Origin of the sequence: Neptuniibacter marinus (assembly GCF_001597725.1) — a bacterium.
Classification (GTDB): Bacteria; Pseudomonadota; Gammaproteobacteria; order Pseudomonadales; family Balneatricaceae; genus Neptuniibacter; species Neptuniibacter marinus.
In genome coordinates, this window is sequence record NZ_LUTR01000002.1 from 115,344 (window position 1) to 173,014 (window position 57,671).

Consider the following 57,671-nt stretch of genomic DNA (forward strand, 5'->3'; position numbering starts at 1 on the left):
GCTATGGATTATTCAAACTCACCCAAATCGATAGGGATCCGAGTACAACACCTATAGCTAATCACTCGGCTCCTAAACCCAGCGTAAAAAAAGCACCCGAAAGTAAAGCGCCTGTAGTTGAGAAATCAACAACGGCAGCCACTACGACAGAGAACACCAACCGCTTCGAATTTTACGAAATGCTAAAAGAGAGTGAAGTAGAAACCGTCAAGGTTGACGCTTATAAATCAACGCCTAAAAACGCGAAGTCTGAACACAAATACCTTTTACAGGCAGGCTCTTTCAAAGTGAAGGCTGATGCAGAAAGAATGCGCGCACAACTCATCCTGCAAGGCTTGCCAGATGTCCATACAGATACCAGTAAAAACAAAGACGGTACCCTTTGGTATCGAGTTCGTTTAGGGCCTTTTGATAATCGATCTAAATTATCTAAAGCCTACGATAAGCTTGTGCAACTCAATATCCAACCTCTGCGCATCAAGCAATAAGGCGCAATACAGAAACAAACGAGAAAGCCCAGCGATAAAGCTGGGCTTTTTAGTCAATTAAACCTTGAAATTCATCTCAGCGTCACCATCTTTCTGTAAACCCCTTAAAGAAAGCAATATCACGCCCTCCACATCGTTTTTTGCGTGTTATTGGTAATTAAATCTCCCATTAGGAGCAGAAGATGACAACGATTGTATCCGTACGTCGTGGAGACAAAGTAGTAGTCGGCGGTGATGGCCAAGTATCTTTAGGCAACACCGTAATGAAAGGCAGCGCAAAAAAAGTGAATGTGCTCGCTAAACACGCCGTCATAACAGGCTTTGCAGGCTCTACCGCTGATGCGATTACACTACGTGATCTATTTGAACAGCAACTTGAAAAACACCAAGGCAATATCGTCAATGCGGTAATCCATTTAGCACGTGAATGGCGCAGCGATAGAGTACTACGCCGTTTAGAAGCCCTAATGCTCGTTGCTAACAAAGAAAAAACCTATTTAATCTCCGGGAGCGGAGATGTTATTGAACCGGAAGATGGCGTCATTGCAATTGGTTCTGGCGGCAACTTTGCGTTAGCGGCTGCACGTGCACTCGTTGATAATACTGACTTAAACGCAAAAGAGATCGTTGAGAAAAGCCTGCATATTGCCGCAGGGATCTGTGTCTTCACCAACGGCAACTTAACGATTGAAGAACTTGATTCTGTCGCCAGCTAAGGAAACTAATAAGATATGTCTAACATGACCCCACGCGAAATTGTATCCGAGCTGGATCGCCATATTATTGGACAAGATGAAGCAAAAAGAGCGGTATCTATTGCCCTACGTAACCGTTGGCGCCGTATGCAATTAAATGATGAATTGCGCACCGAAGTAACACCTAAAAACATCTTAATGATCGGCCCAACCGGTGTAGGTAAAACAGAGATTGCACGTCGCTTAGCTAAGCTAGCTAATGCGCCATTTATAAAAATCGAAGCAACCAAATTTACTGAAGTTGGCTACGTTGGACGCGATGTAGAAACCATTATCCGTGATCTTGTCGACATGTCCATCAAACTCCTGCGTGAAAAGGAGATGGAGAAAGTTCGTTTTCGAGCTGAAGAAGCAGCTGAAGAGCGCGTTTTAGATGCATTATTGCCACCCGCCCGTCCTGCAAACTTTGGCGAGCAACAATCCCCTGCCGAACGGGAAGACAGCGCTACTCGCCAAGTTTTCCGTAAAAAGCTTCGTGAAGGCCAGCTAGACGACAAAGAGATCGATATCGAAGTAGCCCAACCCCAAGTGGGCGTTGAGATAATGGCACCTCCAGGCATGGAAGAGATGACCAACCAGCTACAAAATATGTTTTCTGGCATGGGTGGTGGCAAAAAACAATCTCGTCGCATGAAGATAAAAGAAGCCTTCAAAATGCTAACCGATGAAGAAGCGGCTAGTATGGTGAAAGAGGATGAGCTCAAGCAGAGTGCGGTTGAGTTAGTTGAACAACACGGAATCGTTTTTCTAGATGAAATAGATAAAGTCTGCAAAAACGGCTCGAATAGTAGTGGTGAAGTATCTCGTGAAGGCGTGCAACGTGACTTACTACCTTTAATTGAAGGCTGCACTGTAAGCACTAAATACGGCATGATCAAAACAGACCACATTCTATTTATTGCTTCGGGCGCATTCCACCTATCTAAACCATCAGACCTCATTCCTGAACTCCAAGGCCGCTTACCAATTCGCGTTGAATTAAAAGCACTTACGCCAGATGATTTCCGCCGCATTCTCAAAGAGCCAAATGCATCGCTTACCGAACAATATATCGCCCTACTAAAAACTGAAGGCGTAAATGTTGAATTTACCGATGACGGTATTCACCGTATTGCAGAACTTGCTTTTCAAGTAAATGAAAGCACCGAAAACATTGGGGCTAGACGCCTACATACAATGATGGAACGCTTGCTAGAAGAGTTATCATTCTCAGCTTCAGATTGCTCAGGTCAATCCATTAAGATAGATAAAGCCTTTGTTGACCAACAACTGAGCGAGTTGAGTCAGGATGAAGACTTAAGTCACTACATCCTCTAGCAACAAGGAGATCCACATGCCAAAAACGCCATTACCTAACGAGATTAAATTACATAAAAAATCTCGTACTCTGGAATTAACATATGGAAAAGATAAGTTCGAGTTAACAGCGGAGTATCTTCGAGTCCACTCACCCTCGGCAGAAGTTAGGGGCCACGGGATAGGTAATGGCGTACTGCAAACAGGTAAAAAACTGGTAGGAATTAAAGAACTTATCCCAACCGGCAACTACGCACTTAAAATTGTCTTTGACGATGGTCATGATAGTGGCCTTTACACATGGGACTGCCTACATGATCTAGCGTACAATCGTGATCAGTACTGGCAAACCTACCTTGAAAAACTCCAAGCTGCAGGCGAAAGTCGTGATGGTGGGCTTATCGCCATTGGTCGGGGCTAAGCGATTTAAGAGTAATAACTCTTGAATACATTCCCAAGACAATACCGCTCCATATAGGTACAATTCCAGCATTCATATTTAAGACCATCATCAGGACATCTAAACATGACCGACCAGCGCAATGACGACACGACTCACTTCGGCTTCGAAGACGTAAAAAAAGAAGAGAAGGTTCAACGTGTTGCTGATGTATTCCACAGCGTAGCGGGCAAATATGACTTGATGAATGATCTGATGTCGGGAGGTGTTCATCGCCTTTGGAAACGTATCACTATAGAGCAAAGCGGTGTACGTACAGGCAATACTGTTTTAGATATTGCAGGTGGTACCGGTGATTTAACCATGCGTTTTTCACGCTTAGTTGGTCCAACGGGAAAAGTTGTATTAGCAGATATCAACGACTCCATGTTAAAAGTTGGCCGCGATAAGCTGATGGACAAAGGCGTAACAGGCAATGTCGAGTTTGTGCAAGCTAATGCAGAAGCATTGCCTTTTCCTGATAATACCTTCGATGTTATTACAATCGCGTTTGGCCTACGCAATGTAACGGACAAAGATGCGGCATTACGCTCAATGGCCCGCGTGTTGAAACCTGGCGGAAAAGTAATGGTCCTAGAGTTTTCTAAAACTGACAATCCATTACTAACTAAAGCTTACGACTTTTACTCTTTCAACATCTTACCTCAGATGGGTTCCATGATAGCTGGAGACGCGGAAAGCTATCGTTACCTTGCCGAATCCATCCGTATGCATCCCGATCAAGAAACACTCAAATCGATGATGCAAAATGCAGGACTCACAAACTGCAAATATCAAAACATGACTGGTGGCATTGTCGCTCTGCATACAGGCATTAAACCTTAAAGGCCTCCCAATGATCGAGATGTTACAAGCAACCCTCTTCACAACAGCAGAAGAGGCATGCAACCAATTATTACAGCGTGACCCGATCACACTACAACATCTCGAACGTTTAAGCGGTAAAGTTATCGCCGTAGAATTAACAAACCCTAGACTTAACCTGTTTCTACTCCCTAATACCGATGGAATCCAAATCCAATCGATTTATAACGACAAACCCGACGCCACGCTGAGTGGACAGGCTATCGACTTCCTTAAGCTTTTGGCAACTAAAGACCGAGTAGATGCCATGTTTGGCAAAACAATTCAGCTTTCAGGGGATACAGCTCTAGCAACACGCTTACAAGAGATTTTGGCCGATACACTCATTGACTGGGAGGGCATGCTTGCTAACTTAGTTGGAGAGCTACCGGCTCACCAATTAGCCATCTATGCTACTTGGAAAAAAAACGGGTACAAAAACGCAGGCCTAAGCGTCATTCAGAATCTGGATGAATATCTAAAAGAGGAGGTTAAGCTGATCCCTACTCGTCCTGAAATCAACAACTTTTACAGCGAGATAGACGTTTTAAGAGAGCGCGTAGAGCGCTTAAGCGCCAAGATAGCAGCTAAGGTTAAGAGCTAACCTTAGCCATACTCACTACTTAAATCTCTTAGAAAGGTTTAACAACAACAAAAATAAGTATAGGTATAAAGATCAATAATGGTAGTTCGTTAAATAAACGAAAATAACGCCCACTCCGATCCAAAGCCCCTGCTCTCATCTTCTTCAGATATGCTTTACACCAGTGATGATAACCAATTAACAAAACCACAAAAACAAGCTTGGCATGTAACCATCCACCACTAAAACCATAACCCAGCCACAACCATAAACCCAAACCTAGCGTAAATAGCGCCATAATACTCATGAAGCCATAAAGCTTACCGGCCATAACCTCTAAACGCGTAACATCTTGTCCCGCTTCACGGCCTTCAACATAATGTACAAAAATACGAGGAAGGTAGAAGATCCCCGCCATCCAACTTGTCATCGCAAGAATATGAAAGGTTTTAACCCATAACATGGCGATCTCCTTAATAGCCTAAAAGGGGGTAAAGCTCACCGGATCGAATATCACGGTTTGCAGTTTTAATTGTACCGTCATTCTGCCAATTACGAATTAATTTATTTAAAAAGGGTTTCACATCGCGCTCAGTCATACCACTTCTTAGTTCAGGGCTATACAGCATTTTAAGTAGCAAACCATCTAAGCCGGAAAGCAAACTCTCAGGTGTCTTATCATTGAAAATTGAGGGGTAAACTGCCTCAGAGTCATTTGGCAACCCCATCACTTGAGTAATCTCTTCCACAATACAAGTCACTAATTTCCCATGCATTCGCGCTTGATCTACAGGAATAATAATAGCTGCGCTCTCTATTTCATACCTGCTGTTAACACGAAAGTTAGCCATACAAACTGCCCCATGCATGACGTTTATCGCCTTTTCACCAAAAAGCTGACCAATCTGTTCAGCCCAGTCACGCTGCTGAGTAAACACAATTTTCAGGTTAGCCTGCTCAGGAGAGGACACAAAACTAATGGGATGCTGCATCAACGAAGATAGATGGGTAACATGCATACGCACTAAGTCAGCATGTAGGCTTTTATCGCCAACCTTGTGATCCAGCCATACACGGATAGGCTTTTCCCAACGGCGAACCACACGCCCTTGCTGCGAGTACTCATTACGTAGCGCAACCTGAGTAAAAGCCTGTACTAAATAACTGGGCTGCTGCCAGCGATAATCAGCACTGGCAGCAAATGTACAACTCAGTAGCGCTAAAAAAACAAATCTCCGATAAAGCGGAAACATTATTAGATAGCACGTGTAGAGATATTTAGAAGATCAGCCAATGACACCTCCAATTGATCTCCCGACAAGATAGGCCCAACACCCGCAGGCGTACCCGTCAAAATGACATCTCCTGGTTCTAAGGTAAAAAACTCACTACTGTGGCTAATCAAGGGTAAAACGCGATTCAACATATGTGAACTATTACCCGACTGACGTACTTCACCATTAACTATCAACTTGATATCTACATTCTGCAAATCAGGAACACGGCTAGGTGCTACAAAAGCTGATAAAGGCGCAGCCCCATCAAAGCCTTTTGCCTTTTCCCAAGGATGGCCCTTATCTTTCAGCTTAGCTTGTAAATCTCGTAAAGTAAGATCTAAACCCAAACCAATACCAGCAATCGCAGCTAACGCTTCCCCTTCCGATGCATGACTTAAACGTTCACCTATTAAGACAGACATCTCGGTCTCAAAGTGTACTGAACCATACCCCTTAGGAACAATAAAAGGCTCAGCCATATCAACCACGCTCGTTGATGGCTTGATAAACAACATCGGCTCAGTAGGAATAGGATTATTTAGCTCAGCTGCATGATCAGCATAGTTGCGCCCCACACAAACCACTTTACCTGTCGGTAAACCTGTAGGTGTACCGTCAATAAAACAATGCTGATAACTCATCAATATTCCCCAACTATTCCAAAGGCCAGCTTATCGGCTAAGTTTACCCGCACCCTTGCCCAGTAGCTAGAGAGAGGCGCGAACGCAGATACAATCCCACAGATAAAATAAAGGTTAATGTCAGTACAATTAAAGACCCGACAACAACACCATGCCAGCCAAGCCAATGCCAAAAAGGATCGAGATAAAAGCCGCCGCTACTCGCACCTAAATAATAAAATACAAGATAAATAGAAGACGCCGTGGCACGTGCATACCGCGCGTTTTGGCTAACCCAGCTACTAGCGCTTGAATGGGCAACAAAAAAGCCAAAAGCACTAATTAGGAAACCAATTATAATCGTCCATAATGAAGGAACAAGCGTAACGAGAGTTCCCAGCATTAAAACTAAACAACCAAGTGCAATCACCAATGGTTGAGGTATTTTGGCCGCTATATTGCCAGAAATAGCTGAACCAAATGTACCGCTTAAATAGGTAAGGAACAACATACCTAATAAACTAGCAGGGAGATTAAAAGGCGCCTCGGCTAACAGGAAGGTTGCATAACTATATTGATTAATAAATATAAAGAAATTTAACCCACCAATAATATATGCCAACACCAACAATGGGTTCTGCAAATGAGATAAAATATCAGCGAAGACGCGCTTAGGACGTAACAGGGTTGGCGAAAAGTTTTCAGACATAGGTAACATCCAAGCAAAAACACTTAAACAGATGAAGCTGATTAAACTCATCAATGCAAAAGCTTCCTGCCACCCCAGCCAATCGCCAATAAAACCGCCGATCAACCGCCCACCGATGCCTCCGAGTGTATTACCACTAATATATAAACCAACCGCAACCCTTACTGCATTTCGTCCAAACTCATCCCCCATATAGGCGATAGCAATAGCGGGTAAACCTGCTAAACAAACCCCTTGTATAGCTCTTAACAATACAAGCTGCTCAAAACTGCTAACTTGAGACAAAGCAAAGCTACACAAAACAACACCTGCCATGCTCCCTAGCATCAACTGTGTACGGCCTATAGCATCAGAGATCGGCCCAAAAAACAGCAAAGATATACCCAAAGTGAGGGTTGTAACAGTTAAACTCCAGCTCGCCTGCAAAGGTGTTATCTGAAATTCATTCGCCAACATAGGAAGAAGTGGCTGAGTAATATAGACATTGGAGAAAACCATAAATGAGCCTAAACATAACGCCAATGTAGCTCGCCAAAACTGGGCTGTACCTACTTCTATCATCTTTGCACCTCTAATTATGGGTGCAGATTAGCAATCAGCAGATGATAATAAAAATATATACTTTTTATTGATTTCATAAGAAAATATTATACATGGATATAAAACACCTGACCTACTTCAAAACCGTCACCGACTTCAGCAGCTTTACAAAAGCCGCCGAACATCTTCATATAGCCCAACCCGCAATCAGCATGGCCATAAAAAAGCTAGAGGCCCAGTTAGAGCTCACCCTATTCCATCGACAGGATCGAAAAATCAGCCTTACCGATGAAGGCCAACACCTCTATCAGCATGCATGCAAAATACTGCAGGCAACAGAGGATGCATTACTGGAGATGCAGGAGTTAAAAGGTTTAATCCAAGGTGATGTCCGTGTTGGTATACCTAGTATGTTGGGATCCTATCATTTCCCTCCCATACTGATGGCTTTTCGTTACCGCTACCCACAATTAAACCTCACCGTTATCGATGGTGGGGCGGGGAAGCTGCAGCAACTACTTGAAACCGGTGAGCTAGACCTAGCGGTGATTGTAGATGAAACAACCTCTGACTTTTTGGAAACTAAAGTATTCCTACGTGAACAAATGATGGTGGTATGCCCCAAAGACCACCCCTTCGCCGCATTAGAGAGCATTAGCTATCCACAGCTCTTCGCCGAAGAGCTGGTCATGTTTAACAGCGGGTATTTCCATCGTAACGTTGTCGACCGTATTGCCGCCGAATCAAATGTCACACCTAATATCAGCTTTGAAACCAATCTAATCCCGCTCATTAAATCAATTGTAAAGCAGGGGTTTGCTATCTCCACCTTAATGGAGATGGTTATTCAAGATGAACCCGACCTCGTAGCTAGGCCCTTCACCAAATCCGTATGGCTTGATCTATCTATTGCTTGGCGTAAAGGGGGTTACCTGTCACATGCTAACCGCACCTTTGTGGAATTTCTTTTAGAACATAGCCAAGAGAAGAAATAACAAGATAAAGCCCGCTAAACACTCAGCTTGCAGCAACCTTATTTTATCTCTATGATTCGCGAAAATTTGAGGAGATTACGATAATGTTGGATGTAAATGAGTACTTCGACGGAACCGTCAAATCGATTGGTTTTACAAACACTGAAGGTAAAGCAACAGTCGGTGTGATGGCGCCTGGTGAATATGAATTCGGCACCAGTGAAGATGAATTAATGAAAGTTGTCAGCGGCGAACTTATTGTTAAGCTTCCAGGTACTGAAACCTTCCAATCGTTTCCGACAGGTACTGAATTTAAAGTAGCAGCTAATCAAAGCTTCCAACTAAAAGTTGAACAACCTACTGCTTACCTATGCTTCTATAGCTAAATAATTCCCTAGCTATAGAACACCTGCCGACTAAAAGAATCGCACAATCTTTCGCTTTTAGTTGGCGGGCATAATTTGACAATTTCCTTATTCAATACAATCTGCCTCAACTTAAGTTGAATATTTTTCCCGCAATCTGGACTGTTCATTCATCCTTTTCAACTTAGGCTGTGATAATATGCCCGCATAAATTTTCAGCGACTAAACCTGTGGCGCACCTGTTATAGGCGATCACCACGCAATTAAAGAGCTACTACCATGAGTAATACAACCTCTCTTGATAAAAGCAAAATCAAGATCTTGCTACTAGAAGGCGTACACCAATCTGCGGTGGACACTTTTAATCAGAATGGTTACACCAATATCGAATTCTTAACTGGCTCACTACCAGAAGACGAATTGATCGCCCGTGTAAAAGATGTTCACTTCATTGGTATTCGTTCCCGCACTCAGCTAACAGATAAAGTTTTTGATGCTGCTAAAAAATTAGTAGCTGTAGGTTGTTTCTGTATCGGCACCAACCAGGTGAACTTAGAAGCAGCAACCATGAATGGTGTTGCCGTCTTTAATGCGCCTTTCTCAAACACTCGTTCTGTAGCAGAATTAGTCATTGCTGAAGCGATTATATTGCTTCGTGGCGTTGCTGAAAAAAGTGCTAAAGCTCACCGTGGAGAATGGCAGAAATCGGCTAAAAACTCTTACGAAATTCGTGGTAAAAAACTAGGTATCGTTGGCTACGGCAGCATCGGTTCACAGTTAAGTGTTATTGCTGAAGCAATGGGCATGGACGTTTACTTTTATGACGTTGTTACAAAACTGTCTCTTGGTAATGCAAAACAAGTGGGATCGTTAAAAGAACTGCTGAATATTAGTGATATTGTTACCTTACATGTTCCTGAAACTGCATCAACTAAAGATATGATGGGTGAAGCCCAGTTTGCAGAAATGAAGCAAGGCTCTATCTTTTTAAACGCCGCTCGCGGCACCGTTGTAGTGATTGATGATCTATGTGACGCGCTGGATTCAGGCCGTTTGTTAGGCGCAGCAATCGATGTATTCCCAGTTGAACCTCGCTCTAACAATGATGAGTTCATCTCCCCACTACGTAAATATGACAATGTTATTCTGACGCCTCACGTCGGTGGTTCTACTATGGAAGCACAAGAAAACATTGGCTACGAAGTAGCTGAAAAACTGATCAAATATAGTGATAACGGTTCTTCAATTACCTCTGTGAACTTCCCTGAAGTAGCACTGCCAGAGCATCCAAATGTTCACCGCTTGCTACACGTTCACAACAATGTACCTGGCATCATGGCATCGATTAACAATGTTTTCTCTGCTAACAGTGTAAACGTGAGCAGCCAATACCTACAAACAAACGAAAAAGTAGGCTACGTTGTAATTGATGTAGATGCTGATTGTTCTAAAGTTGCGTTAGAAAACTTAAAACAGATCGAAGGCACCATCCGTTGCCGCCGTTTGTTTTAATAAAACAAACAACAAAACGCAGCTACTCATCAGCTGCGGATATAACGGGCGCGTTACAAGCGCCCGTTTTTGTTTTCCCAACGATCAAAAATCTGCCCCACTTTTTCAAACACTTCATCTCGATAGATTTCGGTTTCATTCACTAAATGGTGTTTTGCACCGTTAATCAACGTTAGCTCCAATTCTGGATACAAACGCTCTAATATAGCTAGGTTATAACGCCAATCAACCGTGTCATCATCGGTTCCTTGAATCATGTGAATAACGCCATTCACGGATTCATGAGATTCAATCCAGCGTCCCCATGCCAACATAGCTCCCACCCAATTCACGGGTATCTCTTTGTGTTGCAGAGGGTCCTCTTGGTTAATAAATTGCCGAAACTTCAAGTCATGGGTGTTGTTGCTATAACCTCTAGGCACTTTTTTCACTATATATTTAAGCCAACGAAATTTTCGCTGGATGGCGCGCCATGAGGATGAACGAACCAACGGCGCCAATAAAACTCTCTCACCAATAGGAAACATATTTTCATCTGTAAATAACAATTGATGAGCCATGATGACTGCCCCTCCGGTGCTTTGCCCAATCAAATGCAAAGGCACCCTAATATCGGATTTTACAAAAGCGATCAGGTCCGCTAATTGAGTCGCATAATGTTTAAAGTCCTCCACGGATAAAGGATCCCCATCCGACAAACCGTGGCCACTTAAGTCGTAACACAGCACATCAAAGCCATCACTGAGTAACCTATCAATTAGACATTTATACAGTCCGACATGATCCATATACCCATGAAGAACAATGACCGTTCCTCGGCAAACGCTCTCTTCTTGCGAATAGGACTGAAGGGTCACCTCTATTCCATCCAGCCTAATGCGACCTATTCTGTATTTAGATCGACTTACCAACGGCATCAGCTGATAAGTTTCCAAATAAGCCCTAAGTTGATCATTCAATACTCCTTCTGCTGCATCCGTGTAGGCAGGTAAGTTCCTAATCAATAAGTCTCGTTTGAACAAACCCATATACACTCCTGAAGGAAAAACTTTGGAAATAGCCCTGTATAAAAACAATAAGTTACTCCCTTAACTCTAGCTTATCACGATAACTATTCGCTTAACTTATAACGAATATAAGGCGTACTTATCATACTTTAGGGTCTAGTTAGGCGACTTTTTTTCTTCTTTAAGCTACTGTTGCATTGCACAATGACAACTGCAATCAAAAGCAGTTTCTACTCCACTCAGTTCACGGTTGCCTCGCACCTGGACTGTCGGAACATATAACTGGGGCAAGTAATTATGAGTCAAAGGGTACAGAGCGGCGGCCTTCAAGTTGCAGAGTCTCTATATAATTTCGTAAACAATGAAGCACTGCCAGGCACTGGCGTAACTAGCGAACAGTTTTGGGCTGGTTTTGATGCCCTTGTTCACGATTTAGCACCTAAAAATCGCGATCTTCTCGCTAAACGTGATGCAATCCAAGAGCAGATCGACGCATGGCATCGCGAACGCCAAGGTCAAGCTTTCAATCTAGAAGCCTATAAAGGCTTCTTATCTGAGATCGGCTATCTATTGCCTGAAGGTGAAGATTTCACCGCGACAACAGAAAACGTTGACCCTGAAATGGCAACGATGGCTGGCCCTCAGCTTGTTGTTCCTGTCATGAATGCGCGTTTTGCATTGAATGCAGCAAATGCCCGTTGGGGAAGTCTTTACGACGCTCTCTACGGTACTGATGCTGTTTCAGAAGAGAATGGAGCCGAGAGAACTGCCGGTTACAACCCAGCACGTGGCGCAAAAGTTATCGCCGCTGCTCGCGATTTTCTTGATCAGGCAGTACCTTTAGCCACAGGCTCTCACAAAGATTCAGCCGGTTACACTATTGTTGATGGGCAGCTAGTTGTTGCTATGACTAATGGCGACACAACAACACTAGCAGATACCCAAAAACTTATCGGCTATACAGGCGAGACATCTGCACCACTGTCTATTCTGTTTGAAAATAACGGTCTACATTTTGAAGTTCAGATCGACCGTGACAGCCAAACAGGCAAAGAAGATGCCGCTGGCATTAAAGATATCATCATGGAAGCAGCCCTGACTGCTATCATGGATTGCGAAGACTCTGTTGCTGCTGTTGATGGCGATGACAAAGTTGTTATCTATCGCAATTGGTTAGGTCTAATGAAAGGCGATCTTACTGAAGAAGTAAGTAAAGGGGGCAAAACCTTTACTCGCCGCATTAATGCAGACCGTGAATTTACTGCACTAGATGGTTCCGAAATCGCCCTTAAAGGTCGTAGTTTAATGTTCGTTCGTAACGTAGGTCATCTAATGACTAACGAAGCGATCTTGGACAAAGACGGTAATGAAATCCCTGAAGGGATTATGGATGGTGTTATTACAACACTTATCTCCATCCACGATATGAAAGGCACTGGTAAGTTTAGTAACACAACAACGGGCTCCACCTACATCGTAAAACCTAAGATGCATGGTCCTGAAGAAGTTGCTTTTGCTAACGAACTATTTGCTCGTATCGAAGATATGCTTGGCCTTGCACGCTTCACAATGAAGATGGGCATCATGGATGAAGAGCGTCGCACAACTGTCAACCTAAAAGAGTGTATCCGCGCAGCAAAAGAGCGCGTGGTATTCATCAACACAGGTTTCCTTGACCGTACCGGTGATGAGATACATACATCCATGGAAGCTGGCCCAATGATCCGTAAAGGAGACATGAAAGCCGCCTCTTGGATTGGTGCTTACGAAGATTGGAACGTTGATAACGGCTTGCTTTGTGGTCTACAAGGTCGTGCACAGATCGGTAAAGGTATGTGGCCAATTCCTGATCAAATGGCAAACATGCTGAAAGCTAAGATCGGTCATCCTATGTCGGGCGCGAATACCGCATGGGTACCTTCACCAACCGCTGCTGTTCTTCATGCAACCCATTACCATCAGGTAGATGTTTTTGCCCGTCAGGATGAACTAAAATCACGTCCTCGTGCAAATTTAGACGACATTCTAACGATCCCAGTTGAAGCTAACCCAAGCTGGTCTGCTGAAGAGATTCAACAGGAACTGGATAACAACGCACAAGGTATCTTAGGCTACGTTGTTCGCTGGATCGATCAAGGTGTAGGTTGTTCAAAAGTACCAGACATCAACGATGTTGGCTTAATGGAAGATCGTGCAACACTGCGTATCTCTAGCCAGCATATTGCTAACTGGTTACGTCATGGTATCTGCTCTGAAGAGCAAGTAATGGAAACCATGAAACGCATGGCTGCCGTTGTTGATCGCCAGAACGAAAACGATCCACTATACCGCCCTATGGCTGCTAATTTTGACGACAGCATTGCTTTTGCCGCTGCCTGCGAACTTGTGATCGAAGGCTGCAAGCAACCAAACGGTTATACAGAACCGGTTCTGCACCGTCGCCGCATCGAAGCCAAAGCAAAATTTGGTGCATAATTAGTTTTACTCATAGCGACTGAATGACACATAAAACCGCGCTCTCTAAACCAAGAGCGCGGTTTTTTCGTATAAGGTAGACTACAGATACCGTTTACGAGTCAATTTTGATGAATATCTCAACCTACGCAGAGCAGCTCGCCGAGTTTATTAACCAGCACCCACGCTTAGTCGTACTGACGGGCGCAGGTGTAAGCACGGACTCGGGAATCCCCGCCTACAGAGATAAACAGGGTAACTGGCAGCACTCAGCTCCCGTACAACACCAGGAGTTTATGAACAGCCATTATGCCCGTCAGCGTTATTGGGCACGGAGTTTACTCGGCTGGCCAATGATTCGCGATGCACAACCCAGTCCCGCCCACTTAGCCCTATCTAAGCTAGAGAAAATGGGCCATATCCATTTGCTGATTACACAAAATGTCGACCGCTTACACCAAAAAGCAGGAAGCCATCAGGTTATCGACCTGCATGGGCGTTCCGACAAAGTAAAGTGTATGCAATGTTCGCAGCGCTACAATCGAACCTATATCCATGAAATCAGCGCGCAGGAAAACCCTCAATTTGAGATATTTGAGGCAACAGCAAAACCTGATGGCGATGCCGACTTAGAAACCGATCAGTTTAAACACTTTAAAGTGCCTGACTGCGCTCAATGTGGGGGCATTTTAAAACCTGACGTTGTTTACTTTGGCGATAATGTACCTAAAGAAACAGTCTTTAGCGCACTGGATGCACTGGAACAAGCTGATGCTTTGCTCACTATTGGAAGCTCACTCATGGTTTATTCTGGTTTCAGGTTCTGCAAAAAAGCCGCAGAATGGAACAAACCTATCGCCGCACTTAATCTAGGCATTACTCGCGCCGACCCGTTACTCAACTTGAAAATTAACGCCCCTATTAGCGAAACACTCACCGCAACACTATCAGTACTGCGAGCGCAGTCTTCACGTTCATAGAATCCTTCTGCAATTAACAGCCTTTTGCAGTAAAATAAAAAGATACATTTTAAGGGGTAGAGTCATGGCTAATCGCGCCTGCGCACGGCATATATTGGTAAAAACACAAGATCAAGCGGAAGCAATAAAAAAGCAATTAAAGCGAGGGGCTGATTTTGGGAAATTAGCTAAAAAGCACTCTTTTTGCCCTTCCGCCAAACGTTTTGGTGATCTTGGCGAATTCCGTCGCGGCCAGATGGTGAAACCTTTTGATGATGTGGTCTTCAAAAAGCCGCTGCATATTGTTCATGGGCCGATAAAAACTAAATTTGGCTGGCATCTAATCGAAACAATTTATCGTAAATAGCCTATCCCAACCAACTACTCAGCCAAACGTACGCAATTTCGACCATCCTGCTTTGCCTTATACAGGGCCGTATCAGCAGCTAATACATGAGCATCTAAGTCAAATAGACCTTGTTGCTCAGCAATACCAATACTTAATGTTACTTCCTGCTGGCACAACCTAAAGATTAACTGATGGCTCTCAAGTTTAGCGCGAATACGCTCAGCAATATGCGCCGCTTGCTGTAGATCCGTTTCGGGTAGTAAAAGAATAAACTCTTCACCTCCCCAACGCCCTATACAATCGGAAGGCCTTTGGTTGTCACGCAGTAATTCAGCAATGAGCAGTAAAACCTGATCCCCTAAAGCATGCCCTCCCCTATCATTAATGGCTTTAAAATGGTCAATATCGATCATCAACAAAGAAAGCGGCTTGCCATTACGTAGGTGAATACTTTTAATTCGCTCATAACGCTCGGCCAAAGCTCGTCTATTTAACAGACCTGTTAATGGATCTTGCCAAGCAACACTCTCCAACTCCCGCTGATAATGATTGATCGCTTTTAAGAGCAGTGCGAGAACAACACCCGTCACAATAAAACAGACAAATAAGGTAATGAACAAGGGAGGAAAAAGTGCGTCATCAACCTGTCCCTCTTCCGCTTCCACACAGAGAATTAGATCTAACTCCTCTATATGACGAGTATTTAGAAGATAGGTCTTCCCATCTTTTTTATAGGAGAAACGTCCTTCAGGCTGAGACAAAACCTGCTCCACAACAGATTTAACACCCACCTTTTGATAAAGACTTTTCGCCGCCTCCCCTGAGCGCTCCTGTAATAGGAGATTCCCCCCCGGTGTTACAAGAAAAACGTTATTTCCATAACGAGCACGATAGTCAGAAAAAACCTGAGTGATGCTCGCTAAATTGAGTCCTAGCCCAGTAGCACCGAGGAAGGTACCATCAGAGGTACGAATCTTAAAATTGATAAATATAGTTAATTCATCCCCGTTCGCTAAATCAGGGTCTAGATTTAATTCACTATCGCCAGGTAGTTGGCGCAGATGGAAATACCAATCATCTCGAGAATTATTCTCCGAAACCTGTTTAAGGAGCCCACCAGCATAATAATAATTACGGGTTAAATCGGATACCATAAAAGCAGTAAAAGCACCGTACTTTTGTTTAATCTCATTTAAATAACGAGTAATAGCCGCAACATCTTTTTCACCACCTAAAATCCAATCTTCTAGAAAAGTATCATTCCCCATAAACGAGGAAACGGTTCTCGGCTTAATTAAATCCCGCTGTACTTCAGCATAAATATTATCGCTTGTTAACGGCATCTCATGCTCAACTAGCGAATTTAAGGCCGCTTGCCGAGAAAGATAAAAACTGACGCTAGCCGTCAACATGAACCCGACAATAATAAGCAGACTAACAACCACAAGCATACGCTGTTTAAACTTCACGAACTTCCACCTAACCCTTTAAGCCCATTTCAGCTTTGTTAAAAAATACCAAGATAAACACCGTATTGATGTTCTGAATCTATAATATTTGATGGGTATCAATATAATAAAATCTCAAAAAAAGGTATTATTGATAACGGTTATCAATTACATTCATATTATCGAATATATTTCACATGCATATACACACTCGCCACAATACCTTGCTTTTCTTGCTATTACTGCTTGCAACATACAGTAATGCCAATAATACAGATGATACCCGACATACCCCAATTAAAGAACAGCTAGGGCAGCAGTTGTTTTTTGACCCCAATCTATCTTTTAACCGCACTCAATCTTGTGCAACTTGCCACGCTCCTGACCGAGCCTTTACAGACCCTAGAGACAATGGCGTTCAAGGTGCTTACTCACTAGGTGATGATGGTCATTCACTCGGTGATCGCAACGCCCCTACAGCCGCCTACGCAATGTTTAGCCCAGATTTCACATTCAATAAGGAAGGAAAATATATTGGTGGACAGTTCCATGATGGCCGCGAAAACAACTTAGCAGGCCAAGCGGGAGGACCACCTACGAATCCTATAGAGATGGGCATGCCCAACAAAAGAGTAATAGCTAAACGTTTGCAGGAAAATCCGTTTTATCTCTCTGCATTTAAATCACTTTATGGCGATAATATTTTCACCAATGCGGAAAACAGTTATGCAGCGATGGCCGACAGCATCGCCCATTTCGAGCGTACTGAATTATTCGCACCATTTGATTCAAAATATGACCGCTATTTAAAAGGCGAATATAAGATGACAGAGCAGGAAGAATTAGGCCGCACGCTATTTTTCTCCCAACAATTCACCAACTGCAATCTATGCCATCAGCTGAATAAATCTCAACGTCACCCGCAAGAGACATTCACTAACTACGAATATCATAATATTGGCATTCCAACCAATATTGAGGGACGCAAGAAAAATGGTGTTCCTATTGATACAGCAGATACAGGCTTACTCAATCATCCACAGGTTGATGATCCTAAACAAGCAGGTAAATTTAAAGTCCCGACACTGCGTAATATCGCGGTAACAGCCCCTTATATGCACAACGGTGTTTTTCAAAATTTACGCACTGTTGTTCTGTTTTACGATAAATACAACAGCCGCAGTAGTAAACGCCAAATCAATCCCGAAACAGGGCAGGTTTGGGCTACACCTGAAGTACCGCAAAACTTATCAATTAAAGAGTTAGAAACAGGGCCAGCACTTGATGATCAACGCGTAGATGCGCTAGTAGCATTTATGAAAACACTCACAGATAAACGTTATGAGCATCTGTTAAATAATAACGAATAACGCCCCAAATCTTTGCACAACTTACCCATAGGCTGTTTTATTAATATTTTTCTAAAACAGCCAATAATTATCAGCTACTGTTCAGCTTTCTAACAATAGAATACGAGTCATATTTTGCTCTGACTGTTGTAGAAAACGATGCCAAAACTCATTAAAGATTTTCGTAACTATCAATTTGTTTATTATTGGTATGATAAAAGTGCGGGTAGAACTAGCCCCTACTTCCCTACGCTGAACCATGCAGAAGACTGGTTTGTGCAACAACAGCGCGTCAATTATTCAGGTCCTGAGCGCCGCAAACCTGCCTGTGATAAACATCACACGATACGAAGACGCGCTGCCGATACAACAATTAAAGTTGATTTAGATATATCTCGCGAGAAAATATCCGAGCTTAAACAACTCCTCATTGCCTAACATTCGGTCAGTTACCAGCCTCCTCTCCAATAATAAATAAAGATCTCTAGACTAAAAGCGCTACTAAAACACATCGTTGCGGCATAAAAAAAGCGGCATCCCGTTACCAGAATGCCGCTTGATTCTAACCTTTGTCTGAATTTATACGCTCAGAACTTTCTCACCACGGGCAATACCCGATACACCAGAACGTACGACTTCCATAATATTGGACGTCCCTAAAGCTTCGATAAAAGCATCCAGCTTACTACTTGCTCCCACCAGCTGTACGGTAAAGGTATTTGGCGTCACATCGATAATAGTGCCACGGAAGATGTCTGTCGTACGCTTAATCTCAGCGCGAACAGTACCATTGTTAGCCTTCATCTTAATCATCATCAACTCACGTTCAAGATGATCACCTTCAGTCAGGTCAACAACCTTTACTATATCGATCAGCTTATTTAGCTGTTTAGTGATCTGCTCAACCACACGATCATCGCCAATCGTTGTTACCGTCAAACGAGACAATGTTTCATCTTCGGTCGGCGCAACGGTTAACGACTCAATATTGAAGTTGCGCTGAGAGAACAATCCAACTACACGGGATAATGCACCCGGTTCGTTTTCCATCAATACAGAAATAATATGACGCATGATTATGTTCTCTCCGTTTTGCTTAGCCACATGTCACGCATAGAACCACGCGGTACCTGCATAGGGTAAACGTGCTCAAACGGATCTACTGCGATATCCATGAATACCATACGATCTTTCATAGCGAATGCTTCACGCATAGCGCCTTCAAGATCCTCATAACGCTCAACCTTAATGCCTACGTGACCGTAAGATTCAACCAGTTTGACGAAATCAGGTAACGACTGCATATAAGATTGCGAGTGACGAGACTCATAATTCATATCCTGCCACTGACGCACCATGCCTAATGACTGGTTATTCAAGCAGATAACCTTAACTGGAATACCATATTGGCTAATGGTAGATAGTTCCTGAATATTCATCTGGATACTACCTTCACCCGTTACGCACACAACTTCCTCTTCAGGGAAATTAAGCTTAACGCCCATTGCAGCAGGTAAACCAAAGCCCATAGTTCCTAAACCACCGGAGTTAATCCAACGGTTAGGTTTATTAAACTTATAATACTGAGCAGCAAACATTTGATGCTGACCTACATCAGAACAAACATAAGCATCACCATTAGTGACTTTGCTTAGCATTTCGATAACCTGCTGAGGCTTCATCTGCTTGGAGTCATCTGTTTTATAACGACCGCCATGACGACCACGCCACTCTTCAATCTGCTCCCACCACGTTTTCAGGCTTTCAGCAGATGGCTTAGTCTTCGCCGCTTGCAGTTGCTCTAACATCTCTTTTAAGACCGCTTGGGCAGGCCCTACGATTGGCACATCAGCTTTGATCGTTTTCGAGATCGATGCAGGGTCAATATCAATATGTACAATTTTTGCTGTCGGGCAGAACTTATCAGTACCATTAGTTACACGGTCATCAAAGCGCGCGCCTACTGCTAAAATCATGTCGCTGTGATGCATTGCCATATTAGCTTCATAGCTACCATGCATACCCAACATACCAATAAACTGAGGGTCCGTGCCTGGGAAACCACCTAAGCCCATCAGTGTATTTGTAACCGGACAACCTAACTCTTTAGCGAGTGCGATCAGTTCATCACTCGCATCACCCATAATGACACCGCCACCAGAATAAATAACGGGGCGTTTAGCCGCCAGTAACATATCCACAGCTTTTTTAATTTGGCCGCTATGTCCTTTAGAGATAGGATTGTAAGAACGCATTTTCACGCTCTTAGGATATTCATACTCATAACGATCTGTGGGTGTTGTCATGTCTTTAGGGATATCGACAACAACAGGGCCTGGACGGCCACTCTCAGCAATATGAAATGCTTTCTTAATAATCTCTGGGATATCTTCCGGACGTTGAACACTGAAGCTGTGTTTCACGATAGGACGAGAGACACCGATCATATCGGTTTCTTGGAAAGCATCTTCACCGATCAGGTGTGACATAACCTGACCTGTAATAACAATCATTGGGATTGAGTCCATATAAGCGGTCGCAATACCGGTTACGGCATTGGTCGCCCCTGGACCTGAAGTTACAAGTGCAACGCCCGCTTTACCGGTTGCACGTGCATACGCATCTGCCATATGAGTGGCAGCTTGCTCATGGCGGACCAAAATGTGTTCGACGTCATCCTGAGTAAAGATTGCATCGTAAATGTGCAGTAATGCACCGCCAGGATATCCGTAGATAAATTTAACGCCTTCATCACGAAGTGCGCGAACAACCATTTCTGCGCCTGAAAGTAATTCCACTTTATTCACCCTCTAACGACGTCAGTGTCTCGTTACTGACGAAATTAACAGTTTTTGTTTCTGTAACGTTGAACGTGCCTGTACCAGACAATATTTTTTGACTCTCTAGCGATCTCACTCTGAACCATTCCAGGGGTAGAGCTGAAGGTTCACGTTCGGGTGTGTGCCGGTGTTAGGGATCTCCCAACCGACAGACCTTTGAGAAACGGCTCACAGAAAGCTGTCTCCCTGAGTTTCGGGGTTACCTACACACTCAAGGTCTCAAAATTCGAGGCGGTAATTGTAGCCCATACAGGTTGATTTTTTCAACCCAAAGGAATGAAAACTGAAGCACTGTGCTTGTTTGTAGTAATCTACTACCCAGATTAGCAAGATCGCGTTATAGTTTTGCTATATAAAACTCAGAGGCGGAGCGCTAAAATCCAATTCGCTCCAACTATACGTGTACAGGAGATCCCTATGAGTATTGCTGAGATTAAAAATAAAGAACGCGTTATTAATGAACTGATGTCGTTCATACGAAAAGTACTTGTTGAACCAGAAATTTGTGAAACAGCTCTAAAAATAGCTCGAGAGCACCTAAATGATGAAAATGCCGCCACAGTTATTGCTGATGAACTATCATCTACTACCAATATTAAAATACCTGTAGAGCACAGCGAGGCCGATCGCCTTTTTCTTGAGGTGTTAATCGACGTGATTAAAGATGAGAAAGCATTATATTAGAGAACAGCGGCGCCTCTTAATTGATAGGAAGGCTGCTTAATTGCAGCCTTTACTACGCCAGAACCCCCTCAGCATTAATCCGACTATTTAGTCAAACTCGCAATATAATGCGTTAATACTTCTAGTTTTTCGGGATCATTATCAACAAACTGAATATCAACACTAATAAAGTTTGCCTGTGTGCTTTTTTCGTTTGCCTGTAAACCTGAGATAAAACCATTCATCTGAGCAACACTATTACCATTCACCTGCTCAATATCAACAACTGACTGCTCAAGAAGCAGAGGAATTCCATCCTCCCGCTTGACCACGACTTGCACTGATTGCAATGTCACCTCTTTAATAGCACAACGCAACACACCAGAAGCAACACGTAGCTGAGCTAAGCCTTTAGGTTTTTTCGCCGTCTTTGCTATGGCAGCGGTTTTTCCTGCCGCTAACATTTGAGCTGCCTTTCGACGTGATTCTGCGCTAGTAGTAAAACGCTTACCGATGTATTTCTTAACTTTCTCAACTAACTGCTTATCTTCGAAAGGCTTACCCATATAGTCGTTAACACCAGCTTGAATCGCCTTAAGCACATAATCTCGTTCCCCACGGCTGGTAATCATGATGAACGGTATATCCACATAATTAGCTTGCTGGCGAGCCCATTGCAAAAGATCCAAGCCAGACATACCCGGCATCTCCCAATCACAAAGAATAAGATCGTAATTTTCATTATTCATCTGCTTGCGTCCAGCTTCACCATCGTCAGCAGAATCAATCTGATATTCAGGGAAGTGCTCTTTTACAATCCGTGACACGTGATCACGAATAAAGCGAGCATCATCAACAATCAATACTTTAATTTGACTCATTCTTCCCCTCTACAACATCAACCCATTAACTAATGGCTGAACCATTCACTAGAAACGACCTTTTAGCTTATCAGGTATAACAAACACATTGTTTTCCGTCCAGTTAGGCTGCTTAAAAACAGAAAATCAACGCCCTATGGTCGGCACAAGTAATTGAGGGAATTGATATTTAAGTGCTAGGGCAATCTGCTGTAGTTGACCTCGCGAACGAAAAACCAAAACCGTATCTTTTTCATCAACATAGGGGCCAAGTAGACCCGGCAAGCCTGAGCCTACTTTATAAATACTCTTATTGGTCAATCCAGTACATTCAAAAAAACCGGGGGATTCATTAAATATCCACTGTCCCTGTGTAAACACAGGCAAGCCTTTCGCTTGAGTCGCTAAGCAAAGCTTCGTCTGCTTTAACACTAATGCATAAACGGTCCCAAGAGGGCTATTCTCAATAATAAATCCATTAGCAATAGGTGAGCGACCCACACTCGTTGTTATATAGCCCCATTCTCCACCAGCCTTATTTGTATATGCATAAACCGTTTTCTGTGGGTCATTAGCACTAATTTCATCACTATAGCGGTAGTAATTAACCAGTAACTGGGGATTACTCAAATGATAGAAAGGTTCTTGATTAAAATTGGATAAAAGAGGCAATAGGTAATCAGCATAAGGTGAATAGGCATAGTGTGCGGGTAAACCGATCTCAATGGGCGTAACGGTTATAACCTTTGAAATGGGCGGAGCCTGCTCTTGCGGTTTTTGTGTTGCACATCCAGTCAGGAATAAAAAAGCTATAAACCATAATCGCATCAAAACTCTACCTTATCTCAAAGTAATAACAGACACTTAGCATAACTGATCACCGCCAATAAAAAAGCCTACCAATACAGCACAAAAAACTTTTTAAAATTTTATGCTCTACCGTAAAAGGGCCGAAAACACCCTACCTAGCCTTGTGAGTCTTGGCTAATGTGTAAGTTTTTCAAGCCACATCTAATCGTTAGCTATCCAATCAATACGTTAAGCGATAGTAATGAACAACTGTCTACACCTTCTTGAATCTTGATTAATCAAAATGCAACCGCACTTGCCTTAGTTAGATTAATCAGCATAAGCGGAACATTACTCAAAACCGTTAGTGATAATGATAACTATTCTTAATTGTATATTTTTGTTACTATGTCCCCTAACTTACTTTTATTTAAAGCTTTACACCTATTTAGGAGGTATCCTCGTGTCACAACACTCTCTTGAGAATGTTACTACATTCGAGCATTTTAACCTCGGTTTAGATGCTCAAAGCTCTGTTCGACTCGTTAATCATCGGTTTGCTGAAGATACAGTAGTTGAACATATTTACCCCCCTGGCCTTTATATTTCGATGCTTGGCCAATGCCAATGTGAAACACTCAACGAAGGCATAGGCAAACAGCGTAATTATAATCATCAGTATGTGATTGCCTTAGTTGATCAATCGAGCACTAGTCGAATACACTTTGCTAACAACAGCGTTTGGCAAACATTTGCTATAATGCTACCGCCCAATAAACTTAATGAAAGTTCCATCCTGCCTAAACACCCCAGCAGTGCTTCTCTCGCAATTCCTAATATTCGCTTTGCCGAGCTAGGCCCCATTCCAGCGGATATTCTACGTTGCTGCGAAGCTGTTTGGGATTGTACATTTGAAGGCTTTGAGCGTGAGCTATTTATTAAAGCAAAAGCCCAAGAAGTATTGGCACTCTTTCTCCATAAAAGACACGAACAACATCAAGTATCCACAACCTCACGAATCACCCAGCTATCGAATGTTTTAAGCCACATCCAGACCAACTTAGCCCAAAATTGGTCACTTTCTTCCGTAGCAAATATGGCAGGAAGTAATCGCACCTACGTAAAACAAGATATCAAAGAGTTAATCGGCACCAGCTTTAGAGATTGGCTCAAAAACATAAGACTTGAAGCGGCTCGCAAGCAACTGGCGGGCAACGAATCAATTGCCCAAATTGCCCACAATGTCGGCTTCAAAAGCCAAGCCCATTTTGCCACTTTATTCAAAAGCGAAGTCGGTGTTACCCCTAGTGAGTATCGACAATCTTTATCAATGCAACGCAGTGCTTAGTAAAAAGCTAAAAGCATTGAACTTAACATACTTAGAGATTGAAGGTAGAAAGCTGTACTAAGGGGTTGAGGCTATACCTCCATTACATTTTAAACTAATAACATCACGTAAAAATTATCTATTTTCGAAAGCTCCATGTCCCTATCCGAAAGATATTAAGACTTTTCATCGATAAACTTCAAAGTTATCAATAATTGAAGACTAGTATTTTCTGGCACTGCACTGCATCGCATCGCATCGCATCGCATCGCACAAAATAAAACGTTAAAAGAAATCAAACTAGCCTTCCGCCCAAACGGAAGGCACGCAGGATAATGAGTAATGACAAACCGCTTTAAGCTAAACACCCAATACCCTTGGGGGATGCTAGCTAGCATATATATCACCCAATATATCGGCGTGGCATTTATTCTGTCAGCGGCTGTAGCTATTTTACGGCAACAAGGTGTTGCTCTAGACAAATTAGCTTTACTCAATCTTGCAGTCTTACCTTTGATGGGAAAAGTACTTTATGCCCCGTTAATTGATAAGTATCGCTTATCGTTTCAAGGCAAGTATCGTAGCTGGTTAATTATAGCTCAAACCGGTATGGCGCTATTATTGGCCGCGGCAGGTTCAATGGATTTTCAACACCAGTTTGTATGGATAATTGCAATCCTAGCACTTTATGCTTTTTGCATGAGCGTACAAGATGTTGCTATCGATGGTTTATCCTGCAAACTATTTGCCCCAGAAGCTCGTAAACTTGCTAGTAGCATTCAATTCTCAGGAAATTTATTGGGAAACATTATTGGGGGTGGCCTGATCCTGATGTTTTACCCTTGGCTTGAGTGGCAGGGTTCATTATGGCTGTTAGCTGGCCTAACCTGCATCTCATTATTACAAATAACCTTGTTTACCGAACCTGAAGATATCCCTGACAGCAAAACCTATTCAACAGAGTCTAGACATCTTTTTCGAGATATAAAACATTTCATCACAGAGCAAAAACATTGGCTTTTCATCTTGGCACTCTACCCCATCGGCTCAACCTGTGGTTTTGCCTTACTCAATCCCTTGTTAATCGACAGTGGTTGGGCACTAGGCGACGTTGGCTTTGCAGTAAAAATATTTGGCTCTGCCGTGGGCCTATGTGCAGCCTTACTCGCAACACCACTTATTACTCGATTTGGCCGTGCTCATGCTTTTATTGGGGTGCTATTTATTCAAGTCCTAGCGTTATTACTCATGATACCACTAACACTCGGATTTACCGGCAAGGTTATCGTGTACACAGCAATCACCTTACACTTTATTAGCTTCCCTGCTCTATTAGTCGTTTCCTCGACAATAATAATGGACAAAGCAGCTGAATCTTTACACAAGGCTACTTTTTTTACACTGCAGTTTAGTTTTGCCTCCCTGCTCGGCTTTATCTACTCCTCAATAAGTATGGCGATAGCAAAACATATTGGTTACAGCGCCGTCGTGATAGCCGGTATTCTTATCAGCTTTAGTATCGCCTTATTTATCAGCGTTACCCTGAAACGCGTCACCACAACGAAAGAAACCTTAAATACATATTAATATCAAATATTCACAATCACTACTCAGTAAAGCGAATAGTTTTTAAATACCTTATCCGTTTCTATAAAAGAGTGAATAGTTATACCTAACAAAATATAAGAATGAGAATTATTAGTCTTTTTAATACTATTTTATTGCACGTACAGGAAATCTAAATTATGCACCCAATTAGAAAAACGAACACCGTTCTCCCTCATAATCCTCCTACACTTTCGTTTATAGCGTTATCCATTTTGGCCATTAACAGCTTATTAACTTCTCCTATGGCAAATGCAGAAGCTGTAGTACTAGACGCCATTGTGGTGACCGGTGAAAAAATTGATAGAAATATTAAAGATACAACAACAGCGGTCACTGTTTTCTCTGAAAAAACTCTAGGAACAGGAGAGGTTAAGCAGGTCAAAGATATTGCGACAAGCGCCCCTAACGTTACTACCGATACCTTTGGTCATATAGCTATTCGCGGTATTTCTGGTGGGGGAGCTGCAACGGGGGGCGTAGCACTAATGACAGGCGCTCGTGCTCGTATCGCTACCGTGGTAGATGGCACCACCCAAGACTGGTCAGGTTACAATTTTTCACCTACTAATTTATGGGATGTCGAGCAAGTAGAGGTTCTCCGTGGTCCACAGTCTACAACGCAAGGGGCAAGTGCCATAGCTGGCGCGCTTGTCGTTAATACCAATGATCCAACATTTGAAAATGAAGCGGCTATTCGAGCGGGATTAGAAAGCTATAAAAATGGCAACCTAAAACACAATTTAGCAGTTATGTCGTCTGGGGCCTTAATTAAAGATGAGCTTGCTTACCGTATCGCAGTTGATCAAACAAAAGGGGAGGGCTGGCTGAATTACGATATATCTGGCTACAGCGGATATCTTCCTAATCTCAGCGAGTCCACAAGCCTGAACGTACGAAGTAAGTTATTGTGGGAACCCAGAGACATACCCGAATTATCAGCTAAACTGACCGTAAATTACCTTAAAAATAAGGGCGAGCATGCTAATTTCGCCAGCAATACCACCGAAGGTATCGCCACACAAACGATGACGATTGCTGACGCAGGTGGTGCCGTCTCCCGCGTACAAGACTCTAAAGAAAAAAGTGTAGCTACAGATATCGAGTACCAGGTCAGCGACAGCATTACTAACTCTTTACATATTAGCCACATAGATTCAGATATATATGCCGACGGTTACGGCTCGGCTAGTGGCACAACTACCCACAGTTATGATATTGAACAAACCACTACATCATTAGAAAACCGTATTATTTTTAATAATCAAAATACCAAGCTATCTGGTGTAATAGGACTCTTTGCTGCTTATAAAGACTCGGTCATCGATGCATCCCAAGGAGTAATTAATATTGATACAAGTTATAACACCACCACAACAGCCCTTTATGGTGAAGGTACTTATGCACTATCTCCTGAGACAAAACTAACGACGGGGTTGCGTATTGAGAATGAAGAAACCGAGAAGGTCGGTTCGTTTTTTTCGAGCACTGAAGTGGTTCAAAACACAGATTCGACCTATTACTTACCGAAACTCGCCATTACGCATGATATATCTAACACCACCACATTCGGGGCAGCCATTCGCAAAGGCTACAGCCCAAGTGGAACCTATATCAATACGACAGGTGATGTTTTTGCCTTTGATAGTGAGGAAGTGTCCTCCTTTGAACTAAGCAGCAAAAGCGATTTTGGTAAAGGCACAACATTAAGCGCCAATCTATTTTATAACGATTATTCTGACTACCAAGCTCTATCCGGTTTTAGTTTAGTCAATGTAGATTCAGCACATACAATAGGCTTTGAATTAGAAGCCTCTACATGGCTTTCCGACAACCTTGAGCTGCAGGGCTCTATTGGTTTCTTACGCAGTGAAATCGATGAGTACACATCAAACACCGCAAATAAAGGAAACCAACTTTCTGGCGCACCCGAAACGAATTTAGGTTTAGGTTTTACCCAGCACATTGGCAACAAATGGTCTTTCGGTGCCGACATAACTTATGTTGGCGAATATTATTCTGATCTGAATAACACTAATAATGATATGGCCGGTGATTATTTACTTACTAATGCACGTTTCCAATACGTAAACGGTGACTTAACTATTAACGGTTTTATTAAAAATCTAACCGATGAAAATATTTTGTATTACAGAGCAGACTCCTTAGCAGCAGTGGGTCAAGACCTATCTGTAGGTATTAGCGCGACTTACCGCATGTAATAAGGCTATTGTCTCTCAATATCTTAATGATAGAGGCAGCATTGCGCCTCTATATGACTCCTTTCCTATCGAATGAAATACCGAGACCTATGGACACCTACACGCCTATACCGGACATAGATAAAAAAATAGATATTATTGATCATGTTAATCAAGATCATACGGAAGAGCTTTTAGCAATTGCAAAAAGTCACCTATCTCAAATAAAGTCCCTACACGAGGCTACTATTGTATCAGCAAGCGTTTTAGACGTTTTTCAAGAAGGCATGGACATTATCGTTCACTTAAATACGACTCTTCAGAGCACAAAAATTTTTGTGCCTTTCGAAATTGAAGGGGAATTAGAGGATAAAATTCTCTATCAAGCCTATGCCTCTATCGTTCAACAAGGGCGTGATTTTAGCGGCGCGGGCAAACACTTTTTTAAGATCATAGATAAACAAAAAATCACCACAAACATGGTACGTTTAACCATTGAAAGTACGACCGAACTTCCTGCATATTATCCGGGTTACGCTTATGCTTTTTTGCTAAAAACGCTTAAAAAGCGCCCTCACTCGGGTACTCTAAAAGCGAATAAAAAACATTGGAGCAAAAAACTTTTCGATCATATTTTTGTCTCATTGATGAAGCACTTATCCAGTAAGAATCGTCAAAAGCTCTTACAAAGCGCGAACAAGGATGTTCGCCTTTATACGCTCCGAAAATCATGGAAAAAAGATAAAAATGCTCGTTTTCATAACCAAGGATATATAGACATCTTCACACATGGAAAAACCCCAGGCAGTCAATGGGCTAACGAACTCAGCGCTGGCGATATTATTATGAGCCGCTCTGAAGCAAAAGATAAGCACCCCCACTTATCGAATGGACAAGCCCTACTGATTGCCGATGAAACCGCTTATCCTGCAATGGCAGGTATACTTGAGCATTGGCTGAATCCATTACCACCCTACATAATTATCATTAGCGAATCCGAAGATGAACAAAGTTATTTTGAGAATAAAGACCTATTAGTTGCCGACCAAGTACATAGAGTAATATGCCCGCCGGAGATTCAATCTACCCGAATATTAGCCATAATAAGACAGATAACTGACATAGATGTCGTGTGGGCCGCTTTCGAATCAGAGTCCGCAAAAACGGTGAGACATTACCTACGAAATCAGCGACAGATAGCCGGAAAAAACAATCACACCAAAGCGTATTGGAACTTAAAATCGAAAAGAGGCACAGCCGACGACCTATAGGGTGGTAAATAAATAACAGCTCTAGACAAACCTACGCGATAACAAATAAAAGGTATAAAAATGCCCGATGCAATACATCGAGCATTTTTATAGAAGCAAGTATCAGCCTTCGTATCGAAGCTGATACAACCTATCTAAAAACAAACTCCCCTTGCTCTACATCTACAGCAATCTCTGTGCCCGGGAGATACTTACCCGCTAATATCTCCTGCGCCAGCGGATTTTCTATCCACTGCTGAATCGCTCGTTTTAACGGCCTTGCCCCATACACAGGCTCAAAGCCTACATCCACCAGCTTATCTAATGCTGTACTTGTTAATGTGAGACTTAGATCCCGCTCAGCCAAACGGTCTTGTAAACGTTGCAACTGAATAGTAGCAATACCTGCCACCTGGCTTTTTTTCAAGCTATGGAACACGACGACTTCGTCAATACGGTTAATCACTTCTGGACGGAAGTGCATACCCACTGACTCCATTACCGCGTTATGCATGAGCTGATAATCATCGTCATCACTGAAGTTTTGAATAAGGTCAGACCCTAAATTAGAGGTCATCACTACGATGGTATTGCGGAAATCGACTGTACGCCCTTGACCATCAGTTAAGCGGCCATCTTCCAATACCTGTAGAAGAATATTAAAAACATCAGGATGGGCTTTTTCGACTTCATCCAACAGTAAAACAGAGTAAGGCTTACGCCGCACTGCCTCAGTCAGGTACCCCCCTTCTTCATAACCGACATAACCGGGAGGCGCACCGATCAAACGTGCAACGGAGTGTTTTTCCATAAACTCTGACATGTCGATACGCACCATCGCATCTTCAGTATCAAATAAAAAGCTAGCTAACGCTTTGCAAAGCTCGGTTTTACCTACACCTGTTGGGCCTAAAAATAAAAATGAACCATTAGGACGATTAGGATCTGACAATCCCGCACGAGAACGGCGTACCGCATTAGAGACAGCAATCACAGCCTCATCTTGCCCGATCACACGGCTATGCAGCTCTGATTCCATACGTAATAGTTTTTCTCGCTCACCTTCCAGCATGCGATTGACTGGAATACCCGTCCAACGAGAAACCACTTCAGCGACCTCTTCCTCAGTCACTTTATTACGCAGTAGTTTAGTTTCCTGTTGCCCCTGTTCTTCTGCTTGGGCAGTAGCGGCAAGCTCCTTCTCAAGCTCTGGAATAAGACCATACTGTAGCTCAGACATCTTCTGAAGATCACCCGCACGGGTATGCTTTTCAAGTTCGATACGTGCTAAATCTAACTCCTCTTTCACTTTTTGAGAGCCTTGCAATGCTAACTTTTCGGCTTTCCAAATTTCGTCCAGATCAGAGAACTCTTTTTCGATATTGCCTATAGTTTCTTCAAGCTCTTTTAAACGCTGTTTCGCTGCAGCGTCTTTCTCTTTTTTTAGCGCCTCTCGTTCCATTTTCAACTGAATTAAACGACGCTCTAAGCGATCCATATCTTCCGGTTTAGAATCCATCTCCATACGAATACGGGAAGCGGCTTCGTCGATTAGATCTATCGCTTTGTCGGGAAGTTGGCGATCTGTGATATATCGCTGGGACAATTTAGCCGCAGCAATAATTGCAGAGTCTGTAATATCAACCGCATGATGAATCTCATACCGCTCTTTTAAACCACGCAAAATGGCAATAGTGGATTCTTCATCGGGCTCATCAACAATAACTTTCTGGAAACGACGTTCAAGAGCTGCATCTTTTTCTACATATTGACGGTATTCGTCCAGCGTTGTGGCACCCACACAATGTAGTTCACCACGAGCCAAAGCCGGTTTTAACATGTTACCGGCATCCATTGAGCCTTCGCCCTTGCCTGCGCCCACCATGGTATGTAGCTCATCGATAAACAGAATAACCTGCCCTTCCTGTTTAGATAGCTCATTCAATACAGCTTTTAGACGCTCTTCAAATTCACCTCGGAATTTCGCACCAGCAATGAGCGATCCCATATCAAGCGAGAGCACTTTTTTACGCTTAAGCCCCTCAGGAACTTCACCATTAACAATACGCTGTGCAAGCCCTTCCACAATGGCGGTTTTACCAACACCAGGCTCCCCTATAAGTACAGGGTTGTTTTTAGTACGGCGCTGTAACACCTGAATTGTTCGACGAATCTCATCATCACGTCCTATTACAGGATCGAGCTTGCCCGATTCAGCACGTTCAGTCAGATCAATACAATACTTATCTAAAGCTTGACGATTACTTTCTGCATTAGGATCTTGCACCGATTCCCCTCCACGAATTTGATTGATAACAGCTTCTAATCTGTCTTTGCTTATACCTGATTCGCGCAGCGCTTTACCTGCATCAGATTTATCATCTAGCAAAGCTAAAAGAATCAGTTCACTGGCAATATATTGATCGCCCCGTTGCTGGGCGATCTTATCTGTTTTGTTAAAGACGCGTGCAACATCTTGAGAGAAACGAATCTCACCATCAGGGTTTTGTACACTTGGTAAACGGTCGATGTACTGTGTCGTTTGATTTTTTAAGCGCTGCATATCAGCACCCGCTTGCGCCAATAGCTGCACAGAACTACCCTGCTGCTGTTCTAATAAGGCTTGTAAAATATGAACAGGTTCAATGTAGTTATGGTCTCGGCCTACAGCTAAAGATTGAGCGTCTGCCAGAGCTTCTTGCAGTTGAGATGTAAATTTATCTGGACGCATATGCCCTCCGCTGATTAATCCAATACACCTCTATCCTCGTGTTATGTAAGGCTAGGGCAATTAAATAATGAATCGTATATCAGAGATATGAGGGTGAAAGTCGTTCGCTTCAAGAGGAAAATAAACAAAAATTAGAGAACTCTTATATTAAAACAAAATGAGCCAACGCTATAATGCTAGAAAGCGCTCTTTGTTTTTACTCACAAACTGTCGAATCTGCAATGTATCGTTATCGTGTTCACTTAAAAAGATAAGTAGCGTATTAGGATCTAGCTGAAAGCCGCTAAATAAGCAGTCTCCAATTTCTAAGTGAGCTTCATCGTGACTTTCAGCGCTTTTTTCAACAGAGCGAAAGATATATGCCAATGCTTGTTTAGCAACAGAGAGCTGTTTTTTAGCTTCAGGAGGGAAGCTAGATGCCTGCACATCCCCATTTTGTAATACACAACCGTAGAGTATTAACCCTTTATCCTGCATCTCATGCCAAATAGTCATTGTCGATACTCCATTGCAGCAAATCACCTGCCTGCTGCTTCAATACAGGCAGCGATATATCCTTATCTGATTTTAAACATAAAGACTGATTTTGATCATTAAAGACCGATAAGGTGTCGACCTTAGGGCCAGCAATAACAACATTATTAACCGCACCTAAAAAACTCGCCTTTTCCGATATAGCATCAGTTAAACGATTAATATTGAGCAACAATGATTTAATAGAGGCATCATCAATATTAGAACACAGTAGATCTTGCCCTTCTCCAATATGCATAGCGCCTAAAACCCCTCGCTTATTCATCGCTGCATCTAAAAGGGTTTCTTCATATAAAGGCTTATAAAAATCAAGGGAGAAACCATTAATATCCAGTAATCGATCCCGAACCTGGTCCCAATCTATATCTCTTTCTACCGCTGAAATTAACTCCTCAATAACACCTAAAATTGCTCGAGGGTCTCTAGCATCGACAAACATAACCGTACTCATAACCCCGAGATCTTTTAACTCGCTTAAGTAACGATTGTAATCTGGGTTAGGTTCCACATCTGAATGAGTAACAGCAATAATTAATCTACGTTTACGCAGGTAATCACCAAACGCTTTCGCATAAAAACGTATATCTCGAAAAGGGTCTTTGCGCGTATTGTCTACTAAAAGGACCATCCCAATAGCATCGTGGGCAAACTCACTGGTTAGCATATCCCACATAAAACGAAATCGTTCTTGCCCTGGTGTTCCATAAAGATGAACACGCGTCTCAGTATTTAAGTCTAAAACGCCGTAATCCATAACTATCGTAGTATTTTTTTTACGCCTAACCGTTACATCACTGGCCTGAGCATCCGTATCAAGTGTTTCAATATCACTGACTGAGCGAATCGCTGTTGTCTTTCCTGAGCAAACTGACCCTGTGAATAGGATCTTATAATCCTTCATTCATGCATTCCTTATTTCAGGGGAACATTAGTAGTATCAGTGTAGCGATACTCAGCTGAACGAAAACTAAAACACCTCAAAAAATATTCAAATTTTCATCTAATAAGGTGATATTTATCGCATGCTTAACACTGGATTGATATGACGAATAAGTCGAACACCTTAGACAGGACGTAATAGATAGAATCTTTTAGCTCCTATCTAGGCGAGCATGCGCTCAACTTCAGCTTTTGCAATAAGATGCTGAACCTGCTGAATATGAGCCCTTACATCGGAGATGTTAGTTTCTTTCTCCGACAAACAAACGAGTACTCTATTTGCTTTTAACAGAAAGCCACTTAAACGTTTATCACCTATTTCTAGGTGAGCCTCGTTATGTTTGCTTTTATGCTTACCAACATTTAAAAATATATAGCTAAACGTCTGCCTTGCAACTGTCTCATAATGTCGATTTGCTTTAGTAAAAGAAGATGTGGTCACCTCTTTCCCTTCAAGAAAACAACTACTTTCAACAACATTAGGTTTATCTATTGTTCCAAGTAATTCATTCATCGCCGACTCCACTGCAAAAGATCCACAGCTTGCTGTTTAACCACATTGATACTTAAATCTTTATGGGAACACAATCCAAGTGCCTGTTCCTCTTCAACAAATACAGAGAGGGTTTCTTGCTGCGGGCCATATAAAACCAAATCATCTATATGCCCTAGAAAAGAAGCCTTAGCTTCTAATGCAGTCACTAAATTAATCATTGAACGTAGTAATTCTTTATTTTGTTTACTACTAACATTAGAGCTCAAAACTTTGCGATCAGCCCCAAGGTGAATTGCGCCTGTAATGCCTCGTGTATTCATCGCCGCTTCAAGTAATGTGACCTCTTCATTAACCCCAATTGCAGGAGAGTCGCCTTCTCCACTTGCCTGAGGCATTGTGCTATTGACGGCCAAACGTTGCTCTAGTTCAGGCCAAGCAATATCTTTTTCTCGTTGCCCCACCAACTCTTTTACTATTTTAAGTACCGAGGAAGGGTCTCGTGCATCAATAAAAATAACGGTTGTAAACAAGCCCATAGCTTTGAGCTCTTGCATATAATAATCATGGTCAGGGTCTGCTTTTTCATCGGAATGAGTGACTGCAATAATCAGGCGGCGACGAACAATAAAATCTCGGAACTCTTCCACATAAAAGCGGATATCTTTAAAAGGATCATTACGCGTATTATCCACCAACAAAACAAGCCCCTCAGCGTCATGCACTAAGTCACTCATCATTACTTCCCACATAAACTTAAAACGTTCTTGTCCCGGCGTCCCATAAAGATGCAGACGGGCGCTATCGGATAGATCAAGAACGCCATAATCCATGGCGATTGTGGTTTTTCGCTTACGGCGAATAGCAGAATCACTTACGCGGGCATCAGTATCAACCGTCTCAATATCACTCAATGAGCGAATAGCTGTGGTTTTACCTGAACACACTGAGCCTGTGAATAAAACTTTATAATCTGTCATTATTAATCCCTTATAGCTTCAAAATAACCAACATGAAGCAATAGACACTGTCACACAGAACAGATTAACTATACCTGAGCCATATCAGTGATAGCCACTTTCACAGCAATTTAGGCGGGAAGTACGTTAGAAGTAAGCTAATTCTTAGCCTAAATAAGAAAAATTGTAAGTTAATCACTTAAGGTTTTAACAGATATCAGCCTAAATAAAAAACAATTATCTAATATTACGAATATAGTAAAAAATCATCTACTCTTCCCGCAAAACATTAGGAAGCCCGATTCATATATCTCGTATTCTTTTAAATAAAACAAACTTATTCAATTATAAAGTCAAAATAAGTATCTGTATAAAGCTCACCCTGCAAGGTAAAGTGCCACCATTCATGGTGATAAGGAACAAAACCATGCTGCATCATTAACCCTTGTAGCAACATACGATTAGCTCGAGCTTGAGAAGAGATCGTCTGACTATCAATCCATGATTCAACCCCAAAGAAATCAAACTCAGTTCCCATTTCCAGCTCTTCTCCGCTAGACAGGTCAATTAATGTCAAATCAACAGTACTGCCGCGGCTATGGCTAGAGTGACGAACTAAATAACCCTTACTGAATAGCTTACTTCTATCTAAATCAGGAAAGAAACGCGCTTGAGTCACACATTCGTTTTCCTCCTCACACCACTGAATAAAATGGTTAACAGCTCGTTGAGGACGGTAAGCATCGAATACTTTAAGACCTAGCCCAAAATGAGCGAGTTCATGCTGAACGCGGAGTAACGCCTGAGCCGCTGGGTTTGTTATCAAACCGACATTTCGTTCATAACCATTGATAGGAACGCCTACAAAGTTATCCCCAGTAAAATATTTGAGATCTATTAATAGGTTCGGAATTACTGTGAGCAGGTCCACAAATGATGCAGGCTTTATAGTTACCTCAGGCAAACTTGTCTCCTAATAAAGATTCATAAGATAAAGTTAGAAAACTTGAATTATTCAATCCAAATCAAACTGGCTAATCGTCCTGTTTCACCATCTCGACGATAGGAATAAAAACGTTCTGCATCTGAATAAGTGCAAAGAGAAGAGCTGGTGATATTAACAACACCTGCTTTTTTTAATCGCTGTGAAGCTAAAGAATAAATATCTGCTAAATACTTGTTATGGGTATCATCAATTTTAGAAAACGCAGATTCAGCTTCTAAACTAGAATCACAGAACTGCTCATACACCTCAGAACCTACCTCAAAGGCCTTAGGGCCAATAGCGGGCCCAAACCAAACATGCAGATCGGATGGATCTTGGAAAACTTTTAACGTATTTTCCAATACCCCATTTAGCAAACCTCTCCAACCTGCATGGGCAACAGCTACTTTACTGCCTGCTGAATTGGTAAAAAAAACCGGCAAACAATCCGCAGTCATAACAATACAAGCTAAGCCTAGCTCATCCGTCCAACAACCATCAGCTTCACGTCGAACCCCATCCCCACACGCTTGAATCAAATCGGTACCATGTACTTGTGATAACCACTGCGGGGGGATCGTTAAGTTCAGTTCAGCTATCAGTTTTTGACGATTGTCCTGTACATCAACAATCCGATCAGACACATGATCACCAAGATTCAATCCTTGATAAACGCCCTGACTAACACCATCTAAACGTGTTGTAGTTAGCGCATGAACCTTGGAGGGAGCTTGCCACTTAGCCGGTATAAATTTCACGTCCTATCAAATCTCATCATTCGATGCTTCTGCGTCAACGGTAAGCACATCCAGCAAATGTTTAAAGTCATCAGGAAGGTCCACCTCCCAAGAAACCAACTCACCACTATGTGGATGCCAAAGCTCCAGTTTTTTAGCATGTAAAGCTTGGCGTTTAAAATTCCGCAAGGTTTGCAGCATATCCTCACTACAACCTTTTGGGAGTCGAAAGCGACCACCATAAAGCTGATCACCCACAAGCGGGTAATTAATATGCGCCATATGCACACGGATCTGATGGGTACGCCCCGTTTCAAGTTTTAAACGAATATGTGTATGGGCACGTAACTTTTTCAATACGCGATAGTGAGTAACCGCTTCCTTACCTACACCGACCACCGCCATCTTCTGACGATGTTTAGAGTGGCGCCCCATAGGTTCATCAACCATACCACCACCCGTCATTACACCATTAACAACTGCTTCGTATTCACGCCCCATAGAGCGCTCTTGTAGCTGCGTAACTAATTCCGTTTGTGCCACGATTGTTTTAGCAACCACCATCAATCCTGTTGTATCCATATCAAGTCGATGAACAATACCTGCTCTAGGGACTTGAGCTATCTCTGGACAATGGTAGAGCAATGCATTTAATAACGTACCGTCTCGATGTCCAACGGCAGGGTGAACCACTAAACCTGCAGGCTTATTGACGATCAGAATATGCTCATCTTCATAAACAATATCAAGCGGTATATTTTGCGGTTTATGATCTTCGATCATCTCAAGTTCAGCATCAATAGCGACAATTTCGCCACCAAACAATTTATCACGAGGGCGCTTTACGTCCCCATCAACAGTTAGCGAGCCGTCTTTAATCCAGCCTTGTAGGCGAGAACGAGAGTAATCTGGAAATAGCTGGGCTACAGCTTGATCAAGTCGCTTACCAACGAGATCATTTCCCACTTGTGCTTGGAGTTGTATTTGATCAGACATCAGAACCTAGCAGAACTTTCTTAATTGTTAGGCCTGAGTGTGTTAACAGGCCCAACCAGTTGTGGTTAAATAGGCCGTTGAATTGCTTATAGCCTCTTTGTGCCCAGTATAACCGTTCGGGCCCGAGACTACACTGGGATTAATAAAAGATGCGAATGACCAAATTACTTATTATTGCTTTGTTCTGTTTTATGACAACGGCATGCTCATGGTTTGAAGATATCCAAGAGATACCGGATATCCCCGAACAACAGCTTTATAAAGAAGCTATGTCTGCTATGGATCAACAGAACTACGATCTAGCAATTGAGAAACTGCAACTGCTGGAAGCTCGCTATCCCTTCGGACGGTTTTCAGAACAAGCTCAGCTAGAATTGATCTACGCTTACCATAACAGCTACGAACCTGAAGCTGCACGCGCTGCCGCGGATCGATTTATTCGCTTACATCCAAACCATGAAAATATTGATTACGCTTACTACCTCAAAGGCCTGACTTCCTTTGAACAAGACATCTCATGGATCACACAATATTTACCTATCGATGAGACACAACGAGACCCAGGCGCCGCGCTTGATTCTTTTGAAAGCTTCTCAACGCTGGTTAACCGCTACCCTGATAGCCAATATGCTCCTGACTCACAGAAACGTATGGTCTATCTAAAAAACCGTTTGGCCGCCTATGAGGTGCATGTAGCTCGTTACTATATCCAACGTGAAGCCTTTGTCGCTGCAATCAATCGTGGCCGCTATGTTATTGAAAACATGCAAGAAACCCCTGCGGTTCCTGATGCTCTTGCCGTCATGATAGAAGCCTATACTCATTTAGGGCAGCAAGACTTAGCAGCAGATACCCAATCGGTCTTAGCTAAAAACTTCCCAGAATATCAATACACTCCTGTCTACAAAGGAGAAAAAACCTTATTTGATGCCGCAACCTTCGACCTTTTCAGTGACGCTAAAGAAGCCCCTGTAGCTACACCTATTAGGATGAGCCAAGAGGCACCAAAGCCTGAACGTGGTATTTTTAGCACTATCACATTTGGCGTCTTCGATGATGAAGACGAAAGTAACTAACTCATAACAAAGGCACCTTAGGGTGCCTTTTTTAATGGCTAAATACTAAAACATAATTTACCTACAACACCCAATTCAAGTAGCATAATCATATTGAAAGCGTTCAACTAAGCAGAGAGACTTACAATGCAGGCCGAAACCATTATTCAAGAGATGAAAGTTTTAGCGGAAGTTGACCCTACAACAGAAATCACGCGTAGAACTGCATTTATAAAAAAAACGCTAAAAAGATCTAAGCTCAAAAGCCTAGTATTAGGCATCAGTGGTGGTGTGGATTCATCCACCTGTGGCCGACTTGCCCAACTTGCAGTAGATGAACTCAACGCAGAAAGTAACAGCAATGAATATAGTTTTATTGCTATGCGCTTACCATTTGGCAGTCAACATGACGAAGATGATGCTCAGATGGCTCTCGACTTTATTCAGCCCACACAGCGCATTACTGTCAACGTAAAACCTGGCGTTGAAGGCATTCATAGCGAAGTATGCACGTCCCTTAATACTGTCGGTTTAAATAGAGCCTCAGAAGCTGCAGTAGATTTTGCGAAAGGCAATGTAAAAGCCCGAGCACGTATGGTTGCCCAGTATGAAGTAGCCGGCATAGTAGGTGCCTTAGTACTTGGTACAGATCATTCGGCCGAGAATCTAACTGGCTTTTATACAAAATGGGGTGATGGTGCCTGCGATTTAGCTCCGCTCTTTGGACTGAGCAAACGTCAAGTCCGTTTATTGGCAAAAACACTCGGCGCACCAATGGAATTGGTAGACAAAACACCAACAGCAGACCTAGAGTGCTTAACGCCACAAAAAGCAGATGAACACGCGCTCGGCCTTAGCTATGATGAAATAGACGATTTTCTAGAAGGCAAGCCCGTTTCTAAGGAGATCGTGCAACGTATTATCGATATCTATATAAAAACTGAACACAAACGCGCACCCATTCCAACCATCTACGATTAGGCTGACAACAGGGTAAGCTCTCTTTAACAAGAGCTCACCCGTGAACAGAATGGTACTGAATCTCTATCGGAGGTGAACCTTCTTCCAAAGCCTTATCTTAGAATTTATCGATCCACTCGATAAGGGTTGGCGGGGATGATCGTCTCCTGCCCCAATAAAATATCCACAAGCAAACGTGTAGATGCTGGCGCCAACACTAAACCATTTCTATATTGGCCGGCATTTAGATACAGGTTTTCAAATTCAGGAACTAAACCTATATAAGGTATTCCTTCTGGCGATCCCGGACGCAGGCCTGACCAATGGTGTTCCACTTTATAATTTTCTAACTCAGGAATAATACCTAAAGCGGTTTCATAAAGTGAGCTAGCCGCCTCTTCGGTGGTCTGCTTATTAAATCCAAAATGCTCAAGCGTACTACCCACCAATACTCGCCCATCATTCCTCGGAATAACATAACGCCCACCTTTAAGAACGACGCGATTAACTAAGCCAGGAACCGCTTTAAACAACATCATCTGCCCATGAACAGGTTCAATGGGAAGACTTTTCCCTACCAGCTGGAGCAGATCAGCACTCCAAGCTCCCGCAGCTATAATTATATTATCGCCACGAACTTCTCCCTGATTTGTTTTAATACCTAAAACTCGATTTCCAGCGGTTAAGAAGCTTTCCACCTCATGATGCTCAAGCACAGTTACTTTAGGGTTTTTTACCAAACTTTCTCGTAGCGAACGACCTAATCGAGGATTTCGAATACTACAAACTTCAGGCATCCATAAGGCATTATCAACGTCTTTAGCTACATGGGGCTCTTTTTGATAAACAAAAGAGGCATCCACTTCCCGAAGTGGGCGATGGAACTTTTTCGCCCAAACAAGGGCCTCTTGATGATCTTCAACATCAACCATAAACATCCCTTTCTGGCGAAGCTCAGGGTCACAACCAGTTTCTTCAAGTAGATCTTGAGATAGATGTATATAACTACTTTGCGACCATGTAGCGAGCTGAGTAACAGCATCGGGATATCGCCAAGGGTACAGCGGAGAAACAATTCCTCCTCCCGCCCAAGAAGCTTCTTTTGCACAGGCTTTACGATCTACGATGGTTACTTCCGCACCTGACTGCGCCAACTCACGCGTCAACATCATGCCGATCACACCACCACCGATAATTAGAAAGTCAGACATATATAATTCCAACACATTAGAAATGGGCTATATTGTGCCGGTAAGCCAGCGTAGATACCATGAACAAGATCATTTTATTATAAAGTTTTATTACGTAAACGACCTGTCATTGAAAGAACTAACTCCGCCGAAAGCTCGCCTGTATCATCAACTATACTGAAAGTTCCATTATATCCTGGACTACTTCCATCAGATTGAAAAACAACCTTTTCTCCATTATTCCATGAAACTTCATTATGAGCTGAAAACGGAATAACTTTAAGAACACTGTCAGTTAAAGGGTTCCATGTCCCGTCGCTATCCTCATCAATATATACAAGCATTCCTGCCGGCCATATCAGTGAACCACTTCCGCTGTCACCCGTACAATTACTGTCCCCATCCCAACGACAAACAATGACCTCTTTGCGTGCGGTCAGAGCCAACATCCGTGCAAAAGAAAGGCCTCCTCGAATAGAAGACACATCTGCATCAACCTGCACTCTTGATAGTACTGCAGAGAAGCTAGGCACACCCACAAACAAGACGATTGAGAGCAAGGCTAACGCCAATAACAACTCAATAAGAGAAAAACCTTTTGAAAAACCAATAGGTAACAGCCAGCACCGACCGGAAGAGTATCCTTTTTCCATATATCCCCCCGCAATCCATTGCAGGTTGGTAAATTAAATTATTAGATTTTCCTACCAACAGTCAGATTCAGCTGCAGTTTTTTGTCCTATATGATTAATAGAAATATCACCACAACGATCACCCGCCATACCGTTCTTAGGTCGAGCTCTAATAGTATAAGTAGTAGCCGTTTGTACAGTCAGAGCAAGATCATAGAACTTATCATCACCATCCTTCGGTGTCTCATTATAAGGAAGAGAAGCCCCGGCATAAGTACCATCCTCCGTATACTCCCGTTCCATATGCTGAGACAACGACAAAAGATTCGCTTGTGCGTCAACCCTACGCCCTTCTGCAACACTTTCTTGATAGCTAGGGTAAGCTATCGATGCCAAAATACCGATAATCGCTACAACAATCATTAATTCTAATAAAGAAAAGCCCTGCTCACGTTTCCTTTGCATCACCTTACCTCTCTCCATCCTTTTCGCCCTTGGCTAAATGCCCCATTAAATTCAGGACAGGTAATACCAGTACTACTACTATTACTGAGACAAGCCCTTATAGTTGTCGAAGAACTATCATCTGGCGGTATTTCGTTAACAAAAGATCCATCTCCTAGGTTAGCAAACCCTCCACCTTGGAGCATTAAGCCAGACCCGATCTGATTCTCAACAATTGGATTCCCATCTTCATCCGTAGTAGGTACGGCGACTAAATCAGAGGCGGTAAAGTTTCCATCCTCGTCATAATCAAATGTGGTGCTATTCAATGCTCCACCTGTTTCATAATCTAGCGCCATAATCCAGCTACTCCCCCCTGCCAAACATGGGTCCGAGGAAGGTATCTTGGTTGCGACAATCATTTGACCTATTCTTAACACCGGTCGAGTATCAACCAATTCACCTATTCCACCGGGGCCTCCCTGTACTGCACTCCATGCCAGATCTAAGTACCACCCTTTATCGGACGACTGCAACTCATTATCAGTTGTCACTCTAGCCCCGTTAGCCCCAATATAACCTTCAAACAGTATTTCTTGTTGTAAAAGCTGGGTTCGATCACTGATAACTGCACCCGTATCTAATACCCCATATAAAGATTGTACTTGAGGTGTGGCATTTATCTGGTTGTCGCCACTCAGATAATAACTACCCGTACCAAACAACACCATATGGCGCCCTTTGCTATCAAATGCAGTATTTACCGGCCCTGTAATCGGCTGACGTATTCCCGATGCATCTTTAGCAACAAAAAATGGGACAGGAGTTACGCCACTATGCAAAGAAGTCGGTGACGACCAGCTGGCAGGTAATGAGCTAGTAATATCGAAACGCCAAACATTACCCAAAGTATCTCCTACGATAATTCGGTCAGCTATTTTATCTCTATTTAAATCGACAATGGCTGGCTGACCCAGTCCGCCAGTAGTCGGCACAACAATATCTCGAATGATAGAACCATCTGCAATATTTAAAACCCATATGTGCCCCTCTGACGCGCCATGAGAAAAGCCGCTTGTCACAATCACACCAAACTTGCCATTATGTAAAGGTGCAATGTAAGGCTGCTGGATCAAAGCCCCCATATCCTCATGAGAAAACTCCCATAAAACCTCATCTTTAGTCATGTTTTCGGGATCACTAACATCTAATAAAGATACTCCAGACCCACCAGCTCCAGGCGTTACAGCAACCACAGATTTCCAACCAGAACTAATTCCCGTTGGCACATCCACAGGATCAAACCATGCATCAAACACTCGAGGAATACCATCAACATAATAACGATGGCTGTACTCTGGATAGACTAACTCATACAAATTACTAAATACGCCTGATGGCACATAAGCAAAGAGTTCTTTCCCGCCATCAGCCCCTAAGGATGCGTCGAATACATGAAGCATCCCATCATTCGCACCCACCAAAATAATAGGTGGTTTCGCAATATAAGTAGCTGATTGTCGATAACTGAGGTAATCACTGCCTACAGACGCAGGAAAAGGCGTTCCTAACGCGCTATAGCCATAGTTATTTTTATTAACGTACTGAGGTGAAGAATTTACGATATCGCCCAAACGACTGCTACGCTGGCGAAAAGGGTTAGATGTATTAATATTCGTCTGCTCTAGTGTACGACTTCCGCGTAAATAATCTAATCGTTGCTGAGCAACAGCTTCTGTAGTTAAAGGGCCGCTCGCTGGCGTCACCTGCAGCATTTCTTTCTGCTCAGCAGATAAACTACTCCATTTAAATTCTACCCCTCCAGAATTTAAGGTAACGCCTGTTAAGGCGTCTTTAGCTGCATAAGTACTGGTAAATATTTTCCGACTGCTTAGATCAGCTTCAGGAATAGCATCCATTATGGCTGCTGCACTCCACGTATCAGCAGTATCCAATACGCCTGTAGAACTGATGCCTCGGGCAACTAAGTCACCTGACCATAAAGTAGTATCCATAAGCGCATTGAATAATGCCGAGTCAGTACCTAAACGCGAGGTATTCGCTGTCAAAGCAGAAGCGGCACCACGAACAGATGCAGAGATTGAAGCAAAGGCTTCGGTTAAGCCATCCACCATTTTCTGCGCATCACCTGCAGTATAATAAGTATCCGTTCTTTTATAATCGCTACCCGAGTTAGGATCCAAAATATCTGTATTTGTATGCCACCACCACTCTGGCAACTGATCAACTCTCGAGTATGGATTACCTAAACTCTGCTCGTCACATTCAGTCCCCACCGGCGTATAGGTTGATATTGCACAACTAGGGTGTTTGCGTACTTCAAACCCTCCATATTTAGCTGTTAGCCAAAATTGGTTATCCCTTTTATCTTGAAGAACCTGCCCTTCCAGCACATCTACCCAGTAGGTCTGAACGGTTTGGGTGCCTGCAAAATCATCTCGAATATCTGAAGTATTGGCATCGTAGGCAAGACCTGCCATAAATGCCGAGTTATTACGTCCAGAATAACTACCTGCCCCTGTATCAATACTAATACCTTCCAAATCAGCTATAAGATCTGTGGCAGTTCGTACATTAACTGTAGTGTCACTGCTAACTTCTGCGGGTTTTGTTGGCTCATTCGTGCTTGAAGTATTACCAGGCAAGTTTTTGTCCCTATGAGTGTTCACATCACCAATTCCCAATACCACGTTTTTCTGACAAGCGTATTGAATTGGGTCATCCCAACTTCTAACTACCGGAAAATTATCTACCCACTGCGAGATTGTTCCAGTGCTAGGTGAAGAGTTATGAGCAGGGGATTTAGAATAATATGCCGCAACATTTGATTGATTTTTATAATAACGCAACGCGGTGTAATACAGCTCACTAACAGGGTCGATACTTTTAAAAGAATTAGAATTAAGCTGACCAAACTTATTAATATAATTGATCACACCGCTATCATTAATGGTCACCCCATAATAACCAGCGGCATCGCTCGCATCACTCGCATCAGGATTTTGAATTAAAATACCGGTACTTTCATCCCACTCTTTATTTGGATTCGCTATTAACCCAGAACTAGGATCTAATTGCTCAGGCCCAACAAACTTTTGCTTAGCCCTCAATACACCGCCGTCTCGCAGGCCGTTATCATCATTTAAATAGCCAAATACACTATAACGTACATTATCGGAATAGCGTTGAATTAGCCCTTCAGGCTTCCAGTTCGAACCATACAGCCGACAGTTATCTTCAACACCTACGGCAGGATCGCATACTTTAACGCGTACGCTAGTTTCAAAACGATCACCAGATATAGCATGGTAAGCAATACCACCGCCTCCATCACTCTCAACAATACTTAAATCATCAATAAAATAATCAGAACCACCATGAATAAATAAATAGTTAAAATCTGAATGGGATGAGGATGAGCTGCTGGTGACGCTTCCTAACTCTGTACCGCCTTCATTATAAACGGTTAATTTAAACTTATTCCCCGATACAGATTCAAAAACAAAACTATACCAACTCCCTGTTGGCCGACTAATCGAAACACTACTACCTAACGTATTAGTACTAACTGATGAACCACTTTTTGTACGCTTTTCAACCTTTATCGAACCACCAGACACTGAAAAACCATAGCCGTTACCATTACTATCTGACAAAGCTAATCGATCTGACCCCCCATTTGTTGGGCCACCAACAGGTCGATAGATCCTCCCAGTAAAGACAAAATTATCATAATCAACAGTACCTGCATCAACGACCTTTATCCTCGCGCCATTTGGATCACTATTTGTTCTTTTCTTAAGGGAAAAACCTCCCGCCTCATAGGAATACTCGGAACTACGTTCAACCGTACCTGAACCAAATTGAGTCATAGATATAGAGCCAAAGTCAGTATCACTAAAGACCGGGGCATCTACTCCTGGAGCTGTGTTTGAAAACCCGTGTCCATTAGGTAACTGAAAATCCATTTTATTACCTTCACCGTTCACATAGGTCGTGATACTTGAAGTAGAAAATGGCGTAGCATTATTAACAACCGCTGCACCTGAAATCGTTCTAGTTGGGAAAAGGCTACCTTGTCCCGTATGGCGTGCTTTTTCAATCCATGTCTCTGTTACGGTATCTTTAACTCGATACCCACCAGTTAACGCCCAACGAAATGGGTCAATTGTTGAGGTCGCAGCCCAATTTAGATAGTTTCCGCTCCAGACATCCCCTGGACAGGTATAATCTGCGCTAACACTAACGGGATAAAAATGTCTCTCTGATTCTGTTGCACTGTACTCATACCCATAGCACTTATTTGAATCAAAATATCCTACGCTTTTAACCGTCTCATCATAGTTCCCTAAGTTAGCAACACTCATTACTGTCGGGTACTCAACAGATGGTGTCAGGGCTAAATTGCCTGGAACATTACCTTCACCCAAAAAAAGCGGGGTTTGGGCAACGGTATCAGCGCCGCTATTAGCAGAAAACAAAATACCAGTAGAAACAAGCACAGAGACTAACCAACAGGGGCTTGTATGTATAATTTTTTTCATTGAAAAGTCTCCTATAGCAGAGTTAATACTCTTACTCTTCCACTACATAAATTGATTCAAGTCGAACATCTGACTGTCCAGTAAAACCGGCTGATGATGCTGTTACCCTAATTACAGCTCCAGAGGGCTCTGCATCTATACCTGTACTCACATAAATTTCTGCTAACAACTCAGCATTCCACGTTGGTATAGCCGCTGACGAAAATGATGAAGCATAAACACCATTAATAGACGTATCTTCATCCAATGTATCATTAAAGTAATCAGTACGCGCTTGCCGCTCTCCATCCCTCAACGCAGCCTCAGCTGCATTAAAAGCAGAATAGTGATCCCGCAAATTACCCGACATTTTTTCTTGCATGGTCGTCCCTTGCATAGAACTCACACCGATCAAAGACAAGATCAATAAAAATATTAGCGCTATAACTAAGACAGCGCCCTTTTCATTAACTTTATTCTGGCACTGAGGCTTCATCTTAAACGGTTCCTTAATGCAATGGTTGTAGAGAACTGATGCGATATATTTTGATCACCATCGACATCTATAGTTACCCTAACAGCAACTACATCATCCCAATCCCCAGCGGCTTGAACCTGAGTAGCCGTATTAGAGTAATCCAACGTAGACCCTGCACCTGAAGCAATACCATAAGTGATAGTCAAATCACTGACACCTTCAACCAACTCTTGATCATTAGGAGCACCATTATCATAACTAATACTTCGTAAAGCACTTGACGAGGTCAAACCTGAACCTATATAAAAAAGCGTGCTAGAGAACAGTGAAATACTCGTACCTCCTCCAGCAAGATATGCATGACTTAATGGCTTCGCGGCGACTGATTGGTTATTAATTGTTTGTCCTGCGGTGCCTCGCTGCAGATCAGCAGTATCACTCGCTGCAGTATTTTGGAACATATCACAACCCGCTGCATCAGACATTACTAATATTGCACCAGGCGTTTCTCCTCCAACGGTAATAAATGTACTATCTGTAGCATCAACATTAACTGAAAGCACAGCTCCTGCATCCTCCGCCGCATGCTTAACCAGTATAAGATCAGTGCCTGCTACATAGTCGGTCAAATCCCCAACAAAAAATTCTCCGGTGGGGTCATCCCAGCCTTTGATGGGATCATTAATATCATAAGCATCAGCTTTATAATCCGAATCACTCGTATCAATAATATCAAGGGCATCAACGAAACAATTGCCTTTGTAACCCGTATTACGAACATCTTGAGCGATCAACTCTAAAGCAAAACGACCATTCTCTTGCACGCGTGATAACGCCTCATTAGAATTAAAACTCCGAGAGCTCCCCATAAATACAGAAATAACACCGCCAATGAGAAATAAGCCTAAGACCAAGGCGATCATCAGCTCAATTAAACTAAAACCTTTTTCTAGCGGCCTATCCTTTACCAACATGAACTAAAACTCCATTCGATAATTAAAGCTCGTCACAGTAGCATCATCAGCATCGCTAGCAGCACGAATTCTCGCTCTATTATCATTCCATTGTATAGTGATGGATGCTTGATTCGCCGTCGAGCCACTAACTATAACAACCTGCCCTACAGCGCCAGAACCAAGCCGATCTACTACCCGCGCATCCCACTCAGCTCGATCACCCGCTTGACCATCGTCGTAATCCCCATCCTCAGCCGACTCAGGAGCTGCTCGAATTCTATCGGCTAAATCATAAGCCAAAAATGTCGCCTGTGATCGATAGTACGAACCATTGTTACTTTTTAACGCAACCGTCTGTAAAGCCGCTACCGACAATAATCCAATAGAAATAATTACCACAGCAATTAAAACTTCAATCAGCGTTGTACCTTGCTGTTTCTTTTGTAAATAATTTTGGCCATGCATCATGGACAACTATCCCCCGGACTAATCTCTTGTACAGCCGTACGCCCAGTTACATTAGTGGACAAACACCGGTGATCTGTATCATTCTGAATCCGCAAAGCTCCTGTAACCTCTCCTCGCCCCAAACGGTCAAACACAAAACCATTCGCTGCACCAGAAGCAACTAGATTAATGCTATCCCAAATACGTATTACAGTTACATCGGCAGCCGTCTCTAAATCTGCACCCTGCTGTGTAACAACCATCCACCCACGACTCCAATCAGCACCGAACTCACAAGCTGTGAATGCAAGATTAGATCGACAGGCAGCCGCAGTTTCTCGCCGAGTCAAAGCCTCTGAACGCGCAAGCTGAATAGCAGAATTTAAACTATGAGTGGCTGCCCGAAGTCTGGATGACTCGGTAATTGAATTATAGCTAGGTACACCAAGACCGAGAATGATCCCTAATATCACTATAGCGATCATCAACTCTAATAAGGTGAAGCCTTTTTCCCGTTCAGACATTACCTACATCCAGTAAATAAAAATTCTCTTATATACCTAAGATTAGTCTTTTAGGGAAACATACGCCATACAAACATGTGAGGGGGTCTTTAAAGAAGCATAGACCTAAGATTATCAAAATACAAAAAACCCGAATAATTTTATTCGGGCGGCATGTTTATCGCTTAGCTCACTTGGAGTATTTCTACTTCAAAATCGAGCTGTTTCCCTGCTAATGGATGATTAAAATCAACCGCTACCATCTTATCGTCAAATTCCGATATTACTCCAGGTAGTTCTCCGTTTCCAGCATCTGAAAAAGAGATAACTAGACCTAGCTCAAGTTCCACATCCTTAAACTGCGAACGGGGAACATTATGAATATTACTAGGGTTTGGCATACCAAAACCATTTTCTGGCAAAATCTTTAATGTTTGCTTAGTGCCTTCTTCTAAGCCAAACAAAGCTTTTTCGAAGCCTTCAAGCAAATTACCATCACCTACAGTAAATGTGGCAGGCTCTTTATCAAACGTGGAGTCCACAATCTGCCCATCTGCCAACTTAATAGCAAAGTTCAAGGTAACGGTTTTTCCAGGGCCTATTAATTTACTCATTTATGTCGTCTCTTTTGAGGAGGTGCGTTTAGCTTCTAGAAAAAGTATATCGATTATCAAGACAACAGCACCTAAAGTGATAGCTGAGTCCGCTAAGTTAAACGCAGGAAAATAATAACTCTGATAGTGCAACGAGATAAAATCGATCACATATCCTTGTACAACGCGATCATAAAGATTCCCAAGTGCACCACCTAAAATCATAGATAAGGCAAAACCCAACCACCACTGCTTACGCTCAATACGACGTAACCAGATCACAATTACGATGCTGACAAGCACAGCAATAAATGCGAATAACCAGCGCTGCCAACCACCCGCATCGGACAAAAAACTAAACGCCGCTCCTTTGTTATATAGCAAGGTCAAATCAAATACTGGCAGTAGAAAATTAGGGTCTGCATAATCGAGATAACGCTCCGCCAACTGCTTAGTGCCCAGATCAAGCACAATCACCAATAATGCTAGCCACCCCCATATGAGACAGCTTTTTTGAGCACGGTTTGACGATGCAGCCGGCACATCCGCTTTAGAGTCAGTCATTAAGCAAAACTACGGCGTTCGCCGTCACCGTGAACATTTTCAACACAGCGACCACACAATTCAGGTTCATCTGCATTCTGACCAACATCTTCACGATAGTGCCAGCAACGAGGGCACTTATCAGCGCTACTTTTAACAACTTCAAGTTGCAAACCAGACAGCTCTGTTTGCTGAGCATCAACCGCATCAGCCAGTGGTGCTATATGAGCTTGTGAAGTAATCAAGACAAAACGTAATTCATCTTCTAACTTAGCAAGTGTTTGCAGTAGGTTGTCATCACAATACAATGTCACTTCTGCCTCTAGGCTACCACCAACATTACCAGCATTACGCTGCTCTTCTAGCTGTTTATTCACCGCATCTTTAACCGCCATAACCTGTTCCCAGTACGCGCTATCGAATGGGCTGCTATCAGGTAGCTTAGTCAAACCTTGGTACCAAGTATCCAAATGCACTGATTCTGCTCGATCACCAGCCAAGGTTGTCCAGATCTCTTCTGCAGTAAAACTACAGATAGGGGCAATCCAACGTACTAGCGCTTCAACTATGTGATACAGCGCAGTTTGTGCTGATTTACGTGCAGCAGAATTTGTCGCAGCAGTATATTGACGGTCTTTAATAATATCGAGATAGAACCCACCCATGTCCTGAGAACAAAAATGAGAGATCTTCTGGAATACGAGCAAAAACTCATATTGATCATAATGACCTAACAGCTCGTCCTGTAAACGTGCTGCACGATCTACAGCCCATGCATCTAAAGCCACCATCTTTTCAGTTGGCACCATATCTGTTTCGGGATTGAAACCGTTCAGGTTAGCAAGGAAAAAGCGCGCAGTGTTACGAATGCGACGATAGGCATCAGCGGCACGCTTCAAAATATCATCAGAGCAGGTCATCTCACCACTATAGTCAGTGGAAGCAACCCAAAGGCGAAGAATATCAGCACCGTACTTATTCATTACTTCTTGTGGAGCAACAACATTACCCACAGATTTAGACATCTTGCGGCCTTGCCCATCAACCGTAAAACCGTGAGTAAGTACTTGCTTATAGGGAGCACAACCTTTGATTGCAATGCCGGTTTTCAAAGAAGATTGGAACCAACCACGATGCTGATCGGAGCCCTCCAAGTACATATCAGCGGGAAAAGTAAGCTCATCCCGTTGATCGATAACTGAGTAGTGGGTAACGCCCGAGTCAAACCAAACATCTAGGGTATCGGTTACTTTCTCATACTGATCCGCCTCATCACCTAACAGCTCAGCTGCATCGAGATCAAACCAGGCATCAATACCTTCCTGCTCTACACGAAGAGCAACTTGTTCAATTAGCTCAGCTGTATTTGGATGTAACTGCTGTGTTTCCTTGTGTATAAACAAAGCAATTGGCACGCCCCAAGTACGCTGACGTGAAACACACCAATCAGGGCTTTGCTCTACCATAGACTCTATACGATTTTGTCCCCACTCTGGGAACCACTCAACACCTTTAATCGCATCTAACGCAGCGGCTTTAAGACCATTTTTTTCCATGCTGATAAACCACTGGGGAGTTGCACGGTAGATCAACGGTGTTTTTGTACGCCAGCAGTGTGGATAACTATGTTGGAATTTATGCTCAAGTACCAACTTGCCTTTCTCTTGCAGAAGCGCAACAACCTTATCATCAACTTTGTAAACATGTTCACCAGCAAAGACGCCCGCACCTTCACCTAAAACACCAGCAGCATTGACTAGGTTTAATGTACCTATGCCATATTTACGACCTACTTCAAAATCTTCTACACCATGATCTGGTGCGGTATGCACTGCACCCGTACCCGCATCAAGAGTGACATGCTCACCTAAGATGATCGGCACTTGGCGGCCAGCGAATGGATGTTCCAATGCTATATTTTCGAGTGCAGCGCCCTGGCAGCGGCCGACAATTGCGTAATCATCCACCCCATAACGAACCATCACGTCTTTCACTAGGCCTTCAGCTAGAAGAATACGTTCCTGCCCCTGACCTAGATCCAATTGAACAAGGACATAATCTAATTCAGCATTTAAGGAGACTGCCTGGTTAGACGGCAAAGTCCAAGGTGTCGTTGTCCAGATCACAACCGATACATCACCCGCACCTGACTCAGCATCATTAAACCTGGCAACAAACGCAGCTTGATCGACTGGCGAAAAGCGTACATCGATCGCGGTAGACGTTTTATCTTGGTATTCCACTTCAGCCTCAGCCAATGCAGAACCACCTACCACACTCCAGTAAACCGGTTTAAAACCTTTAACAAGATGTCCATTTTCAACAATTTTACCTAGCGCACGGATAATGTTCGCTTCAGTATCAAAATTCATTGTTAAATAAGGATTATCCCAATCGCCCTGCACTCCCAAGCGAATAAAGTCTTTCTTCTGACCTTCAACTTGCTTACGCGCATATTCACGACATTTCTGACGGAACTCTTTATGGGAAACTTTTACACCCGCCTTACCAACTTTGGTTTCTACCTTGTGTTCTATCGGTAGACCATGACAATCCCAACCAGGGATATAAGGCGCATCAAAGCCACTCATTGTTTTGGATTTGATAATAATATCTTTAAGGATCTTATTAACCGAATGACCAATATGGATATTACCATTTGCGTACGGAGGTCCATCATGCAGGATAAATTTATTACGGCCTGCACTAGCCTCACGAATTTTCTGGTACAGATCCATTTTCTGCCAACCCTTGAGCATTTCAGGCTCGCGTTGAGCTAAATTGCCACGCATAGGGAAAGGAGTTTCAGGAAGGTTTAGCGTTGCTTTGTAATCGGTCATGGTTAGTAAGTTCCGAATTAACTGCAAGTACGGGCAAAAAAAGCCCGCACTTCATCAATATCTGCAAAAATCTGTTGTTTGAGCTGCTCTAATCCATCAAATTTTTGTTCAGCACGAATAAACTGCTTAAATTCAACGGTTAACAGCCGCCCATAAATATCTTCTTCAAAATCAAACAAGTGCGCTTCTAATACAGGCTGCCGACCACCTACTGTTGGCCTCATTCCTACATTACAAACCCCTTGAGATTTAATGCCCTCCCCTGTTACCTCTACGGCATAAACACCCCTTAAAGGGCAAGGAAAGCGATGCATTCTCACATTAGCTGTAGGCACACCTAGCTGGCGTCCAAGCTTCTGTCCATGCATAACTCGCCCAGCAACCGTATAAGGCCTACCTAGTAATAGGGCGGCTTCATCAAATCGGTTTTTTTCAAGCGCTTGGCGAATGCGCGAACTACTCACACGCTCATCAGCGCTAAGAAACGTCTCGGTATTTACCACAGAGAAGCCATGCTTTTCACCGGCTACTCGTAGCATGTTGTAATCACCTAATCGGTCACAACCAAAACGAAAGTCATCCCCGACAACAAAATGCTCAACTGCAAGCCCTCTCAGCAACAACTCTTCAACAAAAGCATCTGCCGTCATCGAACGCAAACGCTCATTGAAAGTAAGGCAAAGGTGACGATCAATCTCTTCTGCGGCCAACAAACGATGTTTTTCACTAAATCGTGTTAACCGTGGCGGAGCTTCACTGCCAGCAAAGAACTCTCGTGGCTGAGGCTCAAACGTTATTACAACTGAAGGTAAACCCAGCTCATCCGCTTTTGCTTTAACCTGCCTCAAAACCTGACGATGACCAAGATGCACACCATCAAAGTTGCCGATTGTCGCGACGCACCCTCGGTGTTTCTCCCGCAGGTTATGTAATCCGCGAATTAATTCCATTAAGAACTCTTAATTGCCGCCTAAACATTATTGGCTAAAAATAAACGCGGCATTATAGCCCAGATAATGACCAACGAGTACCACTGAGCAAAGTTGTTTTCAACAAAGCTAAAAGTTAAGGCTAACTATGTTTCAAATGCCGAGGCCTTAAACCAAAAACAATCAAGACCAAGACGTAAACAGCAATACCAACAACAACCAAAATCCCCATCTCAACAACTCGCTGCCACAACCCCAATTCCAACCACAGAGATGGCGACTTCATCAGCCACACAAGTACAATAGCCATCACTAAATTAGCCATCAGCATCCGAATAATAGACATCCCCCAACCCGGACTCCAAGAGAATACATCAGACTTAATCAACCCATACAGCAAAAGCCCTGCATTCATAAATGCAGATACTGCCGTTGCAGCAGCCAAGCCCACATGATCAAACGGCCCTATCAACAACAGATTAAAAATCATATTGACGACCGCCGCTTGAATACCAATTTTTACCGGTGTTTTTGTATCCTGTCGGGAGAAGTAACCTGTCGCCAAAACTTTGATCAGCATAAAAGCTAATAGCCCACAAGCATAAGCCCGCAAGCTCATAGCAGCCATAATCACATCACGATCACTAAGCGCGCCATAGTGAAACAGCGTGATAAGCATAGGTTCAGCAAGAATAAATAGAGCTACAGCAGCAGGAATACCGATCAACATAACCATCTGCATAGCCCAGTTCAAAGTAGAGGAAAAGGACTCTTTAGAGTCCCCTGCATGCCGTCGAGAAAGGCTCGGCAAAATCACTGTAGCTATAGCGATACCAAAAACCCCTAAAGGCAATTCCGCCAATCGATCAGAATAATACAACCACGAGACACTACCGGTTTGTAAAAAAGAAGCCAGCACAGTATCTAATAAAAGATTAATCTGAGTAACCGACACACCAAACAGCGCGGGCACCATAAGAGTCATTATTCGACGAACACCCGGATCATTCCAGCCCCAACGAGGCTTTGGAAGCAAACGCATCTGAGCCATAAAAGGTAATTGAAAAATTAACTGTGCACAGCCAGCGATCATAACCCCCCACGCCAAAGCCAACACGGGAGGATCAAACAGCGGGCTTAAAAAAATAGCCGAGCCGATTAAAGAGATATTCAACAACACCGGCGTAAAAGCGGGAATAGCAAAACGCCCATAACTATTCAACACAGCCCCTGCAAATGCGGTTAAGGAGATCAGCAAAAGATAAGGAAAGGTAATCCGCAACATCTGCACTACCAATTCAAACTTCCCCCCATCTTCAACATAAAAACCTGGAGCAAACAAAGCTGCCAATATAGGCGCACCCACAACCCCAAGCACCACAATAGCGATAAGCACACTGCCTAAGGTACCCGCGACATAATTTACAAGCTGCTGAACGGATTGCAGGTCGCGCTGCGAACGATATTCCGACAAAACAGGCACAAAGGCTTGAGAAAAAGCACCTTCCGCAAAGAGGCGACGCATAAAATTTGGAATTTTAAAGGCCACAAAAAATGCATCCGCACTACTGCTAGCACCAAAATAATTAGCAACCACCACATCCCGCGCCAAACCCAATACGCGAGACAACATCGTCATCACCCCAACAACCGCACTAGAACGTAGCAAACCGCCCGTTTTTTGAGGTTCAATTTCTTTTTGTGGTTTATCTTGCTGCACTGACAAATTCCGTTATTAAATGAATTTCACTCATGAGAATGGGCATATTACTGCTTCAACAAGAAAATTTCTGTAGTTTTATTGACAGCGGGCCAACAAATATGAATAATCTCGCCTCTTATTTTTCGGCGCTAAGCCGATATATTGCACACTAACTAATTTTAAGGAGCCGAACTGTGGCAAATTCCGCAGGATCTCGTAAACGTGCTCGCCAGGCAGAGAAGCGTCGCCAGCATAACGCTAGCCTGCGTTCCATGGTACGTACCTACATCAAAAAAGTTCAAGTAGCTATTGAAGCTGGCGACAAAGCAGCAGCAGAAGCAGCATTTAAAACTGCACAGCCTATCTTGGACGGTTCTGTAAACAAAGGCATCTTCCATAAAAACAAGATCGCCCGCACTAAGAGCCGTATGGTAAAACAGATCGTTGGTATCGCTTAATTTAAGCAATTCCAACATTAAAAAAACCGGCATATGCCGGTTTTTTTATATCTAAAATTTAAGCCAACACCAAGTTATCGCGATGCACTAACTCCTCTTCACCCATAAACCCTAAAATCGATTCGATTTCACGACTAGGTTTACCGATAATCCTCTCAGCATCTTCTAAACCATAGTTAACTAAACCACGCGCTACAATCCTACCCAGCTCATCACTAATAATGACCATCTCTCCACGAGAGAAATCACCACTCACACTACGCACACCCGCAGGCAACAAGCTTTTACCACGCTCTTTTAATGCTTTTACAGCTCCCTCATCTAACACAAGATTACCTCGTGCCTGAAGATGGCCTGCGATCCACTGCTTACGAGCCACAACTGGACTTTGCTCTGGCACCAACAAGGTCCCTATAGATTCAGCATCCCGTATCCGCAGCAGCACATTCTCTTCTCGACCACTCGCAATAACTGTTACCGCCCCTGAGCGCGCTGCAAGCTTCGCTGCACGCACTTTGGTTGCCATACCGCCACGACCCAACTTTCCGCCATCACCAGCCATAGCCACCAATGCGTCGTCCTCAGTACGTGCTTCCGAAATCAATGTTGCGGTTAGATCCTGACGCGGATCAGCGGTAAATAAGCCCTGTTGATCTGTCAAAAGAATCAACGCATCCGCTTCAACCAAATTAGCAACCAACGCACCTAAGGTATCATTGTCACCAAAACGAATCTCTTTGGTGACAACCGTATCGTTTTCATTAACAACCGGAACAACCCCCATACCCAACAAAGCACGTAACGTAGCCTGCGCATTAAGGTAGCGCTTGCGATTTGAATGGTCTTCATGGGTTAGGAGTATTTGTGCAGTATGAGTGTCGTGACGCCGAAAATTAGTCTCATAGGCCTGCACCAACCCCATCTGACCCACCGCCGCTGCCGCCTGCAGTTTGTACACCTCCTGCGGCCGATCACTCCAACCCAAGCGTGTCATCCCTTCAGCAACAGAGCCAGATGAAACCAAAACAACTTCTATACCCGATCGCTTCAACGCAGCAATCTGATCAACCCAGCGTGCAATCGCCGCAAGATCAAGGCCTTGACCATCATTCGTTAGTAGCGCACTACCAATTTTTACAACCCAGCGCTTACTGCGCTTAAGCTTTTCCCTACCCAACGACACTTAACCACCCCGACTTTTATCTACAGCCGCAAAAACACCGAGCATTTAGGTTTTTCTACTCACGCACATATTCAACTTCAACATCGTAATCATCATCGTCAAAGTCGTCATCATCAAGATTATCTGCTTCCCTACGCGCTCGCATTTCAGCACGCATCCGCTCAACACGCTCACGTGCCTCAGTATCAACTTTCTCGCGGATAGCTTGCTCCTGATCGATGATGCTTGGATCTTCCTCTATCGCCTCAAGACGCTTATCAAGGAACATCTGTATGTCGCGCATCATCTCGTCCGTACCTTGCTTACTCAACGCAGAT

General features: G+C 43.1%; 55 protein-coding genes (2 of these 55 cut by a window edge). 22 read left to right on the plus strand and 33 right to left on the minus strand.

The features are described from left to right. The 6 genes from A3774_RS02405 to A3774_RS02430 all read left to right on the plus strand — a co-directional run. On the plus strand, positions 1–488 hold the 3' portion of the coding sequence (locus tag A3774_RS02405) for an SPOR domain-containing protein (protein WP_067862670.1). 151 nt of this gene lie to the left of the window's left edge; only the last 488 of its 639 coding nucleotides appear in the window; the start codon falls outside the window, past its left edge; the stop codon is at positions 486–488. 182 nt (positions 489–670) lie between these two features. Next, positions 671–1,204, plus strand: coding sequence for an ATP-dependent protease subunit HslV (gene hslV / locus A3774_RS02410; protein WP_067862672.1), 534 nt, complete (start codon positions 671–673; stop codon positions 1,202–1,204). A 15-nt stretch (positions 1,205–1,219) separates the two neighbouring features. Then, positions 1,220–2,560: an ATP-dependent protease ATPase subunit HslU gene (hslU, locus tag A3774_RS02415; protein WP_067862674.1), complete on the plus strand. Its 1,341-nt coding sequence runs from the start codon at positions 1,220–1,222 to the stop codon at positions 2,558–2,560. A 16-nt stretch (positions 2,561–2,576) separates the two neighbouring features. Next, entirely contained in the window at positions 2,577–2,960 is a 384-nt protein-coding gene (locus A3774_RS02420; protein ID WP_067862675.1) for a gamma-butyrobetaine hydroxylase-like domain-containing protein, read from the plus strand. A gap of 105 nt (positions 2,961–3,065) precedes the next feature. Next, complete coding sequence (ubiE, locus tag A3774_RS02425; RefSeq protein ID WP_067862676.1) at positions 3,066–3,824, plus strand: bifunctional demethylmenaquinone methyltransferase/2-methoxy-6-polyprenyl-1,4-benzoquinol methylase UbiE; 759 nt, start codon at positions 3,066–3,068, stop codon at positions 3,822–3,824. Positions 3,825–3,834: 10 nt separating this feature from the next. Further along, complete coding sequence (locus A3774_RS02430) at positions 3,835–4,446, plus strand: ubiquinone biosynthesis accessory factor UbiJ (RefSeq protein ID WP_067862679.1); 612 nt, start codon at positions 3,835–3,837, stop codon at positions 4,444–4,446. A gap of 28 nt (positions 4,447–4,474) precedes the next feature. Here A3774_RS02430 and A3774_RS02435 read toward each other — a convergent pair whose 3' ends face one another. From A3774_RS02435 to A3774_RS02450, 4 genes are read right to left on the minus strand one after another with little or no spacing between them, the layout of a single operon-like run. Next, positions 4,475–4,888, minus strand: coding sequence for a CopD family protein (locus A3774_RS02435; RefSeq protein ID WP_067862681.1), 414 nt, complete (start codon positions 4,886–4,888; stop codon positions 4,475–4,477). A 10-nt stretch (positions 4,889–4,898) separates the two neighbouring features. Further along, complete coding sequence (locus A3774_RS02440; protein WP_067862684.1) at positions 4,899–5,678, minus strand: DUF2927 domain-containing protein; 780 nt, start codon at positions 5,676–5,678, stop codon at positions 4,899–4,901. Between the two features lie 2 nt (positions 5,679–5,680). Continuing rightward, positions 5,681–6,343, minus strand: coding sequence for a fumarylacetoacetate hydrolase family protein (locus A3774_RS02445; protein WP_067862685.1), 663 nt, complete (start codon positions 6,341–6,343; stop codon positions 5,681–5,683). Between the two features lie 43 nt (positions 6,344–6,386). Further along, positions 6,387–7,592 (minus strand): MFS transporter, encoded by a 1,206-nt coding sequence (locus A3774_RS02450; protein WP_067862687.1) that lies wholly within the window; start codon positions 7,590–7,592, stop codon positions 6,387–6,389. A gap of 92 nt (positions 7,593–7,684) precedes the next feature. Between A3774_RS02450 and A3774_RS02455 the strand changes: the two genes are divergently transcribed. The 3 genes from A3774_RS02455 (at position 7,685) to serA (ending at position 10,422) form a co-directional block, all read left to right on the plus strand. Continuing rightward, the gene (locus tag A3774_RS02455) at positions 7,685–8,566 is read left to right on the plus strand and encodes a LysR family transcriptional regulator (RefSeq protein ID WP_067862689.1); all 882 of its coding nucleotides are present in this window, start codon (positions 7,685–7,687) and stop codon (positions 8,564–8,566) included. 83 nt (positions 8,567–8,649) lie between these two features. Continuing rightward, positions 8,650–8,931: a pyrimidine/purine nucleoside phosphorylase gene (ppnP, locus tag A3774_RS02460; protein ID WP_067862691.1), complete on the plus strand. Its 282-nt coding sequence runs from the start codon at positions 8,650–8,652 to the stop codon at positions 8,929–8,931. A 258-nt stretch (positions 8,932–9,189) separates the two neighbouring features. After that, positions 9,190–10,422, plus strand: a complete 1,233-nt coding sequence (gene serA, locus A3774_RS02465; protein WP_067862693.1) for a phosphoglycerate dehydrogenase — start codon at positions 9,190–9,192, stop codon at positions 10,420–10,422. A 53-nt stretch (positions 10,423–10,475) separates the two neighbouring features. Here serA and A3774_RS02470 read toward each other — a convergent pair whose 3' ends face one another. Then, complete coding sequence (locus A3774_RS02470) at positions 10,476–11,450, minus strand: alpha/beta hydrolase (protein ID WP_067862695.1); 975 nt, start codon at positions 11,448–11,450, stop codon at positions 10,476–10,478. A 276-nt stretch (positions 11,451–11,726) separates the two neighbouring features. Between A3774_RS02470 and A3774_RS02475 the strand changes: the two genes are divergently transcribed. The 3 genes from A3774_RS02475 (at position 11,727) to A3774_RS02485 (ending at position 15,209) form a co-directional block, all read left to right on the plus strand. Beyond that, positions 11,727–13,904: a malate synthase G gene (locus tag A3774_RS02475; protein ID WP_067862697.1), complete on the plus strand. Its 2,178-nt coding sequence runs from the start codon at positions 11,727–11,729 to the stop codon at positions 13,902–13,904. 110 nt (positions 13,905–14,014) lie between these two features. Next, on the plus strand, positions 14,015–14,863 hold the full coding sequence (locus A3774_RS02480) for an NAD-dependent protein deacetylase (RefSeq protein WP_067862699.1): 849 nt from the start codon (positions 14,015–14,017) through the stop codon (positions 14,861–14,863). Positions 14,864–14,927: 64 nt separating this feature from the next. Then, complete coding sequence (locus A3774_RS02485; protein WP_067862701.1) at positions 14,928–15,209, plus strand: peptidylprolyl isomerase; 282 nt, start codon at positions 14,928–14,930, stop codon at positions 15,207–15,209. A gap of 14 nt (positions 15,210–15,223) precedes the next feature. Here the strand turns inward: A3774_RS02485 and A3774_RS02490 are convergent, their stop codons facing one another. Further along, positions 15,224–16,660: a sensor domain-containing diguanylate cyclase gene (locus A3774_RS02490; protein ID WP_067862703.1), complete on the minus strand. Its 1,437-nt coding sequence runs from the start codon at positions 16,658–16,660 to the stop codon at positions 15,224–15,226. A 176-nt stretch (positions 16,661–16,836) separates the two neighbouring features. Between A3774_RS02490 and A3774_RS02495 the strand changes: the two genes are divergently transcribed. Beyond that, complete coding sequence (locus tag A3774_RS02495; RefSeq protein ID WP_067862705.1) at positions 16,837–18,009, plus strand: cytochrome-c peroxidase; 1,173 nt, start codon at positions 16,837–16,839, stop codon at positions 18,007–18,009. A gap of 138 nt (positions 18,010–18,147) precedes the next feature. Then, positions 18,148–18,426 carry a hypothetical protein gene (locus A3774_RS02500; protein WP_067862707.1) on the plus strand — a complete coding sequence of 93 codons (279 nt, stop codon included), beginning with the start codon at positions 18,148–18,150 and terminating at the stop codon, positions 18,424–18,426. Positions 18,427–18,567: 141 nt separating this feature from the next. Here the strand turns inward: A3774_RS02500 and ilvN are convergent, their stop codons facing one another. Both ilvN and A3774_RS02510 read right to left on the minus strand, forming a co-directional pair. Then, positions 18,568–19,062, minus strand: coding sequence for an acetolactate synthase small subunit (ilvN, locus tag A3774_RS02505; protein WP_067862709.1), 495 nt, complete (start codon positions 19,060–19,062; stop codon positions 18,568–18,570). A gap of 2 nt (positions 19,063–19,064) precedes the next feature. Next, positions 19,065–20,786, minus strand: coding sequence for an acetolactate synthase 3 large subunit (locus A3774_RS02510; RefSeq protein ID WP_067862711.1), 1,722 nt, complete (start codon positions 20,784–20,786; stop codon positions 19,065–19,067). A 459-nt stretch (positions 20,787–21,245) separates the two neighbouring features. On the opposite strand from A3774_RS02510, the gene A3774_RS02515 reads away from it, so the two are divergent. After that, positions 21,246–21,512: a hypothetical protein gene (locus A3774_RS02515; protein WP_067862713.1), complete on the plus strand. Its 267-nt coding sequence runs from the start codon at positions 21,246–21,248 to the stop codon at positions 21,510–21,512. An 83-nt stretch (positions 21,513–21,595) separates the two neighbouring features. On the opposite strand, the gene A3774_RS02520 is transcribed toward A3774_RS02515, so the two are convergent. Further along, on the minus strand, positions 21,596–22,372 hold the full coding sequence (locus A3774_RS02520) for a response regulator (protein WP_067862716.1): 777 nt from the start codon (positions 22,370–22,372) through the stop codon (positions 21,596–21,598). 126 nt (positions 22,373–22,498) lie between these two features. After that, entirely contained in the window at positions 22,499–23,179 is a 681-nt protein-coding gene (locus A3774_RS02525) for a hypothetical protein (RefSeq protein WP_067862718.1), read from the minus strand. 424 nt (positions 23,180–23,603) lie between these two features. Between A3774_RS02525 and A3774_RS02530 the strand changes: the two genes are divergently transcribed. The 4 genes from A3774_RS02530 (at position 23,604) to A3774_RS02545 (ending at position 29,544) form a co-directional block, all read left to right on the plus strand. Continuing rightward, positions 23,604–24,488, plus strand: coding sequence for a helix-turn-helix transcriptional regulator (locus A3774_RS02530; RefSeq protein ID WP_067862720.1), 885 nt, complete (start codon positions 23,604–23,606; stop codon positions 24,486–24,488). A 321-nt stretch (positions 24,489–24,809) separates the two neighbouring features. Beyond that, on the plus strand, positions 24,810–26,054 hold the full coding sequence (locus A3774_RS02535) for an MFS transporter (protein ID WP_067862722.1): 1,245 nt from the start codon (positions 24,810–24,812) through the stop codon (positions 26,052–26,054). 158 nt (positions 26,055–26,212) lie between these two features. After that, the gene (locus tag A3774_RS02540; protein ID WP_067862723.1) at positions 26,213–28,294 is read left to right on the plus strand and encodes a TonB-dependent receptor; all 2,082 of its coding nucleotides are present in this window, start codon (positions 26,213–26,215) and stop codon (positions 28,292–28,294) included. 89 nt (positions 28,295–28,383) lie between these two features. Next, positions 28,384–29,544 (plus strand): siderophore-interacting protein, encoded by a 1,161-nt coding sequence (locus tag A3774_RS02545; protein WP_067863302.1) that lies wholly within the window; start codon positions 28,384–28,386, stop codon positions 29,542–29,544. A gap of 130 nt (positions 29,545–29,674) precedes the next feature. On the opposite strand, the gene clpB is transcribed toward A3774_RS02545, so the two are convergent. From clpB to rluD, 8 genes are all read right to left on the minus strand, one after another. Beyond that, positions 29,675–32,254 (minus strand): ATP-dependent chaperone ClpB, encoded by a 2,580-nt coding sequence (gene clpB, locus A3774_RS02550; protein WP_067862726.1) that lies wholly within the window; start codon positions 32,252–32,254, stop codon positions 29,675–29,677. Positions 32,255–32,422: 168 nt separating this feature from the next. Beyond that, the gene (locus tag A3774_RS02555) at positions 32,423–32,749 is read right to left on the minus strand and encodes a hypothetical protein (protein ID WP_067862728.1); all 327 of its coding nucleotides are present in this window, start codon (positions 32,747–32,749) and stop codon (positions 32,423–32,425) included. Beyond that, positions 32,733–33,689: a GTP-binding protein gene (locus A3774_RS02560; RefSeq protein ID WP_067862730.1), complete on the minus strand. Its 957-nt coding sequence runs from the start codon at positions 33,687–33,689 to the stop codon at positions 32,733–32,735. Before A3774_RS02560 ends, A3774_RS02555 begins: the two co-directional genes overlap by 17 nt. Positions 33,690–33,890: 201 nt before the next feature. Then, on the minus strand, positions 33,891–34,241 hold the full coding sequence (locus A3774_RS02565; RefSeq protein ID WP_067862732.1) for a hypothetical protein: 351 nt from the start codon (positions 34,239–34,241) through the stop codon (positions 33,891–33,893). Then, positions 34,238–35,200: a GTP-binding protein gene (locus tag A3774_RS02570; RefSeq protein WP_067862734.1), complete on the minus strand. Its 963-nt coding sequence runs from the start codon at positions 35,198–35,200 to the stop codon at positions 34,238–34,240. The genes A3774_RS02565 and A3774_RS02570 overlap by 4 nt, the downstream gene beginning before the upstream one ends. A 316-nt stretch (positions 35,201–35,516) precedes the next feature. Continuing rightward, entirely contained in the window at positions 35,517–36,143 is a 627-nt protein-coding gene (locus A3774_RS02575; protein WP_067862736.1) for a M15 family metallopeptidase, read from the minus strand. Positions 36,144–36,190: 47 nt separating this feature from the next. Continuing rightward, the gene (gene pgeF, locus A3774_RS02580) at positions 36,191–36,922 is read right to left on the minus strand and encodes a peptidoglycan editing factor PgeF (RefSeq protein WP_067862738.1); all 732 of its coding nucleotides are present in this window, start codon (positions 36,920–36,922) and stop codon (positions 36,191–36,193) included. A gap of 6 nt (positions 36,923–36,928) precedes the next feature. Next, positions 36,929–37,897 carry a 23S rRNA pseudouridine(1911/1915/1917) synthase RluD gene (rluD, locus tag A3774_RS02585; protein WP_067862740.1) on the minus strand — a complete coding sequence of 323 codons (969 nt, stop codon included), beginning with the start codon at positions 37,895–37,897 and terminating at the stop codon, positions 36,929–36,931. 155 nt (positions 37,898–38,052) lie between these two features. Here rluD and A3774_RS02590 point away from each other — a divergent pair, with 155 nt between their 5' ends. Beyond that, positions 38,053–38,973: an outer membrane protein assembly factor BamD gene (locus A3774_RS02590; protein WP_331709314.1), complete on the plus strand. Its 921-nt coding sequence runs from the start codon at positions 38,053–38,055 to the stop codon at positions 38,971–38,973. A 126-nt stretch (positions 38,974–39,099) separates the two neighbouring features. Then, on the plus strand, positions 39,100–39,933 hold the full coding sequence (gene nadE, locus A3774_RS02595; RefSeq protein ID WP_067862744.1) for an ammonia-dependent NAD(+) synthetase: 834 nt from the start codon (positions 39,100–39,102) through the stop codon (positions 39,931–39,933). Positions 39,934–40,037: 104 nt separating this feature from the next. Here the strand turns inward: nadE and thiO are convergent, their stop codons facing one another. From thiO to murJ, 13 genes are all read right to left on the minus strand, one after another. Further along, complete coding sequence (gene thiO / locus A3774_RS02600) at positions 40,038–41,123, minus strand: glycine oxidase ThiO (RefSeq protein ID WP_067862746.1); 1,086 nt, start codon at positions 41,121–41,123, stop codon at positions 40,038–40,040. 77 nt (positions 41,124–41,200) lie between these two features. Then, entirely contained in the window at positions 41,201–41,755 is a 555-nt protein-coding gene (locus tag A3774_RS17110; RefSeq protein WP_067862748.1) for a GspH/FimT family protein, read from the minus strand. A 51-nt stretch (positions 41,756–41,806) separates the two neighbouring features. Next, positions 41,807–42,199, minus strand: coding sequence for a type IV pilin protein (locus A3774_RS17115; protein WP_067862750.1), 393 nt, complete (start codon positions 42,197–42,199; stop codon positions 41,807–41,809). After that, entirely contained in the window at positions 42,199–46,743 is a 4,545-nt protein-coding gene (locus A3774_RS02615; protein ID WP_067862755.1) for a pilus assembly protein, read from the minus strand. Before A3774_RS02615 ends, A3774_RS17115 begins: the two co-directional genes overlap by 1 nt. Before the next feature lie 31 nt (positions 46,744–46,774). After that, positions 46,775–47,218 (minus strand): pilus assembly PilX family protein, encoded by a 444-nt coding sequence (locus A3774_RS02620; RefSeq protein ID WP_067862757.1) that lies wholly within the window; start codon positions 47,216–47,218, stop codon positions 46,775–46,777. Further along, entirely contained in the window at positions 47,215–48,174 is a 960-nt protein-coding gene (locus tag A3774_RS02625) for a PilW family protein (RefSeq protein WP_067862759.1), read from the minus strand. The genes A3774_RS02620 and A3774_RS02625 overlap by 4 nt, the downstream gene beginning before the upstream one ends. Before the next feature lie 3 nt (positions 48,175–48,177). Next, entirely contained in the window at positions 48,178–48,624 is a 447-nt protein-coding gene (gene pilV, locus A3774_RS02630; protein WP_067862761.1) for a type IV pilus modification protein PilV, read from the minus strand. Then, complete coding sequence (locus A3774_RS02635; protein WP_067862763.1) at positions 48,621–49,127, minus strand: GspH/FimT family pseudopilin; 507 nt, start codon at positions 49,125–49,127, stop codon at positions 48,621–48,623. The genes pilV and A3774_RS02635 overlap by 4 nt, the downstream gene beginning before the upstream one ends. Before the next feature lie 164 nt (positions 49,128–49,291). Next, positions 49,292–49,720 (minus strand): FKBP-type peptidyl-prolyl cis-trans isomerase, encoded by a 429-nt coding sequence (locus A3774_RS02640; protein WP_067862766.1) that lies wholly within the window; start codon positions 49,718–49,720, stop codon positions 49,292–49,294. Next, positions 49,721–50,263 carry a signal peptidase II gene (gene lspA / locus A3774_RS02645; protein WP_067862768.1) on the minus strand — a complete coding sequence of 181 codons (543 nt, stop codon included), beginning with the start codon at positions 50,261–50,263 and terminating at the stop codon, positions 49,721–49,723. It abuts the gene before it with no gap. Next, a complete protein-coding gene (gene ileS / locus A3774_RS02650) occupies positions 50,263–53,082 on the minus strand; it encodes an isoleucine--tRNA ligase (protein ID WP_067862770.1) in 2,820 nt (939 codons plus the stop codon). The genes lspA and ileS overlap by 1 nt, the downstream gene beginning before the upstream one ends. A gap of 17 nt (positions 53,083–53,099) precedes the next feature. Then, positions 53,100–54,032 (minus strand): bifunctional riboflavin kinase/FAD synthetase, encoded by a 933-nt coding sequence (gene ribF, locus A3774_RS02655; protein ID WP_067862772.1) that lies wholly within the window; start codon positions 54,030–54,032, stop codon positions 53,100–53,102. A 121-nt stretch (positions 54,033–54,153) separates the two neighbouring features. Next, positions 54,154–55,650 carry a murein biosynthesis integral membrane protein MurJ gene (murJ, locus tag A3774_RS02660; RefSeq protein ID WP_067863305.1) on the minus strand — a complete coding sequence of 499 codons (1,497 nt, stop codon included), beginning with the start codon at positions 55,648–55,650 and terminating at the stop codon, positions 54,154–54,156. A 257-nt stretch (positions 55,651–55,907) separates the two neighbouring features. Between murJ and rpsT the strand changes: the two genes are divergently transcribed. Further along, complete coding sequence (gene rpsT, locus A3774_RS02665) at positions 55,908–56,171, plus strand: 30S ribosomal protein S20 (protein WP_067862774.1); 264 nt, start codon at positions 55,908–55,910, stop codon at positions 56,169–56,171. 58 nt (positions 56,172–56,229) lie between these two features. Here rpsT and proB read toward each other — a convergent pair whose 3' ends face one another. Continuing rightward, positions 56,230–57,354, minus strand: coding sequence for a glutamate 5-kinase (gene proB / locus A3774_RS02670; protein ID WP_067862776.1), 1,125 nt, complete (start codon positions 57,352–57,354; stop codon positions 56,230–56,232). Between the two features lie 55 nt (positions 57,355–57,409). Continuing rightward, a protein-coding gene (gene cgtA, locus A3774_RS02675; protein ID WP_067862778.1) for an Obg family GTPase CgtA crosses the window boundary here: on the minus strand, positions 57,410–57,671 show its end. 938 nt of this gene lie beyond the right edge of the window; only the last 262 of its 1,200 coding nucleotides appear in the window; the start codon falls outside the window, past its right edge; its stop codon occupies positions 57,410–57,412.

Bases quoted from the DNA above. Each gene is read 5' to 3' on its own strand.
- hslV (WP_067862672.1), top strand. From the start codon at position 671: ATGACAACGATTGTATCCGTACGTCGTGGAGACAAAGTAGTAGTCGGC.
- hslU (WP_067862674.1), top strand. From the start codon at position 1,220: ATGTCTAACATGACCCCACGCGAAATTGTATCCGAGCTGGATCGCCAT.
- A3774_RS02420 (WP_067862675.1), top strand. From the start codon at position 2,577: ATGCCAAAAACGCCATTACCTAACGAGATTAAATTACATAAAAAATCT.
- ubiE (WP_067862676.1), top strand. From the start codon at position 3,066: ATGACCGACCAGCGCAATGACGACACGACTCACTTCGGCTTCGAAGAC.
- A3774_RS02430 (WP_067862679.1), top strand. From the start codon at position 3,835: ATGATCGAGATGTTACAAGCAACCCTCTTCACAACAGCAGAAGAGGCA.
- A3774_RS02435 (WP_067862681.1), bottom strand. From the start codon at position 4,888: ATGTTATGGGTTAAAACCTTTCATATTCTTGCGATGACAAGTTGGATG.
- A3774_RS02440 (WP_067862684.1), bottom strand. From the start codon at position 5,678: ATGTTTCCGCTTTATCGGAGATTTGTTTTTTTAGCGCTACTGAGTTGT.
- A3774_RS02445 (WP_067862685.1), bottom strand. From the start codon at position 6,343: ATGAGTTATCAGCATTGTTTTATTGACGGTACACCTACAGGTTTACCG.
- A3774_RS02450 (WP_067862687.1), bottom strand. From the start codon at position 7,592: ATGATAGAAGTAGGTACAGCCCAGTTTTGGCGAGCTACATTGGCGTTA.
- A3774_RS02455 (WP_067862689.1), top strand. From the start codon at position 7,685: ATGGATATAAAACACCTGACCTACTTCAAAACCGTCACCGACTTCAGC.
- ppnP (WP_067862691.1), top strand. From the start codon at position 8,650: ATGTTGGATGTAAATGAGTACTTCGACGGAACCGTCAAATCGATTGGT.
- serA (WP_067862693.1), top strand. From the start codon at position 9,190: ATGAGTAATACAACCTCTCTTGATAAAAGCAAAATCAAGATCTTGCTA.
- A3774_RS02470 (WP_067862695.1), bottom strand. From the start codon at position 11,450: ATGGGTTTGTTCAAACGAGACTTATTGATTAGGAACTTACCTGCCTAC.
- A3774_RS02475 (WP_067862697.1), top strand. From the start codon at position 11,727: ATGAGTCAAAGGGTACAGAGCGGCGGCCTTCAAGTTGCAGAGTCTCTA.
- A3774_RS02480 (WP_067862699.1), top strand. From the start codon at position 14,015: ATGAATATCTCAACCTACGCAGAGCAGCTCGCCGAGTTTATTAACCAG.
- A3774_RS02485 (WP_067862701.1), top strand. From the start codon at position 14,928: ATGGCTAATCGCGCCTGCGCACGGCATATATTGGTAAAAACACAAGAT.
- A3774_RS02495 (WP_067862705.1), top strand. From the start codon at position 16,837: ATGCATATACACACTCGCCACAATACCTTGCTTTTCTTGCTATTACTG.
- A3774_RS02500 (WP_067862707.1), top strand. From the start codon at position 18,148: ATGCCAAAACTCATTAAAGATTTTCGTAACTATCAATTTGTTTATTAT.
- ilvN (WP_067862709.1), bottom strand. From the start codon at position 19,062: ATGCGTCATATTATTTCTGTATTGATGGAAAACGAACCGGGTGCATTA.
- A3774_RS02515 (WP_067862713.1), top strand. From the start codon at position 21,246: ATGAGTATTGCTGAGATTAAAAATAAAGAACGCGTTATTAATGAACTG.
- A3774_RS02520 (WP_067862716.1), bottom strand. From the start codon at position 22,372: ATGAGTCAAATTAAAGTATTGATTGTTGATGATGCTCGCTTTATTCGT.
- A3774_RS02525 (WP_067862718.1), bottom strand. From the start codon at position 23,179: ATGCGATTATGGTTTATAGCTTTTTTATTCCTGACTGGATGTGCAACA.
- A3774_RS02535 (WP_067862722.1), top strand. From the start codon at position 24,810: ATGACAAACCGCTTTAAGCTAAACACCCAATACCCTTGGGGGATGCTA.
- A3774_RS02540 (WP_067862723.1), top strand. From the start codon at position 26,213: ATGCACCCAATTAGAAAAACGAACACCGTTCTCCCTCATAATCCTCCT.
- A3774_RS02545 (WP_067863302.1), top strand. From the start codon at position 28,384: ATGGACACCTACACGCCTATACCGGACATAGATAAAAAAATAGATATT.
- clpB (WP_067862726.1), bottom strand. From the start codon at position 32,254: ATGCGTCCAGATAAATTTACATCTCAACTGCAAGAAGCTCTGGCAGAC.
- A3774_RS02555 (WP_067862728.1), bottom strand. From the start codon at position 32,749: ATGACTATTTGGCATGAGATGCAGGATAAAGGGTTAATACTCTACGGT.
- A3774_RS02560 (WP_067862730.1), bottom strand. From the start codon at position 33,689: ATGAAGGATTATAAGATCCTATTCACAGGGTCAGTTTGCTCAGGAAAG.
- A3774_RS02565 (WP_067862732.1), bottom strand. From the start codon at position 34,241: ATGAATGAATTACTTGGAACAATAGATAAACCTAATGTTGTTGAAAGT.
- A3774_RS02570 (WP_067862734.1), bottom strand. From the start codon at position 35,200: ATGACAGATTATAAAGTTTTATTCACAGGCTCAGTGTGTTCAGGTAAA.
- rluD (WP_067862740.1), bottom strand. From the start codon at position 37,897: ATGTCTGATCAAATACAACTCCAAGCACAAGTGGGAAATGATCTCGTT.
- A3774_RS02590 (WP_331709314.1), top strand. From the start codon at position 38,053: ATGACCAAATTACTTATTATTGCTTTGTTCTGTTTTATGACAACGGCA.
- nadE (WP_067862744.1), top strand. From the start codon at position 39,100: ATGCAGGCCGAAACCATTATTCAAGAGATGAAAGTTTTAGCGGAAGTT.
- thiO (WP_067862746.1), bottom strand. From the start codon at position 41,123: ATGTCTGACTTTCTAATTATCGGTGGTGGTGTGATCGGCATGATGTTG.
- A3774_RS17110 (WP_067862748.1), bottom strand. From the start codon at position 41,755: ATGGAAAAAGGATACTCTTCCGGTCGGTGCTGGCTGTTACCTATTGGT.
- A3774_RS17115 (WP_067862750.1), bottom strand. From the start codon at position 42,199: ATGCAAAGGAAACGTGAGCAGGGCTTTTCTTTATTAGAATTAATGATT.
- A3774_RS02615 (WP_067862755.1), bottom strand. From the start codon at position 46,743: ATGAAAAAAATTATACATACAAGCCCCTGTTGGTTAGTCTCTGTGCTT.
- A3774_RS02620 (WP_067862757.1), bottom strand. From the start codon at position 47,218: ATGAAGCCTCAGTGCCAGAATAAAGTTAATGAAAAGGGCGCTGTCTTA.
- A3774_RS02625 (WP_067862759.1), bottom strand. From the start codon at position 48,174: ATGTTGGTAAAGGATAGGCCGCTAGAAAAAGGTTTTAGTTTAATTGAG.
- pilV (WP_067862761.1), bottom strand. From the start codon at position 48,624: ATGATGCATGGCCAAAATTATTTACAAAAGAAACAGCAAGGTACAACG.
- A3774_RS02635 (WP_067862763.1), bottom strand. From the start codon at position 49,127: ATGTCTGAACGGGAAAAAGGCTTCACCTTATTAGAGTTGATGATCGCT.
- A3774_RS02640 (WP_067862766.1), bottom strand. From the start codon at position 49,720: ATGAGTAAATTAATAGGCCCTGGAAAAACCGTTACCTTGAACTTTGCT.
- lspA (WP_067862768.1), bottom strand. From the start codon at position 50,263: ATGACTGACTCTAAAGCGGATGTGCCGGCTGCATCGTCAAACCGTGCT.
- ileS (WP_067862770.1), bottom strand. From the start codon at position 53,082: ATGACCGATTACAAAGCAACGCTAAACCTTCCTGAAACTCCTTTCCCT.
- ribF (WP_067862772.1), bottom strand. From the start codon at position 54,032: ATGGAATTAATTCGCGGATTACATAACCTGCGGGAGAAACACCGAGGG.
- murJ (WP_067863305.1), bottom strand. From the start codon at position 55,650: ATGACGATGTTGTCTCGCGTATTGGGTTTGGCGCGGGATGTGGTGGTT.